The sequence below is a fragment of the Pseudomonas sp. PSPC3-2 genome, assembly GCF_049897085.1.
In the GTDB taxonomy this organism is placed as follows: Bacteria; Pseudomonadota; Gammaproteobacteria; order Pseudomonadales; family Pseudomonadaceae; genus Aquipseudomonas; species Aquipseudomonas paraveronii.
Map to the genome: position 1 here is coordinate 1 of NZ_JAFCVO010000014.1, position 56,340 is coordinate 56,340.

56 protein-coding genes (1 of these 56 only partly in view) are annotated in these 56,340 nt (G+C 61.3%); 33 read left to right on the forward strand and 23 right to left on the reverse strand.

Going from position 1 to position 56,340, the window contains the following annotated elements:
• Positions 1-367: 367 nt before the first annotated feature.
• Both ACP7CJ_RS21335 and ACP7CJ_RS21340 read right to left on the reverse strand, forming a co-directional pair.
• Complete coding sequence (locus ACP7CJ_RS21335; protein ID WP_276195694.1) at positions 368-1,588, reverse strand: CaiB/BaiF CoA transferase family protein; 1,221 nt, start codon at positions 1,586-1,588, stop codon at positions 368-370.
• Positions 1,589-1,601: 13 nt separating this feature from the next.
• Positions 1,602-2,783, reverse strand: coding sequence for an acyl-CoA dehydrogenase (locus tag ACP7CJ_RS21340; protein WP_276195693.1), 1,182 nt, complete (start codon positions 2,781-2,783; stop codon positions 1,602-1,604).
• Between the two features lie 157 nt (positions 2,784-2,940).
• Between ACP7CJ_RS21340 and ACP7CJ_RS21345 the strand changes: the two genes are divergently transcribed.
• The 20 genes from ACP7CJ_RS21345 (at position 2,941) to ACP7CJ_RS21440 (ending at position 23,496) form a co-directional block, all read left to right on the forward strand.
• On the forward strand, positions 2,941-3,840 hold the full coding sequence (locus ACP7CJ_RS21345) for a LysR family transcriptional regulator (RefSeq protein WP_276195692.1): 900 nt from the start codon (positions 2,941-2,943) through the stop codon (positions 3,838-3,840).
• A gap of 452 nt (positions 3,841-4,292) precedes the next feature.
• Positions 4,293-5,414: a Re/Si-specific NAD(P)(+) transhydrogenase subunit alpha gene (locus tag ACP7CJ_RS21350; RefSeq protein ID WP_276195691.1), complete on the forward strand. Its 1,122-nt coding sequence runs from the start codon at positions 4,293-4,295 to the stop codon at positions 5,412-5,414.
• Positions 5,415-5,429: 15 nt separating this feature from the next.
• Positions 5,430-5,750 (forward strand): NAD(P) transhydrogenase subunit alpha, encoded by a 321-nt coding sequence (locus ACP7CJ_RS21355; protein WP_003187417.1) that lies wholly within the window; start codon positions 5,430-5,432, stop codon positions 5,748-5,750.
• Positions 5,750-7,186, forward strand: a complete 1,437-nt coding sequence (locus ACP7CJ_RS21360) for an NAD(P)(+) transhydrogenase (Re/Si-specific) subunit beta (RefSeq protein ID WP_426101975.1) — start codon at positions 5,750-5,752, stop codon at positions 7,184-7,186. Before ACP7CJ_RS21355 ends, ACP7CJ_RS21360 begins: the two co-directional genes overlap by 1 nt.
• A 179-nt stretch (positions 7,187-7,365) precedes the next feature.
• Entirely contained in the window at positions 7,366-8,859 is a 1,494-nt protein-coding gene (locus tag ACP7CJ_RS21365; protein WP_276195686.1) for an acetyl-CoA hydrolase/transferase family protein, read from the forward strand.
• A gap of 319 nt (positions 8,860-9,178) precedes the next feature.
• Entirely contained in the window at positions 9,179-9,394 is a 216-nt protein-coding gene (locus ACP7CJ_RS21370) for a DUF1127 domain-containing protein (RefSeq protein WP_099236514.1), read from the forward strand.
• A 264-nt stretch (positions 9,395-9,658) separates the two neighbouring features.
• On the forward strand, positions 9,659-9,841 hold the full coding sequence (locus ACP7CJ_RS21375) for a DUF1127 domain-containing protein (RefSeq protein ID WP_426101973.1): 183 nt from the start codon (positions 9,659-9,661) through the stop codon (positions 9,839-9,841).
• 158 nt (positions 9,842-9,999) lie between these two features.
• Complete coding sequence (locus tag ACP7CJ_RS21380) at positions 10,000-10,320, forward strand: DUF2388 domain-containing protein (RefSeq protein ID WP_276195683.1); 321 nt, start codon at positions 10,000-10,002, stop codon at positions 10,318-10,320.
• A 106-nt stretch (positions 10,321-10,426) separates the two neighbouring features.
• Positions 10,427-10,735: a DUF2388 domain-containing protein gene (locus ACP7CJ_RS21385; RefSeq protein ID WP_276195682.1), complete on the forward strand. Its 309-nt coding sequence runs from the start codon at positions 10,427-10,429 to the stop codon at positions 10,733-10,735.
• Positions 10,736-10,761: 26 nt separating this feature from the next.
• Positions 10,762-11,082 (forward strand): DUF2388 domain-containing protein, encoded by a 321-nt coding sequence (locus tag ACP7CJ_RS21390; protein ID WP_247403113.1) that lies wholly within the window; start codon positions 10,762-10,764, stop codon positions 11,080-11,082.
• Entirely contained in the window at positions 11,079-13,040 is a 1,962-nt protein-coding gene (locus ACP7CJ_RS21395; RefSeq protein ID WP_426101971.1) for a DUF4105 domain-containing protein, read from the forward strand. Before ACP7CJ_RS21390 ends, ACP7CJ_RS21395 begins: the two co-directional genes overlap by 4 nt.
• A gap of 353 nt (positions 13,041-13,393) precedes the next feature.
• Positions 13,394-14,701, forward strand: a complete 1,308-nt coding sequence (locus ACP7CJ_RS21400) for a CitMHS family transporter (protein ID WP_247406788.1) — start codon at positions 13,394-13,396, stop codon at positions 14,699-14,701.
• 64 nt (positions 14,702-14,765) lie between these two features.
• Positions 14,766-15,533, forward strand: a complete 768-nt coding sequence (locus tag ACP7CJ_RS21405) for a TerC family protein (RefSeq protein ID WP_276195678.1) — start codon at positions 14,766-14,768, stop codon at positions 15,531-15,533.
• A 211-nt stretch (positions 15,534-15,744) separates the two neighbouring features.
• Positions 15,745-17,403: a Na/Pi cotransporter family protein gene (locus ACP7CJ_RS21410; protein WP_426101969.1), complete on the forward strand. Its 1,659-nt coding sequence runs from the start codon at positions 15,745-15,747 to the stop codon at positions 17,401-17,403.
• Between the two features lie 57 nt (positions 17,404-17,460).
• The gene (locus ACP7CJ_RS21415) at positions 17,461-18,846 is read left to right on the forward strand and encodes a M16 family metallopeptidase (protein ID WP_426101967.1); all 1,386 of its coding nucleotides are present in this window, start codon (positions 17,461-17,463) and stop codon (positions 18,844-18,846) included.
• 67 nt (positions 18,847-18,913) lie between these two features.
• Positions 18,914-19,945, forward strand: coding sequence for a DUF5924 family protein (locus ACP7CJ_RS21420; RefSeq protein ID WP_276195673.1), 1,032 nt, complete (start codon positions 18,914-18,916; stop codon positions 19,943-19,945).
• A gap of 54 nt (positions 19,946-19,999) precedes the next feature.
• The gene (locus tag ACP7CJ_RS21425) at positions 20,000-21,148 is read left to right on the forward strand and encodes an MlaE family lipid ABC transporter permease subunit (protein WP_426101965.1); all 1,149 of its coding nucleotides are present in this window, start codon (positions 20,000-20,002) and stop codon (positions 21,146-21,148) included.
• Positions 21,145-21,948: an ABC transporter ATP-binding protein gene (locus ACP7CJ_RS21430; protein WP_426101963.1), complete on the forward strand. Its 804-nt coding sequence runs from the start codon at positions 21,145-21,147 to the stop codon at positions 21,946-21,948. Before ACP7CJ_RS21425 ends, ACP7CJ_RS21430 begins: the two co-directional genes overlap by 4 nt.
• A gap of 1 nt (position 21,949) precedes the next feature.
• Positions 21,950-22,888: an MlaD family protein gene (locus tag ACP7CJ_RS21435; protein WP_426101961.1), complete on the forward strand. Its 939-nt coding sequence runs from the start codon at positions 21,950-21,952 to the stop codon at positions 22,886-22,888.
• Positions 22,885-23,496 (forward strand): ABC-type transport auxiliary lipoprotein family protein, encoded by a 612-nt coding sequence (locus ACP7CJ_RS21440; RefSeq protein ID WP_426101959.1) that lies wholly within the window; start codon positions 22,885-22,887, stop codon positions 23,494-23,496. Before ACP7CJ_RS21435 ends, ACP7CJ_RS21440 begins: the two co-directional genes overlap by 4 nt.
• 40 nt (positions 23,497-23,536) lie before the next feature.
• Here ACP7CJ_RS21440 and ACP7CJ_RS21445 read toward each other — a convergent pair whose 3' ends face one another.
• From ACP7CJ_RS21445 to ACP7CJ_RS21465, 5 genes are all read right to left on the reverse strand, one after another.
• Complete coding sequence (locus ACP7CJ_RS21445) at positions 23,537-24,766, reverse strand: nucleoside recognition domain-containing protein (protein WP_276195667.1); 1,230 nt, start codon at positions 24,764-24,766, stop codon at positions 23,537-23,539.
• Positions 24,767-24,861: 95 nt separating this feature from the next.
• A complete protein-coding gene (gltP, locus tag ACP7CJ_RS21450; protein WP_276195666.1) occupies positions 24,862-26,193 on the reverse strand; it encodes a glutamate/aspartate:proton symporter GltP in 1,332 nt (443 codons plus the stop codon).
• Positions 26,194-26,923: 730 nt separating this feature from the next.
• Positions 26,924-27,391: an inhibitor of vertebrate lysozyme family protein gene (locus ACP7CJ_RS21455; protein WP_276195665.1), complete on the reverse strand. Its 468-nt coding sequence runs from the start codon at positions 27,389-27,391 to the stop codon at positions 26,924-26,926.
• 2 nt (positions 27,392-27,393) lie between these two features.
• Positions 27,394-27,558 (reverse strand): DUF1328 domain-containing protein, encoded by a 165-nt coding sequence (locus tag ACP7CJ_RS21460; protein WP_003170804.1) that lies wholly within the window; start codon positions 27,556-27,558, stop codon positions 27,394-27,396.
• A gap of 78 nt (positions 27,559-27,636) precedes the next feature.
• The gene (locus ACP7CJ_RS21465) at positions 27,637-27,927 is read right to left on the reverse strand and encodes a hypothetical protein (RefSeq protein ID WP_426101957.1); all 291 of its coding nucleotides are present in this window, start codon (positions 27,925-27,927) and stop codon (positions 27,637-27,639) included.
• Between the two features lie 376 nt (positions 27,928-28,303).
• On the opposite strand from ACP7CJ_RS21465, the gene algB reads away from it, so the two are divergent.
• Together algB and ACP7CJ_RS21475 are read left to right on the forward strand one after the other, a co-directional pair.
• A complete protein-coding gene (gene algB / locus ACP7CJ_RS21470; RefSeq protein WP_276195646.1) occupies positions 28,304-29,650 on the forward strand; it encodes a sigma-54-dependent response regulator transcription factor AlgB in 1,347 nt (448 codons plus the stop codon).
• A 10-nt stretch (positions 29,651-29,660) separates the two neighbouring features.
• Complete coding sequence (locus ACP7CJ_RS21475) at positions 29,661-31,448, forward strand: ATP-binding protein (protein WP_426101955.1); 1,788 nt, start codon at positions 29,661-29,663, stop codon at positions 31,446-31,448.
• A 3-nt stretch (positions 31,449-31,451) separates the two neighbouring features.
• On the opposite strand, the gene ACP7CJ_RS21480 is transcribed toward ACP7CJ_RS21475, so the two are convergent.
• The 6 genes from ACP7CJ_RS21480 to ACP7CJ_RS21505 form a co-directional block, all read right to left on the reverse strand.
• On the reverse strand, positions 31,452-32,228 hold the full coding sequence (locus ACP7CJ_RS21480) for an N-acetylmuramoyl-L-alanine amidase (RefSeq protein ID WP_276195642.1): 777 nt from the start codon (positions 32,226-32,228) through the stop codon (positions 31,452-31,454).
• Between the two features lie 88 nt (positions 32,229-32,316).
• Positions 32,317-34,383 carry a diguanylate cyclase gene (locus ACP7CJ_RS21485; RefSeq protein WP_276195640.1) on the reverse strand — a complete coding sequence of 689 codons (2,067 nt, stop codon included), beginning with the start codon at positions 34,381-34,383 and terminating at the stop codon, positions 32,317-32,319.
• Positions 34,380-35,258, reverse strand: coding sequence for an endonuclease/exonuclease/phosphatase family protein (locus ACP7CJ_RS21490; protein WP_247399221.1), 879 nt, complete (start codon positions 35,256-35,258; stop codon positions 34,380-34,382). The genes ACP7CJ_RS21485 and ACP7CJ_RS21490 overlap by 4 nt, the downstream gene beginning before the upstream one ends.
• A 10-nt stretch (positions 35,259-35,268) precedes the next feature.
• Entirely contained in the window at positions 35,269-35,904 is a 636-nt protein-coding gene (dsbA, locus tag ACP7CJ_RS21495; RefSeq protein ID WP_276195638.1) for a thiol:disulfide interchange protein DsbA, read from the reverse strand.
• A 168-nt stretch (positions 35,905-36,072) separates the two neighbouring features.
• On the reverse strand, positions 36,073-36,678 hold the full coding sequence (locus ACP7CJ_RS21500) for a c-type cytochrome (RefSeq protein ID WP_276195636.1): 606 nt from the start codon (positions 36,676-36,678) through the stop codon (positions 36,073-36,075).
• Between the two features lie 38 nt (positions 36,679-36,716).
• Positions 36,717-37,016, reverse strand: a complete 300-nt coding sequence (locus tag ACP7CJ_RS21505) for a c-type cytochrome (protein ID WP_276195634.1) — start codon at positions 37,014-37,016, stop codon at positions 36,717-36,719.
• Positions 37,017-37,208: 192 nt separating this feature from the next.
• Here ACP7CJ_RS21505 and yihA point away from each other — a divergent pair, with 192 nt between their 5' ends.
• Positions 37,209-37,850 (forward strand): ribosome biogenesis GTP-binding protein YihA/YsxC, encoded by a 642-nt coding sequence (yihA, locus tag ACP7CJ_RS21510; RefSeq protein ID WP_048721487.1) that lies wholly within the window; start codon positions 37,209-37,211, stop codon positions 37,848-37,850.
• 269 nt (positions 37,851-38,119) lie between these two features.
• On the opposite strand, the gene polA is transcribed toward yihA, so the two are convergent.
• Complete coding sequence (gene polA, locus ACP7CJ_RS21515; protein ID WP_426101953.1) at positions 38,120-40,894, reverse strand: DNA polymerase I; 2,775 nt, start codon at positions 40,892-40,894, stop codon at positions 38,120-38,122.
• A gap of 74 nt (positions 40,895-40,968) precedes the next feature.
• On the opposite strand from polA, the gene ACP7CJ_RS21520 reads away from it, so the two are divergent.
• A complete protein-coding gene (locus ACP7CJ_RS21520; protein WP_276195630.1) occupies positions 40,969-41,259 on the forward strand; it encodes a DUF2782 domain-containing protein in 291 nt (96 codons plus the stop codon).
• 56 nt (positions 41,260-41,315) lie between these two features.
• Positions 41,316-42,269 carry a homoserine kinase gene (locus ACP7CJ_RS21525; RefSeq protein WP_426101951.1) on the forward strand — a complete coding sequence of 318 codons (954 nt, stop codon included), beginning with the start codon at positions 41,316-41,318 and terminating at the stop codon, positions 42,267-42,269.
• Between the two features lie 109 nt (positions 42,270-42,378).
• Here ACP7CJ_RS21525 and ACP7CJ_RS21530 read toward each other — a convergent pair whose 3' ends face one another.
• Complete coding sequence (locus tag ACP7CJ_RS21530; RefSeq protein WP_253400291.1) at positions 42,379-43,308, reverse strand: zinc ABC transporter substrate-binding protein; 930 nt, start codon at positions 43,306-43,308, stop codon at positions 42,379-42,381.
• A 58-nt stretch (positions 43,309-43,366) separates the two neighbouring features.
• On the opposite strand from ACP7CJ_RS21530, the gene zur reads away from it, so the two are divergent.
• Genes zur through ACP7CJ_RS21550 form a run of 4 tightly spaced genes read left to right on the forward strand, consistent with a single transcriptional unit; the run spans position 43,367 to position 46,172 of the window.
• Positions 43,367-43,849, forward strand: a complete 483-nt coding sequence (zur, locus tag ACP7CJ_RS21535) for a zinc uptake transcriptional repressor Zur (protein ID WP_247399200.1) — start codon at positions 43,367-43,369, stop codon at positions 43,847-43,849.
• On the forward strand, positions 43,849-44,634 hold the full coding sequence (gene znuC / locus ACP7CJ_RS21540; RefSeq protein WP_247399181.1) for a zinc ABC transporter ATP-binding protein ZnuC: 786 nt from the start codon (positions 43,849-43,851) through the stop codon (positions 44,632-44,634). Before zur ends, znuC begins: the two co-directional genes overlap by 1 nt.
• On the forward strand, positions 44,627-45,415 hold the full coding sequence (gene znuB, locus ACP7CJ_RS21545) for a zinc ABC transporter permease subunit ZnuB (protein WP_426101949.1): 789 nt from the start codon (positions 44,627-44,629) through the stop codon (positions 45,413-45,415). The genes znuC and znuB overlap by 8 nt, the downstream gene beginning before the upstream one ends.
• Before the next feature lie 37 nt (positions 45,416-45,452).
• On the forward strand, positions 45,453-46,172 hold the full coding sequence (locus tag ACP7CJ_RS21550; protein WP_426101947.1) for a PA5502 family lipoprotein: 720 nt from the start codon (positions 45,453-45,455) through the stop codon (positions 46,170-46,172).
• A 48-nt stretch (positions 46,173-46,220) separates the two neighbouring features.
• On the opposite strand, the gene katE is transcribed toward ACP7CJ_RS21550, so the two are convergent.
• On the reverse strand, positions 46,221-48,383 hold the full coding sequence (katE, locus tag ACP7CJ_RS21555) for a catalase HPII (protein ID WP_426101945.1): 2,163 nt from the start codon (positions 48,381-48,383) through the stop codon (positions 46,221-46,223).
• A 243-nt stretch (positions 48,384-48,626) separates the two neighbouring features.
• Between katE and ACP7CJ_RS21560 the strand changes: the two genes are divergently transcribed.
• Genes ACP7CJ_RS21560 through ACP7CJ_RS21570 form a run of 3 tightly spaced genes read left to right on the forward strand, consistent with a single transcriptional unit; the run spans position 48,627 to position 51,133 of the window.
• Entirely contained in the window at positions 48,627-49,634 is a 1,008-nt protein-coding gene (locus ACP7CJ_RS21560) for a methionine ABC transporter ATP-binding protein (RefSeq protein WP_276195625.1), read from the forward strand.
• Positions 49,634-50,308, forward strand: coding sequence for a methionine ABC transporter permease (locus ACP7CJ_RS21565; protein WP_247399170.1), 675 nt, complete (start codon positions 49,634-49,636; stop codon positions 50,306-50,308). Before ACP7CJ_RS21560 ends, ACP7CJ_RS21565 begins: the two co-directional genes overlap by 1 nt.
• A 51-nt stretch (positions 50,309-50,359) precedes the next feature.
• Positions 50,360-51,133, forward strand: a complete 774-nt coding sequence (locus ACP7CJ_RS21570; RefSeq protein ID WP_247399137.1) for a MetQ/NlpA family ABC transporter substrate-binding protein — start codon at positions 50,360-50,362, stop codon at positions 51,131-51,133.
• Positions 51,134-51,215: 82 nt separating this feature from the next.
• Here the strand turns inward: ACP7CJ_RS21570 and ACP7CJ_RS21575 are convergent, their stop codons facing one another.
• The 5 genes from ACP7CJ_RS21575 to ACP7CJ_RS21595 are packed head-to-tail and all read right to left on the reverse strand — an operon-like array spanning position 51,216 to position 55,148.
• A complete protein-coding gene (locus tag ACP7CJ_RS21575; protein ID WP_247399134.1) occupies positions 51,216-51,851 on the reverse strand; it encodes an SCO family protein in 636 nt (211 codons plus the stop codon).
• Entirely contained in the window at positions 51,848-52,747 is a 900-nt protein-coding gene (cyoE, locus tag ACP7CJ_RS21580) for a heme o synthase (RefSeq protein WP_426101943.1), read from the reverse strand. The genes ACP7CJ_RS21575 and cyoE overlap by 4 nt, the downstream gene beginning before the upstream one ends.
• The gene (locus ACP7CJ_RS21585) at positions 52,735-53,814 is read right to left on the reverse strand and encodes a COX15/CtaA family protein (RefSeq protein ID WP_276195620.1); all 1,080 of its coding nucleotides are present in this window, start codon (positions 53,812-53,814) and stop codon (positions 52,735-52,737) included. The genes cyoE and ACP7CJ_RS21585 overlap by 13 nt, the downstream gene beginning before the upstream one ends.
• Positions 53,815-53,824: 10 nt before the next feature.
• Positions 53,825-54,418 (reverse strand): hypothetical protein, encoded by a 594-nt coding sequence (locus ACP7CJ_RS21590; protein WP_276195619.1) that lies wholly within the window; start codon positions 54,416-54,418, stop codon positions 53,825-53,827.
• Positions 54,384-55,148, reverse strand: coding sequence for an SURF1 family protein (locus ACP7CJ_RS21595; RefSeq protein WP_276195618.1), 765 nt, complete (start codon positions 55,146-55,148; stop codon positions 54,384-54,386). The genes ACP7CJ_RS21590 and ACP7CJ_RS21595 overlap by 35 nt, the downstream gene beginning before the upstream one ends.
• A gap of 33 nt (positions 55,149-55,181) precedes the next feature.
• Between ACP7CJ_RS21595 and ACP7CJ_RS21600 the strand changes: the two genes are divergently transcribed.
• On the forward strand, positions 55,182-55,385 hold the full coding sequence (locus tag ACP7CJ_RS21600; protein ID WP_017849009.1) for a twin transmembrane helix small protein: 204 nt from the start codon (positions 55,182-55,184) through the stop codon (positions 55,383-55,385).
• Positions 55,386-55,391: 6 nt separating this feature from the next.
• On the opposite strand, the gene ACP7CJ_RS21605 is transcribed toward ACP7CJ_RS21600, so the two are convergent.
• Both ACP7CJ_RS21605 and ACP7CJ_RS21610 read right to left on the reverse strand, forming a co-directional pair.
• Positions 55,392-56,279, reverse strand: coding sequence for a cytochrome c oxidase subunit 3 (locus ACP7CJ_RS21605; RefSeq protein ID WP_276195616.1), 888 nt, complete (start codon positions 56,277-56,279; stop codon positions 55,392-55,394).
• 35 nt (positions 56,280-56,314) lie between these two features.
• Positions 56,315-56,340, reverse strand: partial view of a cytochrome c oxidase assembly protein gene (locus ACP7CJ_RS21610; protein ID WP_026140285.1) — the final stretch only. 526 nt of this gene lie beyond the right edge of the window; only the last 26 of its 552 coding nucleotides appear in the window; the start codon falls outside the window, past its right edge; its stop codon occupies positions 56,315-56,317.

Sequence of the window (56,340 nt, forward strand, 5' to 3'; positions counted from 1 at the left end):
CTTGCGCTTCCGATCTCTCGTTAGCGGGAGGCGAATTCTACAGCGTTACACGCTGCTGTCAACACCTCTTTTTCTCCGCTTTCGACCGAGAAGATCGAAACGTTAATAGAGCCAAACAACACTGCTCTACCAACTCCTTCCAGGCTCCGATGAACTGAAGCAGGCCGCTGTCGAATCTCGCATAACTCTTTGTTTACCAAGGAGTTTTCCGTTTCGACTGCGCCGGAAGTGGGGCGAATTATAGACGTACAGGATTTGCCGTCAACCCTTAATTTTGCTTATTTAACCATTAGTTAGAATTGGCTAAAAAATCACCAACTTTCTTCTATATAGCGCTCTTCACCGCGCTCTATATAGAAGAGAGGACTCAGATAACACCTGCCTCTTTTAAAGCAGCCACATTTGCCGGCATCAACCCCAGTACTTCCTGCAACACCCTGACCGTATGCTCACCTAATAAAGGAGGCGCACTGCGGTACTCCACGGGGGTCTTGGATAACCGGATGGGACTGGCAACCTGCGGCACCATCCCCGCCAGTGCGTGAGGCAACTCAATCGCCAGCCCGCGGGCCTTGACCTGGGCATCCGCGAACACCTGCGCCAGATCATTGATCGGCCCACACGGCACGCCGACTCGCTCCAGTTGCGACACCCATTCGGCCGTCGTCTTGAACACCGTCGCCTGGCGAATCAAGGGAATCAGTTCCGCACGATTGGCCACCCGCACCTTATTGGTCGCGAAACGCGGGTCATCCGCCCACTGCGGCTGACCCGCAACCTCCGCGAACTTACGGAACTGCCCATCATTCCCCACCGTCAGGATGAAGTCACCATCGGCCGTGGGAAAATCCTGATAGGGCACGATATTCGGATGCGCATTGCCCAGGCGCTTTGGCGGCACACCTGTCGTCAGGTAGTTCATCGCCTGGTTAGCCAAGCAAGCCACCTGCACATCCAGCAGCGCCATATCAATATGTTGCCCGCCGCCATCACGCTCGCGATGAGCCAGCGCCGCCAGGATCGCCACCGTTGAATAGAGCCCCGTGAGGATGTCAGTCAGCGCCACCCCCACCTTCACCGGCCCCGCCCCCTCATCACCCTCAGGCCGCCCCGTCAGGCTCATGAGTCCGCCCAACCCCTGGATCATGAAGTCGTAGCCTGCACGAGTCGCATAAGGCCCCGTCTGGCCAAACCCGGTGATAGAGCAATAGATCAACGCCGGGTTGGCCTCCTTGAGCGACGCATAGTCCAACCCATACGCCGCCAGGCCGCCCACCTTGAAATTCTCGATGAGGATGTCGGACTTCGCCGCCAGGTCACGCACCAGCTTCTGCCCCTCCGGCTGCGTGAAGTCGATGGTCACCGACTCTTTATTGCGGTTGGCGGACAGGTAATACGCCGCCTCACTGGTGTTCTCGCCATACGCGTCCTTGAGGAAGGGGGGCCCCCAGGCACGCGTGTCGTCACCATTACCCGGCCGCTCGACCTTGATCACTTCAGCCCCAAGATCCGCGAGAATCTGCCCGGCCCAGGGGCCCGCCAGTACTCGCGACAAATCCAGTACCCGCAGATGCGAAAGCGCGCCCATGCCCGTGCTCCTATTAATAGAACGCCTGAAGACCGGTTTGCGCACGCCCCAGAATCAAGGCGTGTACATCGTGGGTACCTTCATAGGTGTTCACCACCTCCAGGTTTACCAGGTGACGCGCCACCCCGAACTCATCGGAGATGCCGTTGCCGCCCAGCATATCCCGCGCCATGCGTGCGATATCTAGCGACTTGCCGCAGGAATTGCGCTTCATGATCGAAGTAATTTCCACCGCCGCAGTGCCTTCATCCTTCATCCGCCCCAGGCGCAAGCAACCTTGCAAGGCCAGGGTGATCTCGGTCTGCATGTCCGCGAGCTTCTTCTGGATAAGCTGGGTCGCTGCCAATGGCCGACCGAACTGATGACGATCAAGGGTGTACTGGCGAGCGGTGTGCCAGCAGAACTCGGCAGCCCCCAGCGCACCCCAGGAGATCCCGTAGCGAGCGGAGTTAAGGCAGGTGAAGGGGCCTTTCAAGCCACGCACATCCGGGAAGATGTTCTCGTCGGGCACGAACACATTGTCCATGACGATCTCGCCGGTAATGGAAGCCCGCAGGCCGACCTTGCCGTGAATCGCCGGAGCGCTCAGGCCCTTCCAGCCTTTCTCCAGGACAAAACCGCGGATATCACCGGCATCGTCCTTGCCCCACACCACGAATACATCGGCAATCGGGCTGTTGGTGATCCACATCTTGGCGCCGGTCAGGCTGTAGCCGCCATCTACCTTGCGCGCCCGGGTAATCATCGCGCCAGGGTCGGACCCGTGGTCAGGCTCGGTCAGACCGAAGCAACCGATCCACTCACCCGACGCCAGTTTCGGCAGGTATTTCTGTTTTTGCGCTTCGGTGCCGAACTCATTGATCGGCACCATGACCAGTGAAGACTGCACACTCATCATCGAGCGATAACCGGAGTCGACTCGCTCGACCTCACGTGCAATCAACCCGTAGCAGACATAATTCAGGCCACTGCCGCCGTACTGCTCGGGAATCATCGCGCCCAACAGGCCGGTCTCACCCATCTCGCGAAAGATCTCAGGGTCGGTCTTTTCATGGCGGAAGGCTTCGAGCACCCTTGGCGCCAACTTGTCCTGGGCGAATTGCTCAGCACTGTCGCGCACCATGCGCTCTTCTTCGGTGAGCTGTTGATCCAGCAGCAGTGGATCGATCCAGTTGAAGCTTGCCTTGCCAGCCATGAATAAGTCCTCGCAAAGAAAATCAGAAGTCGTGGATGCAGACTAGGCCCGGCAAGTGCAGAGGGCAAACGAGGTTTTTGCATAGGCTTGTGCTAATTTCTCACTCCGTAATAGCCGAGAAGGGCGCAAATGCGCCTTATAAGTGAGGACAAGGTACATGCGCAGAAAAATCCCCAGCACCACCGCCCTTGTCAGCTTTGAAGCTGCGGCCCGCCACGAGAGCTTTACCAAGGCTGCGCAGGAGCTTTCCATCACTCAGGGCGCCATTTGCAGGCAGATCGCCAGCCTTGAGGAGTTTTTAAGTGTCGAGCTGTTTCGCCGCTCGCGGCGCGGGGTCAAGCTGACAGAAGCGGGCCTGTCGTATAGCCGTCGCGTCGCCACGCAATTGGACGCGGTGGAGCGCGACACCTTGTCGGTCATGGGGCAGCAGGGCGCGAACGTCATCGAGTTGGCGGTGGTGCCGACCTTTGGCACCCAATGGCTTATCCCTCGCCTCAAGGACTTTCAGCGCCAGCACCCGGAAGTCACGGTCAACCTCACCAACCGCACGCGCCCCTTCCTGTTTGCCGACACTGAATTCGACGCCGCGATCTATTTCGGCGATGCCGACTGGTCCGGTACCGAGTCCCACCGGCTGATGGGAGAAAACCCCGTCCCCGTGTGCAGCCCTCGCTTACTCGGCAGCCGCACACATTTCAGCCCACAGGAAATCGCGGAACTGCCATTGCTGCAGCAGACCACGCGGCCCTATGCCTGGCGCCAGTGGTTCAACGCGCAACAGTTGAACATCCCCCGCGACATGACGGGTCCCCGTTACGAGCTATTCTCGATGTTGTCCCAGGCGGCCATGCATGACATGGGCATTGCGCTGATTCCACCGTTCCTCATCCAGCGCGAACTGACCGAGCACCAACTGGTAATCGCAAGCCCCGAAGCGCTGAGCAACTCGAAGGCGTATTACTTGATGATTCCTGACAGAAAAGTCGAATCCGCATCCCTGCACGCCTTCAGGGACTGGCTGATCGACCAGTCGAAGCGCTACAGCCCAGGAATATAAGGACCAAACGCCACTTATGGACTATGTAGTCAGATAACATCAAATACTACAGATATCCGTAAATGTCGCATTTAAGAAAACTGTACTTGTACGACGAAAATATGGCTCAAAGCCATAACCCTCATAGCTTGTAGCGACTATTACCGGCCAATGCCCGACTATTCACAACGGCGATTGCGAAACCGAGAAAAGTCCAAATAGTCATGTTAAGTATCTGTATTTAAATGGGTTATTTAAAAGCGTTGCGGCAATCAGTCACAGGGTGACTTGTAGTTAATTTTTCGTCACCCGTCATAATCCCTTGAAGGCCGTAAAGTTCGCCTGCAAAATGCCGCGCCCCGCTGTCATTTAAGCGGGATCGTGCTGATCGGCCGCCCCAGATGTGCCACTCACGGTGCGCTGGCCTTTTTACAATAAGATCAAAAGCAAAAAGATCATGCAGGAGATTTGACGTGCACATTGGTGTTCCTCTCGAAACCCAGACCGGTGAAACGCGGGTGGCTGCCACCCCGGAAACCATCAAGAAGCTGATCGGCCAGGGCCATAAGGTCACTGTACAAAGCGGGGCGGGTATTAAAGCCAGCATCGTCGACAGTGCCTATGAAACGGCAGGTGCAACCATAGGCAGCGCCAGCGATGCATTCGGCACCGAGCTGATCCTAAAAGTGGTGGCCCCCAGCGACAGCGAACTGACGCTGATCAAAAGCGGCACCGTGTTGGTGGGCATGCTCAATCCGTTCAGCAACGAAACCATCGCCAAGCTGGCCGAGCAGGGCATCACTGCCTTCGCGCTGGAAGCCGCGCCGCGTACTTCGCGGGCCCAGAGCCTCGACGTGCTGTCGTCCCAAGCCAACATCGCCGGTTACAAGGCCGTGTTGCTGGCCGCCCATCACTACCCACGCTTCATGCCAATGCTGATGACTGCCGCCGGTACGGTGAAAGCCGCGCGCGTGCTGATCCTCGGCGCTGGCGTCGCGGGCCTGCAGGCCATCGCCACGGCGAAACGCCTGGGCGCAGTGATCGAAGCGTCTGACGTGCGCCCGGCCGTGAAGGAGCAGATTGAATCCCTCGGCGCCAAGTTCGTCGACGTGCCCTACGAAACCGACGAAGAGCGTGAATGCGCCGTCGGCGTCGGTGGTTACGCACGCCCGATGCCGACCAGTTGGATGCAACGCCAGGCCCTGGCCGTCCACGAACGCGCCAAGCAGGCCGACATCGTCATCACCACCGCCCTGATCCCGGGCCGCAAGGCCCCGACCCTGCTCAGCGCCGATACGGTTGCACAAATGAAGCCGGGCTCGGTGGTGATCGACCTCGCCGCCGCTCAAGGTGGCAACTGCCCGCTGACTGTCGCCGATCAGGTGGTAGTGGAAAACGGGGTGATCATTTGCGGCCCGACCAACCTGGCAGGTGCCGTCGCCGCTGACGCGTCGGCCCTGTATGCGCGCAACCTGCTGGACTTCCTGAAGCTGGTCTTCAACAAGGAAGGGCAGTTTGAAATCAACCTCGAAGACGACATCGTCGCCGCGTGCCTGATGTGCCGCGACGGCCAAGTCATCCGCAAAAACGCCTAAGCAGGGATTCAGACGATGGAAGAGCTTATCTCCCCCGGTATCTACAACCTGATCATCTTTGTGCTGGCGATTTATGTCGGTTACCACGTGGTCTGGAACGTTACCCCCGCACTGCACACGCCACTGATGGCCGTGACCAACGCGATCTCGGCAATCGTGATCGTCGGCGCGATGCTGGCCGCCGCACTGACCGTTACACCGCTGGGCAAGACCATGGGCACCCTGGCCGTGGCCCTGGCAGCGGTCAACGTGTTCGGCGGCTTCCTGGTGACTCGCAGGATGCTTGAGATGTTCAAGAAGAAAGCCCCGAAAGTAAAAGAAGAGGCGCCGAAGTAATGAGCATGAATCTCGTCACGACGCTCTACCTGATTGCGTCGATCTGTTTCATCCAGGCCCTCAAAGGCCTGTCGCACCCAACCACTTCGCGACGCGGCAACCTGTTCGGCATGCTCGGCATGGCGCTGGCGGTACTGACCACCGTGGGCCTCATCTATAAGCTGGGCGCTGAGCTTGCCACCGCCGGCATTGGCTACGTGATCGTTGGCCTGCTGATCGGCGGCACCGCCGGTTCGATCATGGCCAAGCGCGTGGAAATGACCAAGATGCCGGAACTGGTCGCCTTCATGCATAGCATGATCGGCCTGGCAGCGGTGTTTATCGCCATTGCCGCCGTGGTCGAGCCGCAATCTTTGGGCATCGTCAAAAACTTGGGCGACTCGATCCCCGCCGGTAATCGCCTGGAGCTGTTCCTTGGCGCCGCTATCGGTGCTATCACCTTCTCCGGTTCGGTGATCGCCTTCGGCAAGCTGTCGGGCAAGTACAAGTTCCGTCTGTTCCAAGGCGCACCGGTACAGTTCGCCGGCCAGCACAAACTGAACCTGGTGCTCGGCCTGACCACGCTGGGGCTTGGCCTGACCTTCATGTTCACCGGCAACCTCAGCGCCTTCGCGCTGATGCTGGCCCTGGCGTTCGTGCTGGGCGTGTTGATCATCATCCCGATCGGCGGCGCCGATATGCCGGTGGTGGTCTCGATGCTCAACAGCTACTCCGGCTGGGCAGCGGCAGGGATCGGCTTCTCGCTGAACAACTCGATGCTGATCATCGCCGGCTCGCTGGTGGGCTCAAGCGGCGCGATTCTGTCGTACATCATGTGCAAGGCGATGAACCGCTCGTTCTTTAATGTGCTGCTCGGCGGTTTCGGCAATGCGCCGGATACCGCTGCTGCGGCCGGCTCAAAAGAAGCGCGCCCGGTGAAGTCCGGCTCGGCCGACGACGCCACGTTCCTGCTGACCAACGCCGATACCGTGATCATCGTGCCGGGCTATGGCCTAGCAGTGGCACGCGCACAGCACGCACTCAAGGAGTTGACCGAAAAGCTGACCCACCGCGGCGTGACCGTAAAGTACGCGATCCACCCGGTGGCCGGCCGTATGCCCGGACACATGAACGTGCTGCTGGCCGAGGCCGAAGTGCCTTACGACCAGGTGTTCGAGATGGAAGACATCAACTCCGAATTCGGCCAGGCTGACGTAGTACTGGTGCTCGGCGCGAACGACGTGGTCAACCCGGCCGCCAAGAACGACCCGCACTCGCCGATTGCCGGCATGCCGATCCTCGAAGCGTTCAAGGCCAAGACCATCATCGTCAACAAGCGCTCGATGGCCAGCGGCTATGCCGGCCTGGACAACGAGTTGTTCTACCTGGACAAAACCATGATGGTCTTCGGCGACGCCAAGAAGGTTATCGAAGACATGGTCAAGGCTGTCGAATAACACTGCGCCAGCGCAACACCCGAAACCCTGGCCTCCAGTAGGCTAGGGTTTTTTATTGCAGCATGAAAACCGACCAAAGGCCTTAAATCGCTGCCCGGCATTCGACCATGGTAGCGGGCCGAAATTTTTTGAAATCACTAAACTGCATACCTTGCCTCCGTATCCCGAGATAACAATCCATGTACCGTGATCGTATCCGCTTGCCTTCGCTGTTGAACAAGGTCATGAGCGCGGCTGATGCCGCCGCACTGATTGAGGACGGCATGACCGTCGGCATGAGCGGCTTCACCCGTGCCGGTGAAGCCAAGGCCGTACCTCAAGCCCTGGCCGAGCGCGCCAAGACGTCGCCGCTGAAAATCACCCTGATGACCGGCGCCAGCCTGGGCAACGACCTCGACAAGCAACTGACCGAAGCCGGCGTGCTGTCGCGACGCATGCCGTTCCAGGTCGACAGCACCCTGCGCAAGGCGATCAACGCCGGCGAAGTGATGTTCATCGACCAGCATTTGTCGGAAACCGTCGAGCAACTGCGCAACAACCAGCTCAAGCTGCCTGACATTGCCGTGATCGAAGCCGTCGCGATCACCGAACAAGGCCATATCGTGCCGACCACTTCCGTGGGCAACTCGGCCAGTTTCGCGATTTTCGCCAAGCAAGTGATCGTCGAGATCAACATGGCGCACAACCCGAACCTGGAAGGTCTGCACGACATCTACATCCCGACCTATCGGCCGACGCGCACGCCGATCCCGCTGGTAAAAGTCGACGACCGCATTGGCAGCACCGCGATCCCGATTCCGCCGGAGAAGATCGTCGCCATCGTGATCACCAACAAGTCCGACTCACCTTCAACAGTGACGCCGCCGGACGCCGAAACCCAAGGCATCGCCAGCCACCTGATCAACTTCCTCAAGCAGGAAGTGGACGCCGGCCGCATGACCAATAAGCTCGGCCCGCTGCAGGCCGGGATCGGCAACATCGCCAACGCCGTGATGTGTGGCTTGATCGATTCGCCGTTCGAAGACCTGACCATGTATTCGGAAGTGCTGCAGGACTCGACGTTCGACCTGATTGACGCCGGCAAGCTGACCTTCGCCTCCGGCAGTTCGATCACCTTGTCGGAGCGTCGCAACAGCGACGTGTTCGGCAACCTGGAGCACTACAAGGACAAGCTGGTGCTGCGCCCGCAGGAAATCTCCAACCACCCGGAAGTGGTTCGCCGCCTGGGCATCATCGCGATCAACACCGCGCTGGAGTTCGACATCTACGGCAACGTCAACTCCACGCACGTGTGCGGGACACGGATGATGAACGGGATTGGCGGCTCGGGCGACTTCGCTCGTAACGCGCACCTGGCGATCTTCGTAACCAAATCGATTGCCAAGGCCGGGGCGATTTCCAGCGTAGTGCCAATGGTCAGCCACGTCGACCACACCGAGCATGACGTCGACATCCTGGTGACCGAAGTGGGCCTCGCCGACCTGCGCGGCCTGGCGCCACGGGAGCGCGCACGGGTGATCATCGACAACTGTGTGCACCCAGCCTACCGCGACGCGCTGAACAAGTACTTCAACGACGCTTGTGCGATTGGTGGCCACACCCCACACATCCTGCGCGAAGCACTGAGCTGGCACATTAACCTGGAAGAAACCGGGCACATGCTCAAGGATTGATCGATACACAGCCGAGCTGATGCACACACAGTTTCATCAGCTCGGTTGCACCACCCCCCTCTCCTTGGAAAAACTGTACTGCTGTACTGGTCTTTTCCTACTGAAATATCCCACACACTCCTTCCAAAATGCCGTTTTTGCACTGATTAAGTGCAGACAGGTACAGTTGCCCCATTTCCGTACAGTACAGCAGCTATAAACAGTTAACTGCCCCCTCACAATACAGGTGAACTGTATCTAGAGAGTCTTGCGCGGGAGGAGGATCATTGGCATCAGTTAAACCACTACCTAATCCCGCCACAAGCGGAAGGATGTCATCATGGAACGTACACTCAGTTCCGATCTGTTCTTCGAAGAGAAAGCTGTAAACACCCAGGCTTCCATGCCTCTGCGCGTTATCGCCAACCTGATGTTGTGGCAGCGCCGCATCTCCAGCCGCCATCAACTGGCTCGTCTGGATTCGCGTCTGCTGGCTGACGCCGGTATCAGCGAAGCACAACGCTACGAAGAGCTGAGCAAGCCGTTCTGGCGCTAATAGGCGCTCGCTGGCCCTGACCTACCGGGTCCACAGCCAGCAACCTGATTCGTTAAGCAAAGCCCGCCCCGGGTAACCGGAGGCGGGCTTTGTTGTTTCTGGGTTTGGGTGTTTGTGCCCCCCGGAACAGATAGCTTGCAGATCAACCAGTACAGTTTAATAAATAAAACAATTAAGCAGTACAATTAAGCGCCAGTGTATCTGTATCGGTCGAAACGATCCGCTCAACATGGTCTTCCAAAAACACCATGAAAGGCGCTCCTCATGAACCCACCAACCCCGCGCACCTCGTTGTTACGTCGCACTGCCGCTACGCTCGCCAGATGGCTGCAACAGGCTCACGAGCGCCACCAACTGGCCCAACTCGACCCGCGAGAGCTGTCCGACGCGGGTATCAGCCCCGGCGAACGCCTGGTCGAGCTGTCCAAGCCATTCTGGCGTGACTAGACAGTCAAGGCGCTTTTCGAATGGACAGGCCGCAGCTTAATATCCGCTCACCACGTGGCGAACCGTGTAGAACGGGCGTCTGATGCCAATGGCATCCACATCCGCTTCACAGTGGCCGCTCCGCGCGACCTTATTTGTTCATCTACAGGAGTCACCCCATGTCCCGTCTTCGCCTGCTGAGCGCCGCCACCCTGCTGGCCCTCGCCGCCAACGCCCACGCGTCCAGCTTCATCGTCACCACCGACTCCATCGTCGGCGCGCTGAAAGCCACCTCCGATGCGAGCTCCGATGCCACGTCCTCCCTGCGTGACAACAAGGTCGTGCGTGCCGCTCGTGACGACGCCGCCAGCTTCGTCGCCAGCGCCGGTGCCATTCGCGGCGTCAAACTGGAAAGCGCCCTCGCGCAGATCCGCCAGCAAGCGCCACAACTGAACGTCGCGACAGACGCACAACTGGCCCAAGCCATTCTAGCCATCTGATAACAGGGCGGGACAAGGGAGCGCCAGCGGCTCCCGGATGCCTCGGCGCTGGCTCTCGCCCGGGCATTGCGCTAGCCTTGGCGCTCGCTTTCAGTTGTCGAGTCCCATGGCTTTTTCATACCGCCGGTTAATCGTTCCTGTGATGTTTTCCGCCTGCTGGTCACCATTGGCTTCGGCCTTTGATCTGTCCACCCAGAGCACCGTCGTGAGCGCGTATGCCACCAGCAAAGTGACCTCCGCGCCGTTCGACAGAAAGTGGGTACTGGCCGCCCAGGATGATGCCGCCGCATTCATTGCCACTGACGGCCGATGGCGGGGGGCTCGACTGGAATCAGCACTCGATCGTCTGCGCCGCAGCCAACCAAAACTTAACGCCAGTGACCTTGAACTGGCGCAAGCAATTCTCGTCCAATAACCATCTTTGTATTTCGGAGTCATTCCATGCGTAGCCCGCTGATCGCCGCCGCTCTCGGCCTGCTGTTGTTGACCGATGTCGCCCATGCGCAAACCTTGAAGGCCACCAGTAACATCATCGTGCGCGCCTCCGGGCGCACCATTGATTTCACCTCGGACACCACCACCTCGATCCGCGACTCCAAGATCGTGCGCGAAGCCCACGATGACGCCGCCAGCTTCGTCGCCACCAACGGCGAGATCCGTGGCGCGCAACTCGAAGCCGCCTTCGACACCCTGCGCACCCGCGTGCCGGAAGCCCGTGATGCCAGCGACCAGACCCTCGCCGAAGCCATTCTCGCGCTGTGAGGCGTCTCAACGCCTGGCTCCTGGCCGGGGCTCTGCTGCTGTGTGCCGGCGCAGCTCAGGCCAGCCTGCAACTGCGGCTCATAACCGAAGGGTTGAGCCCAGCCGAACAGCAGGCCAGCCAGGCGTTGCTCGATGAAGCGTTGCGCTCACTGCCGCCGCGCTTTATCGAGCAGTTGGACCGGCGCATCGATGTCGGCTGGACCGACAAGATGCCCGCAAACGCTTACGGCCAGGCCTCCCTGGTGTCCGAACTGGACCTGAACCGCAACCTGCTCACCAGCCTGACCGACGGCAGCGCCGCCACCCGCAAGACCAACCGCCCCCACGGCACCGTGCGCCGGGAAATGCTCGCCACCGTGCTGCATGAACTGACCCACATCTATGACCGTGCGCGCCTGTGGCCCAGCGACGAGCGCACGCTGATCCGGCGTTGCAGTCGCCAGAACAGCATCACCGGCCTGATCGGCCTGCCCGATCAATGCCGTGGCCAGAACGACCGCCGCTTCACCTTCAGCGACGACCCACGCCTGCTGGACCTCGCCGGCTGGCCGCAATACGTCGGCCGCCGCGGTGAACGCGAGCAGCACAACCGCCAGATCGCGCGCAGCCCGGACCTCTACGAAACCAGCAGCCCGCTTGAGTTCGTCGCGGTCAACATGGAGTATTTCCTCCTCGACCCGAGCTACGCCTGCCGCCGCCCCGCGCTGTTCCGCTATTACAAGGAACACTTTGGCTGGGCGCCGCCCGAGCAAGACACCTGCGCCAAGACCTACGCCTTTCTCAACGCCGGCAACGATTTCGCCAAGACGCCCCTGGGCCATGTCGACCCGGAACGGGTCTACGAAATCGATTACCTGCTCGCCGAAGCCAACCAGAACCTGGTCAGCCGCTGGGGCCACAGCATGTTGCGCCTGGTGATCTGCGCGCCCGGTCGCCCTCGCGGCCCGGACTGTCGGCTCGATCTGGACCAGCATCTGGTGTTGTCCTACCGCGCCTTTGTCGGTGACGTACAGCTGTCGAGCTGGGATGGCCTGGTGGGCAAGTACCCGTCACGGCTGTTCGTGCTGCCGCTGGCCCAGGTCATCGACGAGTACACCAAGACCGAGTTGCGCGGCCTCGCCTCGGTGCCGCTGAAGCTGACGCGTCGGGAGATCGAGGACACCGTCGAGCACGCGGCTGAAATGCACTGGAGCTACGACGGCAACTACTTCTTCCTGTCTAACAACTGCGCGGTCGAAGGCCTGAAACTGTTGCGCAGCGGCAGCGCCAACCCGCAACTGACCGGCCTGGACAACATCACGCCCAACGGGCTGCTGGAGGTCCTGCAGGCGCGCGGCCTGGCCGACACCAGCGTATTGAACGACAAGCGCGAGGCGCTGCGCCTGGGCTATCACTTCGACTCGTTCCGCGAGCGCTATCAAGCGATGTTCGACGTGCTGCGCAAGCACCTGCCGATCAAGCAGACCCAGGTCGAAGACTGGCTGTCCCTGAGTGCGCAAGAGCGCCGCCAATGGTTCGACAAGGCCGACCTGCGCACCAGCGCCGCGCTCCTGCTGCTGGAACAGGCGAGCTTTCGCAAACAATTGATGCTGGCCCAGGACGAAGTCAAACAGCGCTACCTCGGCGCCCGCGAGCTGAAAAACGGCGGCATGGAGAAAGCCAACGCCACCTTGCAACAAATTCTCGCCAACAGCGGCTTCCTCAGCCGCCCGGCGGAACTGCTCGGCAGCAGCGGCTACGGCCTGCCGCAACCCTCGGAATCAAAGCGCCTTGAATCGGAAAGCGCCGAGCGCCAAAAACAGCTGCAATCCCTGACCGGCGAGCTGGACAAAGAGGTGAGGGCGCTGCTGGACCCGTCACGCTCAGCCGAAATCGCCGCCTGCGAGGCCAACCTCAAGCAGGTCGGCGAACATCTACGCGCACTGCACAAAGCCGCCGGCGGCCTCGAATTGCCCTGAATGTGGGAGGAGGCTGGCTCCCGATCGCGGTGCATCAGCCAATACAACCGTGGCTGACACTGCGCCATCGGGAGCCAGCCCCCTCCCACATTTTGATCTGCGCAGGCCTGGAGACCGTGTGTCATTTCCATATCACCAGTTTGATCAACGAAAGCTGGCTGAAAGCTAACGCGTCTAGGATCGCCCCCACTGCCGGCAACAGACCGGCTATTAACAACAACAATGGTGATTCCCGATGTCCGCCCGTACCCGCCTGTTCGCCCACACTCCGCCCGTAAGCCTAGTGCCTCTCGTTCTGCGCTGACCCCACCCGGTTCGCCATTCCCTAGCCGCGCTACGCCTGGAGTATTCCTATGCTGACTTTCCTTGGCTTTGCCATGGTCATCACGTTCATGTTCCTGATCATGACCAAGCGCCTGTCCGCGCTGATCGCCCTGATCATCGTGCCGATCCTGTTCGCGCTGTTCGGCGGTTTTGCGCCGAAGATCGGCCCGATGATGCTCGAAGGCATCACCAAGCTCGCGCCGACCGGCGTGATGCTGATGTTCGCCATCCTCTACTTTGCCCTGATGATCGACTCCGGCCTGTTCGACCCGGCCGTGCGCAAGATCCTCAAGATGGTCAAGGGCGACCCGCTGAAAGTCTCGGTCGGCACCGCCGTGCTGGCCCTGGTGGTGTCCCTCGACGGTGACGGCGCCACCACCTACATGATCTGCGTGGCCGCCATGCTGCCGCTGTACCAGCGCATCGGCATGAGCCCGCGGATCATGGCCGGCCTGATCATCCTCGCCGGTGGCGTGATGAACATGACGCCCTGGGGTGGCCCGACCGCCCGCGCCGCCAGTGCGCTGCACGTGGACCCGTCAGACATCTTCGTACCGATGATCCCGGCCATGGCCGCCGGCGTGGTCGCGATCTTGGTGATCGCCTATATGTACGGCAAGCGCGAACGTGCGCGCCTGGGTGAACTGCACCTGCAGGGCGACGAGATCGACCACAGCGAAATCAGCGTGTCGCAATACCCGGACGCCCGCCGTCCGAAGCTGATCTGGTTCAACGGCGTACTGACCCTGGCCCTGATGTGTACGTTGATCGCCGGCCTGTTGCCGCTGCCGGTGCTGTTCATGGTGGCGTTCAGTATCGCGATGATCGTCAATTACCCGTGCCTGCAACAGCAGAAAGACCGCGTCGCCGCCCATGCCGGCAGCGTACTGGCCGTGGTGGGGCTGATCTTCGCCGCCGGGATTTTCACCGGCATCCTGTCGGGTACCGGCATGGTCGACGCGATGTCCAAGAGCCTGCTGGCGGTCATTCCCGACGCCCTGGGCCCTTACCTCGCGGTGATTACCGCGCTGGTGAGCATGCCGTTTACCTTCTTCATGTCCAATGATGCGTTCTACTATGGCGTACTGCCGGTACTGGCCGAAGCCGCCAGCCACTACGGCATCACCGCCGTGGAAATGGCCCGTGCCTCCATCGTCGGCCAACCCGTACACCTGCTCAGCCCGCTGGTGCCGTCGACTTACCTGCTGGTGGCCCTGGCCGGTATCGAATTCGGCGATCACCAGCGCTTCACCCTGAAGTGGGCAGTGCTGGTGTGCCTGTGCATAATGTTCGCCGCGTTGCTGATGGGGATTTTTCCGCTGTTCAGCACTCTATAATCCTACCGACTCACCGCGCGGCGCTGCAGCTGGCGCGGTTTAACACTTGCTTAAAGGAATACACATGGAATGGCTGACCAATCCGGAAATCTGGATTGCCTTCTTCACCCTGACGGCCCTTGAGATCGTCCTGGGCATCGATAACATCATCATGATTTCGATCCTGGTCAGCCGCATGCCCAAGCATATGCAGGCGCGCACCCGGTTCTTCGGCCTGGCCCTGGCCATGGTCACGCGTATCCTGTTGCTGCTGTCCATCGCTTGGGTGATGCGCCTGACCGACGATCTGTTCGTGGTCTTCGGCCAGGGCATTTCCGGGCGCGACCTGATCCTGTTCTTCGGTGGCCTGTTCCTGCTGTGGAAAAGCTCCCAGGAGATGTTCCACGCCCTGGAAGGTGAAGACGAAACCCACGAAGAGCCCAAAGGCACCGGCGGCAAGTTCATCTACACCATCATCCAGATCGCGATCATCGACATCGTGTTCTCCCTGGACTCGGTCATCACCGCCGTCGGCATGGTGTCTCACGTACCGGTGATGATCGCCGCGATCGTGGTCGCGGTGCTGGTGATGATGCTGGCAGCAGGCACCATCAGCGACTTCATCGACAAGCACCCGTCGCTGAAGATGCTGGCGCTGTCGTTCCTGGTGGTGGTGGGTACCGTGCTGATCGCCGAATCCTTCGACGTGCATGTACCTAAAGGCTACGTCTACTTCGCCATGGCGTTCTCGCTGGCGGTGGAAGTGGTGAACATCAAGATGCGCACCGCCATCGCGAAAAAGAAGAAACAGCAGGACCCTGTGAAACTGCGCAAGGACATTCCGGGTCAATAACCTTGATCCGCTGCTGAAATGGGGCGTTCGCGCCCCATTTTTTCATCTGCAAAAAATTGATCTCATGACAGTTTTGTTTCAATCCCAACTTTAGCTATGCGATGCTGGCGCAGAGCCCATTCGCCAACTACAGCTTAAGTACAAGACGTAGAACGGCACGCGGCAATTCTCATTGGCTCCTGTTGGAGCCCACCCACACGGGAGGCCGAGCATGCTGACCTTGCTCAATCTGCTTTCCGCCGTGACCCTGCTGATCTGGGGCACGCATATCGTCCGTACCGGTATCCTGCGGGTCTACGGTTCCAACCTGCGCCACGTCATCGGGCAAAACATGTCCAAGCGCTGGCTGGCATTTGTCGCCGGTATCCTGGTGACGGCCATGGTGCAGAGCAGCAACGCCACCGCCATGCTGGTCACGTCGTTTGTCGGCCAGGGCCTGATGGGGCTGATGCCCGCCCTGGCGACCATGCTCGGCGCCGATGTCGGTACGGCGCTGATGGCGCGGGTGCTCACCCTTGACCTGTCCTGGCTGTCGCCGCTGCTGATCTTTCTCGGGGTGATCTTCTTCCTGTCGCGCAAACAGACGCGGGCCGGGCAGTTGGGCCGGGTCGGGATCGGCCTCGGGCTGATCATCCTCGCGCTGCAATTGATCGTCGAAGCCGCCGGGCCGATCACCCACGCGCAGGGCGTGAAGGTGCTGTTTGCCTCGCTGACCGGCGACATCCTGCTCGATGCCCTGATCGGCGCGTTGTTCGCGATGATTTCCTACTCCAGCCTCGCCGCCGTACTGCTGACCGCCACCCTGGCCGGCGCCGGCGTGATCGGTTTGCACGTGGCCATCGGCCTGGTGATCGGCGCCAACATCGGCAGCGGCGTGCTGGCGTTCCTCAGCACCAACATGCAGAACGCCGCCGGACGCCAGGTAGCCCTGGGCAGCCTGTTGTACAAATTGATCGGCCTGTTGTTGATCATCCCGGTGCTGGACCCGCTCGTGTTGTGGATGGACAGCCTGGATTACAGCGCCCAAGGCATGGTCATTAGCTTCCACCTGCTCTACAACGTCAGTCGTTGCCTGATCCTGCTACCGAGCATCGGCCCGATGGCCCGGGTCTGCGCGTGGTTGCTGCCCGAACGGGAAGAGGCCAACGGCAAGGCCACGCCGCGCCACCTGGACCTCGCCGCCCTGGCCACGCCAAGCCTGGCGCTGGCCAACGCAGTGCGGGAAACCCTGCGCCTGGGCGACCTGATCGACAACATGCTCACCGCGATGCTCGAAGTGCTGCGCGGCAAACAAACCGCCATCACCCAGGAAATGCGCAGCCTCAGCGACGACGTCGAGGCACTCTACAGCGCGATCAAACTCTACCTGGCGCAAATGCCTCGCGAAGACCTAAGCGAACAGGACAACCGCCGCTGGGCCGAGATCATCGAGCTGTCGATCAACCTGAAACTGGCTGGCGACCTGATCGAACGCATGCTGCGCAAAGTCCAGCAGCAGAAAACCTCCCAGCGGCGCCAGTTCTCCGAAGTGGGCCTGGAAGAACTCACCGGCCTGCACAGCCAACTGATCGCCAACCTGCGCCTGGGCCTGTCGGTGTTCCTCAGTGCTGACCCGGAAAGCGCGCGCCAATTGCTGCGCGAGAAACGCCGCTTCCGCGCCCAGGAGCGCCGCCTGGCACACGCCCACGTCAGCCGTCTGCAACGCAAGATCGTGCAGAGCCTGGAGACCAGCTCCCTGCATTTGGAACTGATTGCCGACATGAAACGCTTGAACTCGTTGTTCTGCAGCAGTGCTTATGCAGTGTTGGAAACGTCCGACATCGGCGCGCTCTCCGCCGAAGATATTGCCGACATCACACATTCGCCCTGAACGTAAGACGGCCAGTGAAGTCAGTTAACACTGACCTCACTCGCCAGGAAGCCAGTTATGCGTCGCCTGTTATTCGCCTGCCTGCTCATGGGCTCAGTACACGCCTTTGCCTTTGACCGCCTGCAAGTCGAGGGCTACACCTTGCCCAACGGTCTGCAATTACTGCTCAAGCCGGGCACCGAACGCGGGCATGTGGCCATTCGCCTGGTAGTCGGCGTGGGCCTGGATGACTTCCGTTGCGCAGACAAGGAACTGCCGCACCTGCTCGAACACTTGTTGTTCAGCGGTATCGACGGCGGCGGTGAAGGCGACCTCGAAGAACGCATGCAAGCCCTGGGCGGCGAGTGGAACGCCTACACCAGCAATGCCGACACCACCTTCGTGATCGAGGCGCCCGCGCAAAACCAGCGCAAGGTCTTGGACCTGCTACGGGCGATCCTCACCCGCACTGAACTGACCGACGCCCATATCAACGCGGCCAAGCAGGTGGTCGAGCGCGAGGACGGCGGCCATTACTCACACCTGCAGCGCCTGTTGGACCGCCAGGACCTGGGCCACACCGCCAGCAACCAATTGGCGGTCGAACTGGGCCTCAAGTGCGCCGAACGCGCCCAGGTCAACCAGTTGACCCGCGACCAACTGGAGCAACTGCGCAAAAACTGGTACGCCCCTAACAACATGACGCTGATCATCGTCGGCGACCTCGACAAGCTGCTGCCGGCCTACCTGGAACGCACTTATGGCCAACTCGTTCCGGTCGAGCCGACCGAGCATCTGGCCCTACCGGAAATCCAGCACGCCGCTGCCAGCCGTCGCGACCTGATCCATGGCTGGGTCGGCAACGGCGCCAAACTGCACTGGCTGTTCCCCGAGCCGGTGCTCGACGACCAGCATGACGAAACCTACGACCTGCTCAAGGACTACCTCGACTGGGCGCTGTATCGCCAACTGCGCCTCAAGCACGGTTTGTCCTACGGCCCGTGGAGCGAACGCGAAGTGCTCGGCGGCGTCGGTTTCCTCAGCCTGAATGCCGACCTCGAACGGGAAACCCTCCCCGAAGCCGAACAGGTGTTGCAGGACCTCAAGGCCCAACTGCTCAAGGACGGCCTCGACCCGGCGGCATTCGCCCGCCTGCAACAGGCCGCCATCGCGCGCCAGGCCTGGGCCGTGCAGGGCAACAGCGCGCTGGCCGACTATTACTGGAGCGCCTCGGGCGACTACGACAACGGTCACTTCAGCGACCCGGTCAAACGCATCAAGGCCGTGAGCCTGGCGCAGACCAACCAGGCCATGCGCGAGCTATTCAAGCAGCCGGGCTACTGGCGCATCGAAAAACCGCTGCTGAGCTACGACATGCTGAACTGGATAGGTGCCGGTGTGCTCGGGCTGATCGCGATTGTATTGATCGGCGTGCGCAGTTATCGCAAACGGATCGCGCAATGAGGCACCGTACCCAGGGCTAAGACGTTATTCTATCGGGGATTTTTCCTACAAAGACTGTGACTGCCGAATGCCGAACCTGAACCACTACATCCAGCGCATCCTCGAACTGATGAAACGCTACCCAGGGGTGATCGCACTCGGCGGCTTCATCTCGGGGGTGAGCAGCTTCATCCTGGTGGACCGCCAGCAGGGCATGGCCAGTTGGATCGCGGTCATCATGCTGGTGAGCTGGTTGTGGCTGATGCTGGAAAACAGCTTTACCCAGCTGTTCACCAAAGTCTTCAAGCGCGAAATCCCCGAACCGCTGCTGCGTTACGCCACCCAGATGATCCACCAGGAAAGTCTGTTTTTTGTGCTGCCGTTCTTTTTCATCACCACCGCCTGGAACAGCGGCCAATCGATCTTCACCGGGCTGCTCGGCGCGGCGGCGCTGGTGTCGATCACCGACCCGCTCTATTACAAGTGGCTGGCGCCCAAACGCTCGCTGTTCCTCGCCTTACACACCTTCACCCTGTTCGCCGCGCTGCTCACCGCGCTGCCGATCATCCTGCACCTGACCACCGCCGAGAGCTACAAACTGGCCCTCGGCGTGGCCATGGCCTTGTCGATCCCGAGCCTGGCCGTGAGCTTGCCGCTGCGCAGTCTCAAAGGCTGGGCGATGCTGCTCGGGGTCACGGCCGCCATTGGCTGCGCAGGATGGTTCCTACGCAGTTGGGTGCCACCGGCCACCTTGTGGATGACTGAAGTGGCGATCAGCACCCAGTTGCAAGACCGCACGCCGGGCGACGATCTCAAAGAAGTCAGCGCCGCCCAACTGCGCAGCGCCGGGCTCTATGCCTATACCGCCATCAATGCCCCGCGCGGGCTGGATGAGCGGATCTACCACGTGTGGAAATTCAACGGCAAGGAGGTCGACCGCATCGCCCTGGATATTCATGGCGGGCGCAAGGAAGGCTACCGCGCCTGGACCCACAAACAGAACTTCCCGGCCGACGCGGTGGGGCGCTGGCAAGTCCAGGTGCTGACCGAAGACGGGCAGGTGATCGGCGTGCTGCGCTTCAAGGTGACTGACACAGCGCAAACGGACAACCCAAAGTAGGCTGTATCGTGCTATTACGTAGGCATTGTGGATAGCCAGACAAGCTCGGAGCTTATGACCACTCGTACCTCGGCCGGCACAGCCCACCTCGATACGTCCACCGCCCCCCCGTTGCTCAGGATTACGGGGGACTGGACGCTTGCCCACTACACAAACCTGAAAAAACTGTCGGACAAGCTCGACGGCCGATACGACGCCGGCGCCCGCGTCGACCTCAATGGCCTCGGCGCCCTCGACACAGCTGGCGCCTCACTGCTGGTCGAGCTGCTGGGCCCAGACCGTATCGAGCAATCCGCCGAGCAAACCGACTGCAGCCTGTCCGCCGCCGACCGCGCACTGCTCAAGACCGTCTACCGCTCCCTGAATGATTTCTGCGTACCGGAAAAAGCCCCGGAAGAAGCCACCGGCATCCAGGTGCTGGCGCGCATCGGCGCCGCGGTGGATGCGGTGTGGCTGGACAGCAAGCAACTGCTGGGCTTTATCGGCCTGATCCTTGAAACCTTCGCCCGCAGCATTTTCCGGCCCAAGCGCTGGCGCGTGACGCCGATGGTTGCGCATATCGAACAGACCGGCCTCGACGCCGCGCCCATCGTCGCCTTGCTGACGTTTCTGGTGGGCGCCGTGGTGGCGTTCCTCGGCGCCACGGTGCTCAAGAGCTTTGGCGCGACGATTTTCACCGTGGACCTGGTGGCGTTCTCCTTCCTACGGGAATTCGGCGTCTTGCTGACCGCGATCCTGATCGCCGGCCGCACCGCCAGTGCCTTTACCGCGCAAATCGGCTCGATGAAGGCCAACGAAGAAATCGACGCCATCCGCACCCTGGGGCTGGACCCGATGGAGCTGCTGGTATTGCCCCGCGTGCTGGCCCTGCTGGTGTCGCTGCCGATGCTGACGTTCCTGGCGATGCTCTCGGGGATTGTCGGCGGCGGGGTGGTGTGTGCGCTGACCCTGGATATTTCGCCGGCGATGTTCCTCTCGCTGCTGCAGTCGGACATTGGTGTGAAGCATTTCCTGGTGGGCATGGTGAAAGCGCCGTTCTTCGCCTTCCTGATCGCCGCCATTGGTTGCCTGGAAGGCTTCAAGGTCAGCGGCAGCGCCGAGTCGGTCGGCGCCCATACCACCTCCAGCGTGGTGCAATCGATCTTTGTGGTGATCGTGCTCGATGCGGTCGCCGCGTTGTTCTTCATGGAGATGGGCTGGTGAGGCGCCTACCCCGAGCCCCCAGCGAAGCGGTGATCGAAGTCCGTGGGCTGTGCAATCGCTTTGGCAGCCAGCGCGTGCACGAAAACCTCAACCTGGATCTGTACAAGGGCGAAATCCTCGCCGTGGTCGGCGGCTCCGGCAGCGGTAAGTCGGTGCTGTTGCGCAGCATCGTCGGCCTGCGCCGGCCCAGCGCAGGCGAGGTGCGGGTATTCGGCAAGAACCTGTCGAGCCTGTCGGAGCATGAGCGCTCACTGGTGGAGCGGCGCTTTGGCGTGCTGTTCCAGAAGGGCGCGCTGTTTTCTTCGCTGACCGTGATTGAGAACGTCGCGCTGCCGCTGATAGAGCACGCCGGCCTGAGCCGCGCCGACGCCGAGCACCTGGCCGCAGTCAAATTGGCGTTGGCCGGGTTGCCGCTGTCGGCGGCCGACAAATACCCGGCGTCGCTGTCCGGCGGCATGATCAAGCGCGCGGCCCTGGCCCGAGCCCTGGCGCTGGACCCGGACATTCTGTTCCTCGACGAACCCACCGCCGGGCTCGACCCGATCGGCGCCGCGCAATTCGACCAACTGATCCTGACCCTGCGCGATGCGCTGGGCCTGAGCGTGTTCCTGGTCACCCACGACCTGGACACGCTGTACACCATCACCGACCGCGTCGCGGTGCTGGCACAGAAGAAAGTGCTGGTGGCCGATGCCATCGATGTCGTCTCGGAAACCGACGACGCCTGGATTCACGAATATTTCCACGGCCCCCGGGGCCGCGCGGCATTGGATGCCGCTCAACCGCTCAACGAGGTATGACATGGAAACCCGAGCCCATCATGTGATGATCGGTCTGTTCAGCGTGATTGTGGTGGTCGGCGCGATGCTGTTTGGCTTGTGGCTGGCCAAGTCCAGCGTCGACGCCGCGTTCCAGGATTACGAAGTGATTTTCAACGAGGCGGTCAGCGGCCTGTCCCAGGGCAGCTCGGTGCAGTACAGCGGGATCAAGGTGGGCGATGTCATCAGCCTGCGCCTGGACCCCAAAGACCCGCGCCGCGTGCTCGCACGCATCCGCCTTTCCGGGGAGACGCCGATCAAGGAAGACACCCAGGCCAAGCTGGCCCTGACCGGCATCACCGGCACCTCGATCATCCAGCTCAGCGGCGGCACACCGCAAAGCCCGACACTCAAGGGCAAGGACGGCGACCTGCCGGAGATCATCGCCTCGCCATCCCCTATCGCGCGGTTGCTGAACAACAGCAACGACCTGATGACCAGCATCAACCTGCTGCTGCACAACGCCAACGACATGTTCTCTGCGCAGAATGTCGAGCGCATCAGCAACACCCTGGACCATCTGGAACGAACCACCGGCGCGATTGCCGACCAGCGCGGCGATATCAAAGTGGTGATGCAGCAACTGATGCAGGTCAGCAAGCAGGCCGGTGCCGCCCTCGAGCAGACCACCGCGCTGATGCGCAATGCCAACGGCCTGCTCAACGATCAAGGCAGGCAGGTCTTCGGCAGCGCTGAGCAGGCGATGAAATCCCTTGAGCAAAGCACCGCGACCATCAACACCTTGCTGACCGATAACAAGAACGCGGTGAACAGCGGCATGCAGGGCCTCAACGAACTGGCGCCGGCCGTGCGCGAACTGCGCGAAACCCTAGGTTCGCTGCGCGCCATCTCCCGCCGCCTGGAAGCCAACCCCAGCGGTTACCTGCTGGGCAGCGACAAGAACAAGGAGTTCACGCCATGAAGCGTGCTTACCAACTGATCGCCCCCGTGGCCCTGGCGCTGATCGGCGCGTGCTCGATCCTGCCCACGGCCGATCCATCGGACGTCTACCGCCTGGCCTCGGCCCCGGTGGCCGCCCAAGCGGCGCCGGTAGCCTGGTCGCTGCGCGTGACCAAGCCGCAGACCAGCGAGTTCCTCGACAGCCCGCGCATTGCCGTGGTGCCCCAGGGCGATCTGATCAGCAGCTACGCCCACTCACGCTGGAGCGACCCGGCGCCGGTCCTGCTGCGCAACCGCTTCATGGACGGCTTCCAGCGCGATGGCCGGGTCACGCTGTTGAGCAGCGACGAGACCAACCTGCAGGCCGACTACGAGCTGGGCGGGCAATTGCAGGCGTTCCAGAGCGAATACCGCAGCAGCGCGGTGGAAGTGGTGATTCGCCTGGATGCGCGGCTGGTGCGTGGGAGTGATCAGCGGATCATTGCCAGCCGACGGTTTGAAGTGCGCCAGCCGGTCAGCGACAGCAAAGTGCCGGCGGTGGTGGCCGGGTTTGGGCTGGCGGGGGATCAGTTGAACAAGCAGGTGGTGGATTGGGTGGTGGCGCAGGGCAACACTGCGCCGAAACGCTGAGGGCCTCATCGGGAGCTTGCTCCCGATAGCCATCCAAGCCTTAACCAAAGAACCAGTAGCACACCGCAATCGCCGCCACCACACCGGCAAACTCCGCCAGCAACGCACAGCCCACCGCATGCCGCGCCCGCTGAATACCCACCGAGCCGAAATACACCGCCAACACATAGAAGGTGGTCTCGGTACTGCCCTGAACCGTCGCCGCCACCAACGCCGGGAAGCTGTCGACGCCCTGGGTCTGCATGGTCTCGATCAACATCGCCCGCGCGGCACTGCCGGAGAACGGCTTGACCATCGCAGTCGGCAGCGCGTCGACGAAGCGCGTGTCCATGCCGGTCCAGGCGACCACATGACGAATGCCTTCCAGGCCAAAGTCCAGCGCACCGGATGCACGCAACACGCCCACCGCGCAGAGCATCGCCACCAGATACGGCAGCAGGTTCTTGGCGACGTCGAAGCCCTCTTTGGCCCCTTCGACAAACGCCTCGTAGACCTTCACCTTGCGCAACGCGCCGACCAGCAGGAACAGCATGATCAGGCCAAACAGCGTCAGGTTGCCAAGGATCGACGACAACCCGGCCAGCGCCGTGGCGGACAAGGTCGCCAGCAACGCCATGAAGCCGCCCAGCAGCAGTGCGCCTGGGATCAAATAGGCCAGCACCACCGGGTCCCACAGCCGCAAGCGCTGCATCACTGCCACCGAGAGCAAGCCCACCAGGGTCGATGCGCTGGTGGCCAGTAGGATCGGCAAAAACACCAGCGTCGGGTCGGCTGCGCCTTGCTGGGCGCGGTACATGAAGATGGTCACCGGCAACAGCGTCAGCGAGGATGCGTTGAGCACTAGGAACAGAATCTGCGCGTTACTCGCGGTATTGGGGATCGGGTTGAGCTCCTGCAACGCTTTCATGGCTTTCAGGCCGATGGGTGTCGCGGCGTTGTCCAGGCCCAGGCCGTTGGCGGCGAAGTTGAGGGTGATCAAACCGATGGCCGGGTGGCCAGCCGGCACTTCCGGCATCAGCCGGCGAAACAGCGGGCCGAGGGCCCTGGCCAGCCAGTCGACGATCCCGGCTTTTTCGGCGATGCGCAAAAAGCCCAGCCATAACGTCAGCGTGCCGAACAACAGCACCATGACCTCCACCGACAATTTGGCCATGGCGAAAATGCTTTCCACCATCGCCGCAAAAATCCCGGCGTTACCGCCGACCAGCCATTGCGCCAGTGCTGACACCATTGCTACGACAAAGAAGCCAAGCCACAGGCCATTGAGCATCAGTTGAATCCCCCGAAAGATGGGGCGAATGATAGCGGGGCTGACAGAAACGACAAACCCCGGATTTACCGGGGTTTGTGCGCATCAGGCAGACCTCAGCCGCGGCTGGCCTCACCCGCCGGCAACACTTGCTTGGTGCGCCAGTGCGGCAGGGAGTTCCAGTAGCGCTCGCCCTTGGCATCGTCGTACATGCCTTCCCAACGGGAGATGACCAGTACCGCCAAGGCGTTGCCGATCACGTTGAGGGCGGTACGCGCCATGTCCATGATGCGGTCGACGCCGGCAATGAACGCCAGGCCTTCCAATGGAATGCCCACGCTGCCCAGGGTAGCCAGCAACACCACGAAGGACACGCCCGGCACACCCGCGATGCCTTTGGAGGTGACCATCAGGGTCAGCACCAGCATCAGTTGCTGGCCGACCGACAGGTCGATGCCATACAACTGCGCGATAAAGATCGCCGCGATGCTCTGGTACAGGGTCGAACCATCGAGGTTGAACGAATAACCGGTCGGCACCACGAAGCTGCAGATGGCCTTCGGCGCGCCGTAGGCTTCCATCTTCTCGATCACCCGCGGCAGCACGGTTTCGGAACTGGCGGTGGAGTAGGCCAGCACCAGCTCATCCTTGAAGATGCGCATCAGCTTGATCACCGAGAAGCCAAACAGGCGTGCGATCAGGCCCAGGATCACAAAGGCGAAGAACAGAATGGCGACGTAAACCAGAATCACCAGCTTGGCCAGTGGCAGCAAAGAGGCGAAGCCGAAGTTGGCGACGGTCACCGCGATCAGCGCGAACACACCGATAGGCGCGTACTTCATGATCATGTGGGTGACTTTGAACATGCTCTCGGACACGCCCTGGAACATCGTCACCAACGGCTCGCGCAGCTCAGGCTTGAGGCTCGACAGGCCCAGGCCGAACAGCACGGAGAAGAAGATGATCGGCAGCATCTCGCCACGCGCGACGGCGGCAAAGATGTTCGATGGGATCAGGTTGAGGATGGTCTGAACGAACGCATGCTCATGCTGCACCTCCGCCGCTGTCGCCTGGTACTTGGAGATATCCACGGTACCCAGGGTACTCATGTCGATGCCCGTGCCAGGGTGGAACAGGTTGGCCAGCAACAGGCCGACCACGATGGCGATGGTGGTGACGACCTCGAAGTAAAGGATGGTTTTGACGCCAATTCGACCGAGCTTTTTCGCATCGCCGACACCGGCAATGCCGACGATCAGCGAGGAAATCACAATCGGGATCACGATCATCTTGATCAGGCGGATAAAGATATCGCCCGCCGGCTGCAGCACATTGCTGATCCACCAGGCCTTTTCAGCACTGAAATGGTTGAGCACGGCGCCGATTGCGATCCCCAGCACCAAACCGATGAGGATCTGCCAGGCGAGGCTTAGCTTTGCCTTCTTCATGTCATTACCCTTACTTCAAGTGAACTTAAGGCAAATGCGCCAGCTGCAACGCTCGGAAGCGAAAAAGTGTGTGCATCTGCCTCCATAGAAAGTCACCGCCGCATGGCCGAAATGGCTTACTGGCAGGCGAAAAAAGGCGCAACTATTCCCATGCAAGGGGGCGACGTCTAATGCCGTAAACGCCTACCCTATGCCGAATCGGCATGGCTTTTTTTCATAATAACTGACCGGACGGTCAGTTCAAATGCGACATTTTGCCCGGCGAATATGCCGTGAACCGGTCAAATCAGGGTCGCTTAGAGATGCAGGACACGCTGAAGGCATTCGCAAAAATGCCTGTGTATTCAGGGGTCTGTTGTCTGAAATGTCCTATAGCGTGAACGAAATTTTCTCGATAGATGGTCGCCACGACATACCCAGTAATGGTTAGTCGCGGGCAAAAAGCAGATTCTCGGCTAAGAGCAGTATGAGAGGCGGGGGATGAACCTCATAAGCCCGCCGCAAGTCCAGCAAGCTCGAGAGCGTGTGAACTTGCGTCGCAGCTTTTCACCTGACCCGGCCCTTGCGCAGGCACTCCCTGTACCCGTAGGTCACGCCGATCTCGACGGATCAGAGCAACCCGGCCCCCTGGCCATGCATCGCCCTTGGCGAGCGATGCAAACAGAAAGAAGCGCAAGGGCTTCTTTCTATGGACGCCGGCCCCGCAGACGACAGATGCGTCAGACGGAACCTAGTACCAATTCGGATCTTTCTTCAGTTGCTCCATCAGCAGCTTTTGCATGCCTGCATCCGGCTTACCGATAAACCGGTAATCGGCGTGACGCGTTGGAGACTTGTCCGCCGGCAGGCCGGCCGGGACTTCCACCAACATGGCGTAGGCATCTTCCTTGTCGTAACTGAAGGCGACGATCAGGCGCTTGTTCAGGCAGGTGTCTGCGGTTTCGCAGAGGGGCCCGACCAAGTACTTGTCGCCATCTTCTTCAACGGCATTCATTTGCTCGGCCGTGCCGGACAGGTTCATGACCCATTCCGGCAGGCGCTCTTCTTTCTTCACCACGCCTTGCCACGTTTCACGGTACTGCGAGTCCGCGCTGAGCAATTCGTTGGCCCGGGTCTGGCCGTCGTTAGCGGCCATCGCCAAACCGCTGCCGCCCAGAAGCAGGACGGCAGCCATGGCCTTGAGAGACAAAGTGGTCATATTCAGCCTCGGCCGCGACGACCAAAGAAGAACGAAGCAATGAACATCACCAGGAAGACCACAAACAGAATCTTGGCGATACCCGTGGCAGTGCCCGCGATCCCACCGAAGCCCAGGACTGCAGCCACAATGGCGATGATCAGAAATGTGATTGCCCAACTCAACATGGTGATTCTCCTTACGCTTTTTTAGGGGTGACAGCGGTACTGCCGTGCAATCGCTCAACTCAAGCGACCTTTTGTTGCCTAGAACACCCAACGTTCCTGGGATGGCAGTTCACCCAGGGAAGACGCCTGGTCAACCATCCGCAGTTGGGGAGCCGTTACATCGGCAGAGACGCTGCCAACGGAACGGCTATCAATGGAGCGAAAATGGGTCTGGGTCATTGCCGGACGTTCGAAATGCGGGGTCTGCTGCTGCCAATGCTGCAACTGCTGGCCGCCAATCAACGTGACCATCAGGGCCAGGCTGGCGAACAGGCCTTGTTGCAAGCGCACTGGCGATACACACAGTTGAGCGAGGCTTTGGCGAGTCATGCTGCTTTCTCCCGCATTTTGATTATTCGTTAGGAGAGCTATTGCAGAGGGCGTGCCAGCTTTTTTACAAAATAAAACTCAACAAAATCAATCAGTTAAATATATTTGATCAACACGAAGCCCAGCATCCTGCACGATGGCCACCTGGACGCCGTGCGAAATGCACGATCACCAGTGGTCGGATGGGTGGATAGAAAGCCAATAGCGCACTGCCGAAGTGGCAAGAAGGCATGAAAACGCCAGCAGGCGCGGGCTTTGTAGGGACACACGTAGATAGCTGCACGACGTTGCGTTTTATCAATCAGAATGAACCATGCAACTTGCCCGATTATTCCGGGACTAAACACCATCATTCATATTCAGGAGCGCGGGACAAATGGAATCAGCCAAGGAACTTCAAGGCCGCATTCTTTTAGTGGACGACGAATCCGCGATCCTTCGTACCTTCCGTTATTGCCTGGAAGATGAGGGCTACACCGTAGCCACCGCGAACAGCGCCGCTCAGGCCGATGCCCTGATGCAACGCCAAGTGTTCGACCTGTGCTTCCTGGACCTGCGCCTGGGCGAGGACAACGGCCTGGATGTGTTGGCGCAGATGCGCATCCAGGCGCCGTGGATGCGCGTGGTGATTGTGACCGCGCATTCCGCCGTGGACACTGCGGTGGATGCGATCCAGGCCGGCGCGGCTGATTATCTGGTCAAACCGTGCAGCCCCGACCAACTGCGCCTGGCCACCGCCAAACAATTGGAAGTGCGCCAGCTCTCCGCGCGCCTGGAGGCGCTGGAAGGCGAAGTACGCCAACCCAAAGACGGCCTCGACTCCCACAGCCCGGCGATGATGGTGGTGCTGGAAACTGCACGCCAAGTGGCCGGGACTGACGCCAACATCCTCATCCTCGGCGAATCCGGCACCGGTAAAGGCGAGTTGGCCCGGGCCATTCACGGCTGGAGCAAGCGCGCGAAGAAATCCTGCGTCACCATCAACTGCCCGTCGCTGACGGCGGAGTTGATGGAAAGCGAACTGTTCGGCCATAGCCGCGGTGCCTTTACCGGCGCCAGCGAGAGCACCTTGGGCCGGGTTAACCAGGCGGACGGCGGCACGCTGTTTCTCGACGAGATCGGCGACTTTCCCCTCACCCTGCAGCCCAAGTTGCTGCGCTTTATCCAGGACAAGGAATACGAGCGCGTGGGCGACCCGGTTACCCGGCGCGCCGATGTACGCATCCTTGCGGCCACCAACCTGAACCTCGAAGACATGGTGCGCGACGGCCGCTTTCGCGAAGACTTGCTGTACCGCCTCAACGTGATCACCTTGCACCTGCCGCCGCTGCGCGAACGCAGCGAAGACATCCTGGCCCTGGCCGACCGCTTCCTCGCCCGCTTCGTCAAGGAATACGCCCGACCGGCGCGGGGCTTCAGCGATGAAGCGCGCGAAGCGCTGCTCAACTACCGCTGGCCGGGCAATATCCGCGAGCTGCGCAACGTGGTGGAACGCGCGAGCATTATCTGCCCGCAGGAAAAGGTCGAAATCAGCCACCTCGGAATGGCCGAACAGCCGACCCACAATGCACCCCGTATCGGTGCGGCGTTGAGCCTGGACGAACTGGAGAAAGCGCATATCGGCGCCGTACTGGCCACCAGCGACACCTTGGATCAGGCTGCCCGCACCCTGGGCATCGACGCGTCGACCCTGTACCGCAAACGCAAACAGTACAACCTGTGAGCTGTACCTTATGAAGTTAGCGATGAAACTGCGCACTCGGTTATTCCTGAGTATCTCCGCGCTGATCACCGTCGCCCTGCTGGGGTTGATCCTGGGGCTGGTCAGCGTGATGCAGATGGCCAAGACCCAGGAGTCATCGATTCGCAGTAACTTCATCACCCTCGACCTGGGACTCAAGCTGCGCCAGAGCCTGGGCGACCAGTTGATGATGATGCTCGAACAACGCCCCAATCCGGAGGCACTGCAAGCGGCGGAACAGCATTACTTCGAGCTGCTCGACCAAGGCATTGCCCACGAACAGCGAGACGGGCATAGCAGCGGTTTCAGTCAGGCCCGGCTCGACTACCAGCGCTTGCTGGCGGCTTTTGACGAATCTCAACAAGCGTCCCCACCGCCCGGCGGCAAAGAGAAAATCACCGAAACATTCAATGTTCTGCGCAACGGCCTGATCGCCGAGCACAAGCAGGCCCTGGAAAACATCAGCGCCAGCGAGCATAAATCCCGCGAGCGCGCCTTGTTGATCGCGGGGCTGCTGGGGCTGGTAGGCCTCGCGGTGCTGATCATCGGTTTTATTACCGCCCATGGCATCGCCCGACGGTTTGGCGGGCCGATCGAAGCGCTGGCCAAGGCCGCCGACAAGATCGGGCAAGGTGATTTCGAAGTGACCCTGCCCATTTCTTCAGCGGCGGAAATGAACCAACTGACCCGACGCTTCGGCATCATGGCCGAAGCGTTGCGCCAGCATCAGGCAACCAATATCGATGAGCTGCTGGCGGGCCAGCAGCGCCTGCAAGCGGTGCTCGACAGTATCGACGACGGCCTGCTGATGATTGACCGTCAAGGCCGCCTGGAGCACCTCAACCCCGTCGCACAGCGCCAGTTGGGCTGGGACGAGGAACGTCTCGGCCAGGGCCTGGGTGATGCGCTGGGTCGCCCGGAAATGGACGATCAACTGCAACTGGTGCTGCGCGGCGGCAACCTGGAACGGGCGCCGGACGACCTGGAGGTGGAAGTCGAGGGTGAGCTGCGCCTGTTGACCTACAGCCTGACGCCGGTAAGCCACACCCAGGGGCATATCCTCGGCGCAGTGATGGTGCTACATGACGTCACCGAGCAGCGCGCCTTTGAGCGGGTACGCAGCGAGTTCGTGTTGCGCGCCTCCCACGAATTGCGCACGCCGGTGACCGGCATGCACATGGCCTTCGGCTTGTTCCGCGAACGCGCGAAGTTTCCTGCGGAGTCCCGTGAAGCGGACCTGCTGGATACGGTCAATGAAGAGATGCAGCGCCTGATGCAGTTGATCAACGACCTGCTCAACTTTTCGCGCTACCAGAACGGCATGCAAAAACTCACCCTGGGCCCGTGCGATGTCACCGACCTACTGGAGCATGCGCGTGCGCGCTTCGCCGAGCCGGCGAATGCGCAACACATCGAGCTGCTGGTAGAGCCCCAGCCCGACCTGCCCCGACTGTATGCCGACCAGGCGCAACTGGAACGCGTGCTCGACAACCTGTTGGGCAACGCCCTGCGCCACACCGCCGAAGGCGGGCAGATCCGCCTGCAGGCACGGCGTCATGGCGAGCGGGTGATTATCAGCGTCGAGGACAACGGCGAAGGTATCGCCTATGGCCAGCAGGGGCGCATCTTCGAACCCTTCGTGCAGGTGGGCCGCAAGAAAGGCGGCGCCGGCCTGGGGCTTGCGCTGTGCAAGGAGATCGTGCAACTGCATGGCGGCCGCATGGGCGTGTATTCACGGCCGGGGCAGGGCACGCAGTTCTATATGGCGTTACCGCTGTAGCGATTAACGCCGGTCGAGGGCGCGCAGGATCGCGGCACTCTCGGCATCCGGTGAGCCATCGAACAGCGCAGGGCGGAAGTGCATCTGGAACGCCGCGATCACATGGCGCGTGGCGACGTCCAGTTCACCGGTCTGCGGCGTCTGGTAGCCCAGGTGCGCCAACGCTTCCTGGAACCAGGTGATGCTCGGCAGATCCGTGGCGTACTGCGCCTGGTAGCGCGCCACAGCCTGCGCGTCGGGCCAGACGCCCAAGCCCTTCTCGGCCAGGCGCTTCCACGGAAACAACGGCCCCGGGTCCTGCTTGCGCAGCGGCGCGATGTCGCTGTGACCAATGATGTTTTTGGGGTCAATGCCATTGCGCGTGCTGATGTCCTTGAGCAACACCTCCAGCGATTGCACCTGAGCTTCGGAGTACGGGTACCACACACGGCCCGTCGGCGTGTCGCGAAACCCTGGGTTGACGATCTCGATCCCGATGGAGCTGGAGTTCAGCCAGGTACGCCCCATCCACTCGCTTTCCCCCGCATGCCAAGCGCGTTGGCTTTCATCCACCAGCTTGTAGATGGTGCCCGAAGCGTCGTCGCCGATCAGGTAATGGCTGCTGACCTGACCATGGGTCAGCAGCGCCAGGGAGCGTTCAAGGTTGGCCGAGGTGTAATGGACCACCACGAACTGCACGCGGTTGTCGTGGTTGGCCGAGGGGTGGCTGGTATCCAGGCGCGGGCCGCTTGCGCAGCCGGTGAGCAGGAGGAACACAAAAGCGAAGTACACGGATTTCATGGCGGATCACGTTACGCAGAAGACGATAATGCAACAGTGTAACGTACCGTTTGTAGCCCAAACGTCAAATTACAAAATGGAACATCTTTTAGGCCGCCTGCACCCGGTTACGTCCCGCCGCCTTGGCCCGGTACAACGCCTCGTCGGCGCGCTTGAGCGCCAAGTCACTGCGCTCGCCGGGCTGGAACTGTGCCACGCCCATCGACACCGTGATCGTCACCGGCTCGCCCTTGAAGTGGAACGGGCAGACTTCAATCGCCGTTCGCAACGCTTCGCCAGCGGCCAGGGCATTCGCCAGGGAGGAGTCGGGCATCAGCAACACAAACTCTTCACCGCCGAATCGCGCAATGAAGTCGCCAGGACGCAGGCGCTTGCGCAGCACGTTGGCGATGATTTTCAGCACTTTGTCGCCGGCCAGATGCCCGTAGCCGTCGTTGATACGCTTGAAGTGATCCAGGTCCAGCATTGCCAGCGACAGGCTATTGCCGCGCTGATGCCAGAGGTTGACCTCATGGTCCAGGCGCTCGCTCCAGGCCGCACGGTTGGGCAAGTCGGTGAGCGGATCGATCAGGGCTTTCTGGCGCTGCACTTCCAGGTGATCGCGATAACCCTGGGCCTCCTGTTCCATATTGGCGACGCGCTCCGCGAGCCCTTTCAAACGCTCCGCCACTTCCTGCTCGCGCTGATCACGTTGCTGCTGGTGCTGGTCCATGGTGCCAAGCAGGCCTTCAAGGTGGCTTTCCAAGACCTGCTTGAGGCTGTCCAGGTCGGCGGCGTCCTGCACACTGCTTTGCAGGCCGTCGACCTGTTCACGGATTTGCGTGTCCAGCTCCCGGGCGGCCGAGCGACTGTCGGCATACCCTTCGCTGGCCGTCTGCAGATGGCCCTGGAACGCTTCGAGGCGTTCGTTGAGCTGTTTTAGGTAAGCCTCGAACTCATGTTGGCCGCTGTCGGTGATCGCCAGCATCAGCGTGGCCAGATCGTCGAGGATCGGCAGCAGTTCGTACCAGTTCAAACCATGGGCCAGGCGTTCGCGCATGGCTTCGGCCTGGGGCCGGTGTCGCTCGGGCAGCGACAGGTCTTCCAGCAGGCCAAGTAAGGTGTCTTCAATGTGTTTGGCCACGGAGCTGTAGGACGGCTCCGGCGAATCGGGCAGGGCGTAGACCGGGTCCGCTTGCAACTCGTCCGGGTCCGGTACTTCCTGCACGGGCGGCAGTGACAGGCTGCCGATGACAGTTTGCGGCGGCGCATCGACCTCGACCGGGGGTGTTTCGATAAACGCAGCGAGTGCGCTTTCAGAGGCAGGCTCTTGCGCCTCGACCGGAGGCGCCTCGGGCTCCGCCACTTCGACCGGCCGGGCGATCGGCGCAGTTCGTGACACGGCTTCGACGGCAACGGAGGGGGTCACGATCTCGACCGCCTTGGCCGGCGCTACGGGTTCCGGCTGGGGCGAGGCCGAGCCTTGCGGCAACGGCGCGAACGCCCGCAGGGCCTGGGCTAATTCGTCAGGCTGCGCCGGCGTCTCGGCGACGGGCTCGGGCGCCGGCCTGGAGGCGGGGGGCGGCGGTAAAGATGGCGGAGCAGGCGGCGGCGCGGCCTCGCCGGGCGGCGCTTCATTCGCGACATCCTTGGCGCCAAACAGGCGTTGCAGCAGGCCGGGGCCGGGGCGCGGGGTTTCGCCGTCCGGCTCCAGGTTATTCAATGCCTGCCCTTGCAGGCTGCTCAGCTCACTGAGCAACAGTGGGATCTCGCGCGCCTGGCCTACGCGGCTATCCAACTGCTTGGCGAAGGTTTTCAACGGGCGGGCCACCTCGCGGGGCAGCGGCAGTTTCTGCAACTGCGCAACCAGGGCCGCGAGCGCGGTACTCATCTGGTCAATCCGGGTTTCGCGACGCTGCTCCGAATCCAGTACGGCTTTTTCCAGGCGCGGCAGCAACGCAGCGAGGGCGGCATCCATGTCGTCGGTGCGCACTGCGTCGCGCATTTCCTTCATGCATTGATCGACCGCGCGGTCGGTGCCTTCAGCGGCCAACGTACTGCGCACCAACCCTCGGCGCAGCAGGTCGAGGCGGGCAGCCCAGCGGCGTTCGAGCGTGTCTTGTTGTTCGATGCTTTTAAGGTATTTCTCTTTCCAGCGCTGGGCTTCGTCGCTCATGCAAGGGGTCCGCGAGGGCCGGGGCTCAACGCGGGCAATGCATCAGCCGTGAGCGAACCCGGCAGACGAATCTCCACCGCGACCGGCAGGTGATCGGAGATGGGCTGCGCCAACACCTGCACGCTTTCAAGCGTGAGGGTCGGGCTAAGCAGGATATGGTCAAGACAGCGTTGCGGGCGCCAGCTGGGGAACGTGGCTTCGACTTGCGGCGCCAGTAAGCCAAGGTCACGCAACGGGGAATTCTGCAGCAGGTCGGTGGCATGGGTGTTCATGTCACCCATCAGCACCTGGTGCTTGTAACCGCCAATCAACTCACGCACGTAGGCCAACTGCAGGTTGCGGGTACGCCCCCCGAGTGCCAGATGCATCATCACCACCACCAGGGCTTCCGGGCCTTCGCCGAAACGCACGAGGATCGCGCCACGGCCCTTGGGGCCCGGCAATGGGTGATCTTCGATAGCCGATGGCTTCAGGCGGCTGAGCACGCCATTGCTGTGCTGCGCCAGACGCCCGAGGTTGCGATTGAGTTGCTGATACCAATAGGGAAACGCGCCCAACTGGGCCAGGTGTTCCACCTGGTTGATGTAGCCCGAGCGAATGCTGCCGCCGTCAGCTTCCTGCAAGGCGACCAGGTCGAAGTCGCCCAACAGGTCGCCGATCTTCTGCAGGTTGCCGGCCCGCCCGTTGTGGGGCAACAAGTGCTGCCAGCCACGGGTGAGGTAGTGCCGGTACTTCTCGGTACTGATGCCCACCTGGATATTGAAGCTGAGCAGGCGCAGGCGGCTGTCCGCCGGCAGTCCTGTGGATTCCAGGTGAGCTTCGTTGACCTGTGGGTCATGCAGGCCGACAACGCGTTCGGTACCCCAGCGGCGCATGGCAGGCCCCTTACTTGGCGGCGCGTTCTTTGGCGATCAACTGGTCGGCCACATTGAGGGTCGCTTCAGGACCGCCGGTGGTCCCCAGGTCGAAACGGTACTTGCCGTTGACGATCAGGGTCGGTACGCCTTGCACGCCATACTTCTGCGCCAGTTCCTTGGCCTGTTTGATCTGGCCCTGGATAGCGAAGGAATTGAAGGTAGCCAGGAACTTGTCCTTGTCGACACCCTGGGTAGCGACGAAGTCAGCCATTTCCTCAGGCTTGGTCAGGCGCTTGCCTTGTTTCTGGATAGCCTCGAAGACCGCGTTGTGGACCTTGTGCTCGACACCCATGGCTTCCAGAGTCAGGAACAGTTGGCCGTGGGCATCCCAAGGGCCGCCGAACATGGCAGGGATGCGTTTGAAGTTCACGTCCTTGGGCAGTTTTTCAGCCCATGGGTTGATGGTTGGCTCAAAGGCGTAGCAATGCGGGCAGCCGTACCAGAACAGCTCCACCACTTCGATCTTGCCCGGCACCGACACCGGCACTGGGTTGGCCAATTCCACGTAGGTTTTACCGGCTTCAAGCGGCACGTCGGCAGCTTGTGCGGTCATGCCGAAGAGGCTGACAGTGACGAGAGCGGCGCTGAGGATCAGATTACGCATGCTTTACTCCTGAACAAATAGGGTCGCCTCACGCGACCTTTGTTGTGACAGGTCTACGCGGGCATGAGTTCGTTAGTGTAACGGCACCGGCCACAAAAAAGGGCGGCCTGGGCCACCCTTTTTATGCTTGCATCAACGGATTAATCGAGTGTTAACGTAGCCCTTCGATCAGTGCAGACCCTGAACGTATTGGGAAACCGCTTCGATGTCCTTGTTGCTTAGCTTGGCGGCAATGCTTTGCATGATTTTGGTATCGCCGTCGTTGGTGCGATTGCCTTCACGGAAGTCCGTCAGTTGCTTGGTGACGTACTGCGCATGCTGGCCACCTAAGTGCGGGAAGCCCGCAGCGGCGATGCCCGCGCCGTTAGGCGAGTGGCAACCGATGCAGGAAGGCATGCCTTTTTCCAGGTTGCCGCCGCGGAACAACTCTTCACCACGGGCCACTTGCTTCGGATCGGCAGCTCCCACGCTGCCTTTCTGGCTGGAGAAATAAGCGGCGATATCCGCCAGGTCCTGGTCACTGAGGTTGGTCAGCAAGCCGGTCATTTCCAGGACCGTGCGCTTACCGTCCTTGATGTCGTGCATCTGCTTGGTCAGGTAGCGCTCACCCTGGCCGGCCAGTTTAGGGAAGTTCGGTGCCGGGCTATTACCATCCGGTCCATGGCAAGCACCACACACGGCGGCTTTCGCCTGACCCGCAGTAGCGTCGCCTGCAGCATGGGCAACACCGGTGATGCCCAAGGTCAACAGCAGACTCACGATCAGTTTGTTCATCAGCTAATCCAACTACGGCTAAGGGTTTAAAGAGTTATCTAACCGGGCTTACTCACCATCCACTCAATGATGGCCTGGTAATCCTCGGTACTGCAGTCCATGCACAAACCACGCGGCGGCATTGCCTTGAAACCCTGAGTCACGTGTTGCACCAGCGTGTCCATGCCCTGCGCCAGTCTGGGCGCCCAGGCTGCCTGGTCACCCCGCTTCGGGGCGTTCGGCAGTTGGCCAGCATGGCAAGCCACGCAAACTCGGTTGTACACCGCTTCCGGTTCCTGTGTAGCCTGAGCGCCGTAAAGCGGCATCAGGACACCGATAGCAAGCAACCATCTGGTCATACATCGACCTTTTCAGGGTTTGGGAGCGTTTTGCGTTCTAATGCGCAATAAAGGTCTATCGCTCCCGTGAACTTCACCCTTCGCTGGGACAAAGCACACACAAAATCTGCGGCATTATATACTGGCGCTACTGAAACGGAAACGACACCGCTTGCCGCACCCTTTTTCGGCACCGCCCACATCGGAAATCTCATGCAACTCAAGAACCCCATCCTCGGCCTGTGCCAACAGTCCACCTTCATGCTCAGCGCCGCCAAAGTGGACCAATGCCCCGATGACGAGGGCTTTGAAGTCGCCTTTGCCGGCCGTTCCAACGCGGGTAAATCCAGCGCGCTGAACACCTTGACCCACGCCAGCCTGGCGCGCACCTCGAAAACCCCGGGCCGCACACAGCTACTCAACTTCTTCAAGCTAGACGATGATCGGCGTCTGGTCGACCTTCCAGGCTACGGTTATGCAAAAGTACCTATCCCGCTGAAGCTGCACTGGCAGCGTCACCTCGAGGCTTACCTGGGTGGCCGGGAGAGTTTGAAGGGGTTGATCCTGATGATGGACATCCGTCATCCAATGACCGACTTCGACCTGCTGATGCTCGACTGGGCGGTCGCCAGCGGCATGCCGATGCATATCCTGCTGACCAAAGCCGACAAACTGACCTATGGCGCCGCCAAGAACACGCTGCTGAAGGTGCAGGCGGAAATCCGTAAAGGTTGGGGTGACACCATCACCATCCAGCTGTTCTCGGCGCCAAAGCGCCTGGGCCTGGAAGACGCCTACACCGTGCTGGCCGGCTGGATGGAATTGGCCGACAAGGGCGCGGAAATCGCCGAGTAACTTTTGCGCAGGCAAAAAAAACCCCGGACTTCGTAGGGGAGGGGAAGTTCGGGGTTCAAGTTCCGGACCGCTAGGGCGGGGTCCAGATATCTGCCAACACTTAACACAACATAGGAGCATTGAAGGGCTTCACCACCCATTCAGTAAATCTGAGTGGCATTTCATGGGTTAAGTTCCGGCAGGTACAAAAAACTATTTGTAATAACCGACGGCGCTTTCGGCTCTAAAGCGTTCTGCCACCACGCTCGGGGGGTGGCAGAACCACGCCATCAGTGCGCTTCGTCCCAGTTATCACCCACGCCCACTTCCACCAGCAACGGCACGTCCAGCGTCGCCGCGTGGCTCATGTGCTGGCGAATCTCGTCACGCACTTGCTCGACCAGATCCTCGCGAACCTCCAGCACCAGTTCATCGTGTACCTGCAGGATGACTTTGGCGTCCAGGCCCGACGCGGTCAGCCAATTATCCACCGCGACCATGGCTTTCTTGATGATATCCGCCGCCGTGCCTTGCATCGGCGCGTTGATCGCCGTGCGCTCGGCACCTTTGCGCAGGGCCGGGTTCTTCGCGTTGATGTCCGGCAGGTACAGGCGCCGACCGAAGATCGTCTCGACATAACCCTGCTCGGCCGCCTGGGCGCGGGTGCGCTCCATATAGGCCAGCACGCCCGGATAACGGGCGAAGTAGCGGTCGATATAGGCCTGGGACTGTTTACGATCGACACCGATCTGCTTGGCCAGGCCAAACGCGCTCATGCCGTAGATCAGGCCGAAGTTGATCGCCTTGGCGCTGCGACGCTGGTCGGTAGTGACCGCGCCCAGTTCCACGCCAAATACCTCGGCGGCGGTGGCCTTGTGTACGTCCAGGTCATTGCGGAAGGCGTGCAGCAAGCCTTCGTCCTTGGCCAGGTGCGCCATGATGCGCAGTTCGATCTGCGAGTAGTCCGCCGCCAGTAGCTTGTAGCCTTTAGGCGCGACGAACGCCTGACGAATCCGCCGGCCTTCAGCGGTGCGGATCGGAATGTTCTGCAAGTTCGGATCACTCGACGACAAACGCCCCGTGGCCGCCACCGCCTGGTGATACGACGTATGGATGCGCCCGGTGCGCGGGTTGATCTGCTCAGGCAAGCGGTCGGTGTAGGTGCTTTTCAGCTTGCTCATGGAGCGGTACTGCATCAGCACCTTGGGCAGCGGGAAATCCTGCTCGGCCAGTTCGGCGAGCACCGCTTCGGCGGTCGACGCCTGGCCCTTGGCGGTCTTGCTCAGGATCGGGTGGCCGAGTTTTTCGTACAGGATCGCGCCCAATTGCTTGGGCGAGCCGAGGTTGAATTCCTCACCGGCGATGGCAAATGCCTCACGCTCCAGTTCGACCATCTTCTCGCCCAACTCGACGCTCTGCACACCGAGCAACTTGGCATCCACCAGTGCGCCCTGGCGCTCGATACGCGCCAGCACCGGCACCAGTGGCATCTCGATATCTGTCAGCACGCTGACCAGGCTGGGGATCGCCGTGAGTTTTTCGAACAAGGTCTGGTGCAGACGCAGGGTGACGTCGGCATCTTCAGCCGCGTAAGGCCCGGCCTGTTCGAGGGAGATCTGGTCAAAGGTCAGCTGTTTAGCGCCTTTACCGGCAATATCCTGAAAGCTCACGGTGGTGTGACCCAGGTATTTCTGGGCCAGGCTGTCCATGTCATGCCGCGTGGCCGTGGAGTCGAGGACGTAGGATTCGAGCATGGTGTCGTAGGCGATGCCCTGCACCGTGATGCCACAACTCTGATCACCACCGATGGCGCAGTTGGCCAGGATATTCATGTCGAACTTGGCGTGCTGGCCGACCTTGAGCTTGCTCGGGTCTTCGAGGATCGGCTTGAGCGCGCGCAGGACCGTGTCGCGGTCCAATTGCTCCGGCACCCCCATGTAGGAATGGGTCAGCGGGATGTAGGCCGCTTCATAGGGCTGAACCGCGAACGACAAGCCAACCAATTGCGCCTGCTGCGCATCGATGCCGGTGGTCTCGGTGTCGAAGGCGAACAGCTTGGCGTCGCCGAGCTTCTTCATCCACACATCGAAACGCGCCTGTTCGAGGATGGTTTCGTACTTGAGCTCAGTATTCACGACCGGCGCATTCTCGATGACCGGAGCAGCCACCTCCAGCCCGGCGCGCTTGGCGTCGCGCTGCACTTCGTCAAACCAGCTTTTGAACTCCAGGAGGGTATACAGCTCCAGGAGTTTTTCACGATCCGGCTCGATCAGGTGCAGATCGTCCAAGCCAACATCGAGCGGTACGTCGATCTTGATCGTCGCCAACTGATAGGAGAGAAACGCCATCTCCTTATGCTCTTCCAGCTTGGCCGGCAGCGTCTTGGCCCCACGGATAGGCAGGGTCGGCACAATATCCAACTGCTCATAAAGCTCTTTCAGGCCGCCATTGACGCCCACCAGCAAGCCGGAAGCGGTCTTCGGACCAATGCCCGGAACGCCTGGGATGTTGTCGGACGAATCGCCCATCAACGCCAGATAGTCGATGATCTGCTCCGGAGCGACGCCAAATTTCTCCTTTACGCCCTCCACGTCCATGGCGCTACCGGTCATGGTGTTGACCAAGGTAATGTGCCCGTCGACCAACTGTGCCATGTCCTTGTCACCGGTAGAGATCACCACCGGGCGGTCAGCCGCTGCGCTGCTGCGAGCCAGGGTGCCGATCACGTCATCGGCCTCGACGCCTTCGACGCACAACAGCGGGAAGCCCAGCGCGATCACGCTCTGGTGCAGGGGCTCGATCTGCAGGCGCATGTCGTCGGGCATGCTTGGGCGGTTGGCCTTGTATTCGGCGTACATGTCGTCGCGAAAGGTCCCACCCTTGGCGTCGAACACTACCGCGAACGGGCTCTCCGGGTACTGCTTGCGCAGGCTCTTGAGCATGTTCAATACGCCCTTGACCGCACCGGTCGGCAGGCCTTTTGAGGTGGTCAGCGGCGGCAGCGCGTGGAAGGCGCGGTACAGATAAGAAGAACCGTCCACCAGGACGAGGGGGGCTTGGCTCATGAGCAGGATCAACCTTTTCGGCGGGTCAGGCGCTAGAATAGCCGGACCACAGACAACAAAGGGACAAGGTTATCATGCGCACATTCAATCGCCTGCTGTTGACCGGCTTGTTTGCACTCGCTCCGATGGCTGCCATGGCGGCAGACAGTGCGCCTTCGGGCGATCCGGAAGTTACCATTCGCACGGAAGGCGACAGGACCATTCAGGAATACCGCCAAAACGGTTTCCTGTACGCAATCAAGATAACGAAGAAAGGCTTCCCACCGTATTTCCTGGTGCGCGCGGACGGAACCGATGCAAACTTCATCCGCTCTGACCAGCCGGATATGCTGATCCCGTCATGGAAGATCTTCGAATGGAAATGATTTCTTAACTTTAATTGGCGCCACACACCGCGGCGCCCGTACTGGCAGTTTTAACCATGTCTGTGTTCACCCCCCTGGCTCGGCCCGAGCTGGAAACCTTTCTTGCCCCTTACGGGCTCGGCCGCCTGCTTGACTTCCAGGGGATTGCTGCGGGTAGCGAAAACACCAATTTCTTCATCAGCCTGGAACAGGGCGAGTTCGTCCTGACCCTGGTTGAACGCGGCCCGGTGCAGGAAATGCCGTTCTTCATCGAACTGCTCGACGTGCTCCACGACGCCGATTTGCCGGTGCCTTACGCCCTGCGCACCACCGACGGCGTGGCCCTGCGCGAATTGGCCGGCAAACCGGCGCTGCTGCAACCGCGCCTGGCCGGCAAGCACATCAAGGACGCCAACGCCCAGCACTGCGCCCAGGTCGGCGACCTGCTTGGCCACCTGCACCTGGCAACACAGGGTGACAAGGTGCTGGAGCGCAAGACCGATCGCGGGCTGGACTGGATGCTCAGCGAAGGCGCGCAGCTGATTTCGCACCTGGACGCAGCGCCGCAACGCCTGCTGCAGGACGCGCTGGATGAGATCGAGGCCCACAAGGCACAGATCCTCGCCCTGCCGCGCGCGAATATTCACGCCGACCTGTTTCGCGACAACGCGATGTTCGAAGGCACGCACCTGTCGGGCTTGATCGACTTCTACAACGCCTGCTCGGGCCCGATGCTGTACGACGTAGCGATCGCCCTGAATGACTGGTGCTCGGATGCCGACGGCGTGCTCGACGGCCAGCGCGCCCGAGCGCTGCTCGGCGCTTACGCCGGGTTGCGGCCGTTTACCGCGAAGGAAGCCGAGTTGTGGCCGACGATGTTGCGCGTGGCGTGCGTGCGGTTCTGGTTGTCACGCCTGATCGCGGCGGAGTCGTTTGCCGGGCAGGATGTGTTGATTCATGACCCGGCGGAGTTTGAGCATCGGCTGGCGCAGCGCCAGCAGGTCGCGATCCAGTTGCCGTTCGCGCTCTAAAATGTGCGAGGGAGCTTGCTCCCGATTACGGCGTACCCGTCGCCACATGCCGTGACTGACACCCCACATCGGCAGCAAGCCCCCTCGCACAGACGTTATGCCTGGTCTTTCAGAGCGACTCCAGGCACCCCGCCAAGTCATTGCCCAGCTTGTCCAGCACCTGCTCGTAACCCTGGGCGGTCGCCGGGGTGTAGCCACCCAGCGCATCCAGCTCCGCCAATTTCACCGGCAAACCGGCGACCAGCGTTTCTGCCAGGCGCGGACGCAGCGGCGGTTCACTGAACACACACGTCTTGCCGACTTCCTGCAAGCGCGTGCGCATCGCCGCCACATGCTGGGCGCCTGGCTGCACTTCGGCGGCCACGCTGAACACACCGGCGTGCTTGAGGCCGTAGGCGTCTTCGAAGTAATCAAAGGCTTCGTGGAACACAAAGTAGGGTTTGTCCTGGATGCCGGCCATCCGCGCTTTCAGGCGTGCGTCCAATGCATCCAGTCGGCCCAGGAACGCCTTCACGTTGTGCTGGTAACGCTCGGCATTGGCCGGGTCTGCGGCGCTGAGGTCAGCGCCCATGCGAGTGGCAATCACCCGAGCGTTGAGCGTCGACAACCACAAATGCGCATCCAGACTGCCCGGGCGATGATCGTGGTCATGTTCGTCGGCATCGTCGGCATGGGAATGGCTATCTTCGGCGAAACGGCGGAGTTTCATGCCCGGAAGATCCTGCACGGCCACCGTCGGCAGGCTGCGCCCCTTGAGGACGCGCGGCAGGAAGCCTTCCATGTCCGGTCCGATCCAATACAACAGATCCACCGACTGCACACGCCGCACGTCGGATGGGCGCAACGCATAGTTATGCGGCGACGCACCCGGCGGCAACAACACCTCGGGAACCGCCACCCCGTCCTGCACAGCGGCGGCAATCAACTGCAGCGGCTTGATGCTGGTCAGCACCTTGACCTGCGCCTGAGCGGCACCCGCGATGAACAAACTGGCGACAAATACGACAAAAACGGGAAAAAGTCGGGACACGATGACCACTCAATGGCGTAGGAACGGGTAACATAATAACGTCTCTATCAAATATCTGTCGCCGCTCATGCCTATAACACCGCTCGCCAGCCGTCCCCACGACCACTCTCACTGCGTGCATACCGCGCTGTCGGAGGCCGACACCCTGTGCGCACGGCAGGGTCTGCGCCTGACCGCCCTGCGCCGGCGCGTGCTGGAACTGGTCTGGCAGAGCCACAAACCGCTGGGCGCCTACGACATCCTCGGCGTGCTCAGCGAACAGGACGGTCGCCGCGCCGCGCCGCCCACCGTGTACCGCGCGCTGGATTTCCTGTTGGACAACGGCCTGGTCCACCGCATCGCTTCGCTCAATGCCTTCGTCGGCTGCAACCACCCGGAACACGCGCACCAGGGTCAGTTCCTGATCTGCCGCACGTGCCACGCCGCCATCGAGCTTGAGCAAAAAAGCATCAGCGACGCCATCATCCAGAGCGCCGCCGACGTCGGCTTCAAGGTTGAAGGGCAAACCGTCGAAGTCGTCGGGCTCTGCGCCGGTTGCCAGGGGGCTTGATGAGCAACGCGTTAATCCGCCTGGAACAGGTCGGGGTCACGTTCGCCGGGCAAAACGTGCTGGATAACATCCAGTTGAGCGTCGAACCGGGGCAGATCGTCACCCTGATCGGCCCCAATGGCGCTGGCAAGACCACCCTGGTGCGCGCCGTGCTCGGCTTGCTCAAGCCCGACACCGGCAGTGTGTGGCGCAAGCCCAAACTGCGTGTCGGCTATATGCCGCAAAAACTCTTCGTGGACCCGACGCTGCCCTTGTCTGTGCTGCGCTTCCTGCGCCTGGTGCCGGGCGTGGACCGCACCCGCGCGCAAGCCGCACTCAAGGAAGTCGGTGCCGAACAGGTCATCGACAGCCCGGTGCAAAGCATCTCCGGCGGTGAAATGCAGCGTGTATTACTGGCCCGCGCCCTGTTACGCGAACCGGAATTGCTGGTGCTCGACGAACCGGTGCAGGGTGTCGACGTCGCCGGCCAGGCCGAGCTGTACAGCTTGATCACCCGCCTGCGTGACCGCCTGGGCTGCGGTGTGCTGATGGTCTCCCACGACCTGCACCTGGTGATGAGCACCACCGATCAGGTGGTGTGCCTCAACCGCCACGTGTGCTGCTCTGGCCACCCGGAGCAAGTCAGCGGCGACCCGGCGTTCGTCGAGCTGTTCGGCAAGAACGCGCAGAGCCTGGCGATTTATCACCACCATCACGACCACGCCCATGACCTGCATGGCGCCGTGGTCGACGATCCCGCTACGCCCCACACTCACGTTCATGGAGATAGCTGCAAGCATGGCTGATTTTCTGCTCTACGCCCTGCTGGCAGGCTTGGCTCTGGCGCTGGTGGCGGGCCCGCTGGGCTCGTTCGTGGTCTGGCGGCGCATGGCCTATTTCGGCGACACCTTGTCCCACGCCGCACTGCTGGGCGTGGCCATGGGCTTCCTGCTGGATGTGAGCCCGGCCATCGCCGTGACGGTCGGCTGCCTGCTGCTGGCGGTGCTGCTGGTGACCCTGCAACAGCGCCAACCGCTGGCCTCCGACACGCTGCTGGGTATCCTGGCGCCCAGCACCCTGTCCCTGGGCCTGGTGGTGCTGAGCTTCATGCACGAAGTGCGCATCGACCTGATGGCCTACCTGTTCGGTGACCTGCTGGCGATCAGCCCCACTGACCTTGCGTGGATTCTCGGCGGCAGCGTCGCCGTGCTGGTGCTGCTAGTGACGCTGTGGCGCCCGCTGCTGGCAATCACCGTGCATGAAGAACTGGCCACGGTGGAAGGCTTGCCCGTGCCCGCCCTGCGCATGACCCTGATGTTGTTGATCGCCGTGGTGATCGCTGTCGCGATGAAGATTGTCGGCGTATTGTTGATCACGTCACTGCTGATCATTCCCGCAGCCGCCGCCCAGCGCCACGCCCGTTCGCCGGAGCAGATGGCGATCGGCGCCAGCGTGCTGGGGATGCTGGCCGTGTGTGGGGGCCTGGCGCTGTCCTGGTTCAAGGACACTCCGGCAGGGCCGTCGATTGTGGTCACGGCCGCCGCCCTCTTTCTGCTGAGTTTTGTCCTGCCCCGTCGAGGGGTGTAGACTTGCTCGCTTTTTGCGCAAATAGAGAGTCGCAGGAATGAAGCCGTTCACCTCCCGTTATCTGCTCCTTGCCGCATTTTCCCTGCTGCTGGGCGCCTGTCAAAGTACACCGCCCGCCGCCCCCGAGGCCCCGGACGCACGCGCTGTCGCCATCGCGCAACTGGAGCAAAACCTGGCCAGCAGCGAGCTGGCCACCGCCGAAGACCAACTGGCCGCGCTACAGGCCCAGTCGCCCAACGATCCGGCGCTGGTGGCTTATCAGCGCCAATTGGCCGAGGCCTATCTGCAACGCAGTCAGGTCGTGTTGCAAAAAGGTGATGTCAACGCCGCCGCCACCGCCCTCAGCCGGGCCCGTGCATTGATGCCCAAGGCCCCGGCGCTGACCGGTGGCGTCAACAGCGCCATCACCCATGCGCGCAAAGCCGAGCTGGACAAAGCCGAAGCCGCCCTCAAGGCCGCCGAAGCCCAGCCCGTCGCCAAGGTCATCGACCCGGCCGCACAGAGCACCACGGTGGCGCTGAACCTCACTGACATCGAAGAACTGCGCCATCAACTGGATGCCATCGCCACCGACGTGGTGAATTACCAGTGCGATGTGAGCATCCAGGCACCGCGCACCCAGGATTACCCATGGCTGGCGACCTTGCTGAGCAAACGGGTGAAGCGCATTGATGCGGGGTACGACCTGAAGATTCACCGGCAGATTCTGAAGAATATTCCGGCGCAGGTTGTGCTGATTCCGCGCAAGGCGGAATAAAGCCATCGGGGCTTGCCCCCGATGGCGGTCTAACCAACAGCAGATGACTTAAGCCGGAATCGCCTTGGCCTTCGGCTCACGCTCCCAGACCCGATGCCGGGCAATCGCTTCAAAGAACACCTTGAACGCCTTGGCATCCGATCCCACGACCAACCCCGCATCCGCTTCGAGCTTCAGCAGATCCAGCAATGGCTTCGCGTCACTGGCTACGGCAATCGCCTTCAAGTGCTTGTAGGCCTCCAGCAGGTAGTGCAACGCCACGCCATCCCCACTCAATGCCGTGATCGACGCCTTACCGCCAGGTACGAACACCGCATCGAACGCAATCGACGGCAAGCCCTCCATCGAGGCATCCACCGGCAGACTCTTACCCTCGAGCGTGGTGACCGGCGCCGAGGTCGGCCCCAGCAACTTGGCATGTGCGCCCTCGGCCTCCAGCGCCTTCTTCAACGCGGCAATCGCCACGCCATCCACACCGTTCGCCGCCAGAATCGCCACTTTGCGCGTTTTGATATCGCCGGACAGTAAATTCGCCTGGCTCAGCGCGGGAGAGCGCTCCGGTTGGGTTTTGCGCTCCGGTACCGTGCCTTTGGTCGGCACGGGCAGCCCGAGGTTTTGCGCCACGCGCTTGGCCAACTCCAGGTCAATGTTGGCGAGGATCTCGTTGACCTGACGCGCACGAATAAACTCACGCTCCACCTTGCCCAGTTCAAAACTGTAGGCCGCGATGATGTGTTCTTGCTCGTGCAGGCTCATGCTGCGGAAAAACAGGCGTGCCTGGGAAAAGTGATCGCCGAACGACTCACTGCGCTGGCGAATCTTGTGGGCGTCGACGCGCTCCGGATAGGACTCAAACCCGCCATCCTGCGCCGCTGGCGGGGTTTCCTTCGGCCAGCCGCCATCAATCGAGTTCGGCTCGTAAGACGCGCGCCCTTTATCGAGGGTGCTGCGGTGCATGGCATCGCGCTGGTTGTTATGCAGCGGTGTCACTGGCTGGTTGATCGGCAACTGATGAAAGTTCGGGCCACCCAGCCGGCTGATCTGCGTGTCGGTGTAGGAAAACAAACGGCCTTGCAGCAACGGGTCATTGGAGAAGTCGATCCCAGGCACGATATGCCCCGGGCAGAACGCGACCTGCTCGACTTCAGCGAAGAAGTTATCCGGGTTACGGTTCAGCACCATCTTGCCCAATGGGGTAATCGGCACCAACTCCTCGGGAATCAGCTTGGTGGGGTCGAGGATATCGAAGTCGAACGCGTGTTCCTTCGCTTCAGGAATCACCTGCACACCCAATTCCCATTCGGGGTAATCGCCGCCTTCAATCGACTCCCACAGATCGCGACGGTGATAGTCGGCATCTTTACCTGCGAGCTTTTGCGCTTCGTCCCACACCAGCGAGCAGGTGCCGACCGTAGGGCGCCAGTGAAATTTGACGAAGTTGGACTGCCCCTCGGCATTCACCAGGCGAAAGGTATGCACGCCGAAGCCCTGCATGCTGCGCAGGCTTTTCGGAATGGCCCGGTCAGACATGGCCCAAATCACCATGTGCGCCGATTCCGGCTGCAGCGAAACAAAATCCCAGAACGTATCGTGGGCCGAGCCGCCGGTAGGCGTTTCGTTGTGCGGCTCAGGTTTTACCGCATGCACGAAGTCGGGAAACTTGATCGCGTCCTGAATGAAAAATACCGGCATGTTGTTGCCCACCAGGTCGAAGTTGCCTTCATCGGTGAAGAACTTAACCGCAAAACCGCGCACGTCACGCACTGTATCGCCCGAACCACGCGGGCCCTGCACGGTGGAAAAACGCACGAACACCGGAGTTTTATGCCCTGGGTTGCGCAGGAAACCGGCCTTGGTCAGCGCCGAATGGTTCTCATAGGTCTGGAAATAGCCGTGGGCGCCGGTACCACGCGCATGCACGATGCGCTCCGGGATACGTTCATGGTCAAAGTGCGTGATTTTTTCACGCATGATGAAGTCTTCCAGCAGCGAGGGGCCACGGGCACCGACTTTCAAGGTGTTCTGGTTGTCGGAAATCTTCACGCCTTGGTTGGTACGCAGGGCCTGGCCGGTCGCGTCGGAACGGAACGCTTCCAGGGCCTGCAGCTTGGCGTTGGTGTTGCCACGGTCCAGGGTATCGGTGCCCGCAAGTTCACTCTTCGGCGGGGTGGCTGGCTTCTTGGTACTCATCAGACAAAACTCCTTATTCAAAGTGGCCAGAGCGGTCCCCGGCTCGTTTGAGCAAACCCCAGGCACGGCACCTGGGAAATCGAGTTGCTTAAGTAGTGACTGACACGAATTTGCACCGTTCCTTTTTTATGACCTTTGATCGCGTTATTGCCAAATCGCTGGTTGAAAGCGAAATAAATGCTAAGAAACGCTATACGGACAGGCTAAAATGCGCGCCCGGCTAACCGCTGATCCCTTTTCCATGCGCCCCACAAGGTTCGCTACGTGATCGAGTTTCATAACGTCCATAAAACCTACCGCGTCGCCGGTAAGGAAATCCCCGCGCTGCACCCCACCAGCCTGCGCGTCGAGAACGGCCAGGTGTTTGGTCTGATTGGCCACTCCGGCGCGGGAAAAAGTACCCTGCTGCGCCTGATCAATCGTCTCGAGCAACCCAGCGGCGGCCAGATCCACGTCGATGGTGAAGAAGTCACTGCCCTGGATGCCAACGGCCTGCGTCGTTTCCGCCAGCAGGTCGGGATGATTTTCCAGCACTTCAACCTGCTGGCCTCCAAGACCGTCGCCGACAACGTGGCGCTGCCACTGACCCTGGCCGGCGAATTGTCGCGCAAGGCCATCGACCAGCGCGTCGCCGAACTGCTGGCGCGCGTCGGTCTGTCGGACCACGCCAAGAAGTACCCGGCGCAACTGTCCGGCGGCCAGAAGCAGCGCGTCGGCATTGCCCGCGCCCTGGCGACCAAACCGAAAATCCTGCTGTGCGACGAAGCCACCAGCGCCCTCGACCCGCAGACCACCGCCTCGGTGCTGCAACTGCTGGCCGAGATCAACCGCGAGTTGAAACTCACCATCGTGCTGATCACCCACGAAATGGACGTGATCCGCCGCGTATGCGACCAGGTGGCGGTGATGGACGCCGGTGTGATCGTCGAGCAAGGCTCGGTGGCCGATGTGTTCCTGCACCCCAAGCACCCGACCACCAAGCGCTTTGTCCAGGAAGCCGATCAGGTCGACGAAAGCGAGCAGCGCGATGACTTCGCCCACGTACCGGGCCGCATCGTGCGCCTGACGTTCCAGGGCGAAGCGACCTACGCGCCGTTACTGGGCACCGTCGCCCGTGAAACGGGGGTGGACTACAGCATCCTCGCCGGGCGTATCGACCGCATCAAAGACACCCCCTACGGGCAACTGACCCTCGCCGTCACCGGCGGCGACATGGAAGCAGCCTTTGCCCGCTTCACCGCCGCCGACGTCCACATGGAGGTGCTGCGCTAATGGAAGTGCTGTTGAGTTTCTTCGCCAATATCGACTGGTCAGAAATCTGGCTCGCCACCGGCGATACCATGACCATGCTGTTCGGTTCGCTATTCTTCACCGTGCTGCTCGGCTTGCCCTTGGGCGTGCTGCTGTTTCTGTGCAGCCCGCGCCAGTTGTTCGAGCAAAAAGGCCTGTACGCGTTGCTGTCGCTGATTGTGAACATCCTGCGCTCGCTGCCGTTCATCATCCTGTTGATCGTGATGATCCCGTTCACCGTGCTGATCACCGGCACCTCGCTGGGGGTGGCCGGTGCGATTCCGCCGCTGGTCGTGGGGGCTACGCCGTTTTTTGCGCGCCTGGTGGAAACCGCGCTGCGTGAAGTAGACCGCGGCATCATCGAAGCCACCCAGTCCATGGGCGCCAGCACGCGCCAGATCATCACCCATGCGTTGTTGCCTGAGGCCCGTCCCGGCATTTTCGCGGCGATTACGGTGACGGCTATTACACTCGTGTCCTACACGGCCATGGCCGGTGTCGTCGGTGCCGGTGGCCTGGGTGACCTGGCGATCCGTTTCGGCTACCAGCGCTTCCAGACCGATGTGATGGTGGTCACCGTGGTGATGCTGTTGATCCTGGTGCAAATTCTGCAAACCGTCGGCGACAAGCTGGTGGTGCATTTTTCTCGAAAATAACGGCTATTGCCGGCCACACGCCGATAGATACCCGAACAAGGAGCTTGTTGAATGAAAAAACTACTGGTTGCTTTCGCCGCCGTTGCCGCGTTTTCCGCCCACGCCGCCGAGACCCTTACCGTCGCCGCGTCGCCGGTACCCCACGCGGAAATTCTGGAGTTCGTTAAACCTGTGCTCGCCAAAGAAGGCGTGGACTTGCAGGTCAAAGTCTTCACCGACTACGTACAGCCCAACGTACAAGTGGCTGAAAAGCGCCTGGACGCCAACTTCTTCCAGCACCAGCCGTACCTGGATGAGTTCAACAAAGCCAAGGGCACGCACCTGGTGAGCGTCGGCGCGGTCCACCTGGAACCCCTGGGCGCTTACTCCAGCAAGTACAAGACCCTGGCCGACCTGCCTGAAGGCGCCAACGTCGTGATCCCGAACGACGCCACCAACGGCGGCCGTGCGCTGTTGCTGCTGGCCAAGCACGACCTGATCACCCTGAAGGACCCGACCAACATCCTGTCGACCATCAAGGACATCACCGCCAACCCGAAAAAACTCAAGTTCCGCGAACTGGAAGCCGCCACCTTGCCGCGCGTGCTGACTCAGGTCGACCTGGCGCTGATCAACACCAACTACGCGCTGGAAGCCAAGCTGGACCCGTCCAAGGACGCCCTGGTCATCGAAGGCAGCGACTCGCCTTACGTGAACATCCTGGTGACCCGCGAAGACAACAAAGATTCGGACGCCGTGAAGAAGCTGGTTGCAGCCCTGCACACGCCTGAAGTGAAGAAGTTCATCGAAGAGAAGTACAAAGGCGCGATCAAGCCGGCGTTCTGATCCGACTCGATCTCCAACACACCGCAGATCAAACAATGTAGGAGGGGGATTGCCCCCTCCCATCTGTGTTTTGTGTTGCCTGTTACTTACGCTGCAACAGCCCCGGCAACTGCACCACCAGCTTCTGGTTGTTCAACGGCGCACGAATGAAACCACGCTGCGTACCGTCCGGGCCAATCAGCGCAAGGTTGCCACTGTGGTCGACCGTGTAGTTCGGTTTGGTCGTGTCCGCCGGAATGAACGGGATGCTTACCGCGTTCGACACCTTCTGCACATCGTCCACATTCGCACCGGTCAGGCCTTGGAATTGCGGGTCGAAATAGCCCAGGTACTGCTTGAGCTGAGTCGGCGTGTCGCGGTTCGGGTCGACGCTGACCAGGATCACCTGCAACTTATCCATAGCCTCTTTGGGCAACTCGCTCTTGATCTGACGCAGTTGGGCGAGGGTGGTGGGGCAGATGTCCGGGCAAAAGGTGTAGCCGAAGAACAGCAGGCTCCACTTGCCTTTCAACTCATTGACCAGCACTGGCTGGCCGTCCTGGTTGGTCATGGTCACCGGCGGCAATTGGCGGCTTTGCGGCAGCAGGATGATGCCGGCATCGATCAAGGCGGTCGGGTCGCCCTGGCCCTTGCCCGAGAGCACTTTATTGACGGTCAGGCCCATGATCAACGCGACAATGGCCACCAGAATGAAGACAGTTTTTTGAGTTCGAGTCATAGGTTCAACAGTAAGTAGTGGTCTACGAGCAGGGCGATAAACAGCAGGAACAAGTACCAGATAGAGTACTTGAAGGTGTTGATCGCCGCGTGCGGCTGAGCGCCACGGTACAGCACCCAGGCCCATTGCAGAAAGCGCCCGCCCAGCAGCAGCGCACATCCAAGGTAGAGCGGGCCGCTCATATGGATGACGTAGGGCATCAGGCTCACCGCCAGCAGGGCGCAGGTGTAGAGCAGGATATGCACCTTGGTGTAGTGCTCGCCATGGGTGACCGGCAGCATCGGAATATCGGCCTTGGCGTATTCCTCCTTGCGGTGAATGGCCAGGGCCCAGAAGTGCGGCGGGGTCCAGGCGAAGATGATCAGCACCAGCAACAGCGGCTCGGCGCTGACATGCCCGGTAACCGCAACCCACCCCAACAGCGGCGGTGCCGCGCCGGCCAGGCCGCCGATGACGATGTTCTGCGGCGTCGCACGCTTGAGAAAGCCGGTGTAAATCACCGCGTAGCCGAGCAACGAGGCCAGCGTCAGCCAGGCCGCCAGTGGGTTAGTGAACGCCAGCAGCAGCGCCAACCCTGCAACAGCCAGAAACAATGCAAAGGCCAGCGCAGCCACGGGCGACACACGCCCTTGCGCGATCGGCCGCTTTTGCGTGCGCGCCATCAGCGTATCGATGCGCCGATCCACGACGTGGTTGACCACCGCCGCGCCACCGGCACACAGGGCAATCCCCAGGTTGCCGAAAATCAGCACCGCCCACGGCACCCCGGCGCGAGTGGCGAGGAACATGCCCACCAGCGAGGTGATGAGCATCAGCACCACCACTTTCGGCTTGGTCAGCTCCAGGTAATCACGCCAGATCGCCTGGCCGTGACGCGCGCCGATCAAGGTCGCCATGGCATCTCTCCTTTAAGGGTGATGAGGCCCGATACGTGTTTGCGCGGGCTGAAGCGCCAGCCGAACGGCAACTGGCGGCGCACCCGAACCAGGCTGGTGCGGGCGTGGTAATTGACCAGTACCAGGGTCAGCAACAAGGCTGCACCACCGGCGTTGTGACCGACCGCAACCGGCAATGGCAGATGGAAATACACGTTGCTCAAGCCCAGGCAGATTTGTGCCGCCAGGGCGATCAGCAGCAAGCCTGCGAGCCGGGTCATGCCCACGGCGCGCAGTTGCCAGGCCAGGCCCAGTAACACCAGGGTGACCAGCAGCGCGCCGACGCGGTGGGTCAGGTGGATGGCCGTGCGTGCATCGCTGTCGAGCTGGCCACCGAGGTAATTGGGGCCGATGTGCTGGGTCAGGTGAAAGCCATTGGCAAAGTCCGCCGCCGGCCACCACTGGCCATGACAGGTGGGCAAATCGATACAGGCCACCGCCGCGTAGTTGGAGCTCACCCAGCCGCCCAGCGCAATCTGCCCGATCACCAGCACCAACCCCGCCGTCGCCCAATATTGCAGGCGCTTGGGCACGATCAACGCAGGCAACACGCCGGACAGACGCAACGTCAGCAGAAACAACAGGCTCAAGGTCGCAAAGCCGCCCAACAGATGCCCCGTCACCACTTGCGGCCAGAGCTTGAGCGTCACCGTCCACATGCCGAACGCCGCCTGGGCGAACACCACCGCCAACAGGAACAGCGGCAACTTCACCGGCTGGCCGGGGTCGCGCCGATGCCGCCAGGAGCGCGCCGCCAACAGCACGATCAGCAGGCCCAGGGTGCCGGCAAAGTAACGATGGACCATCTCGCTCCAACCCTTGCCGGCCTCCACCGGCGTGTCCGGAAAATGCAGCTCGGCATGGGCCAGTTGGGCTTCGCTTTGCGGCACGCTGATAAAGCCGTAGCACCCCGGCCAATCCGGACAACCAAGGCCGGCGTGGGTCAGGCGCGTGTAGGCGCCGAGCAACACGACGATCAGCGCCAGCAAGGTGGCAAACAGCGCGAGGCGAAATCCAGGTTTGGCCATGACAATGCCCTTATCCGATGTTCGACAGTTTCAGCAGTTGGCGCAGGTCGTTGAGCAAGTCCTTGCCCTTGACCGTCGTGTCGTAGCGCAGCACCAGGTTGCCGTGGGGATCGACGATCCACAGTTGCGCCTCGCCCGGTGCGGCGGCAGCTTTGCCGAAGGTCGTCAGGTCCAGCGGGTAGCGTTGCAATTGCGGGTATTCGGCCTTGAGCTTGGCGTCGTAATCGGCGCCGATCGGCAGCGCGCTGGCCAGGGCGTGACTGGCGCGAGAGGCATCACGCCCGAGGCCGATCTGCAGTTGCCGCGCCAGGTACACCAGTTGCCGGCACTCGGCGGCGCAGGCGCTGGGCGCAGTGACCAGCAACTGCCAGCGCTGTTCGTCGGCCTGCACGCCGATGTCGGCGCGGGTCTGGCCGTTGCCGATCAGTTCACCGTGGTAGCTGCGACTGTCCGGCACCCAGAACTGCAGCTTGTACATAAAGGTGGCGAGCGCCATCGGGCCGATCACCATCAGCAGGATCAGGATCAGTTGCCAGCGGCCCTTGCGCCGGTCGGGCGTCGCTGGCGCATCAGACATGTTGAGTGGATTCATGGCCGCTCCCATGGTGCTTCTCCTTTGCGTTGTGCCATCCGAGGTAGAGGTAAAGGCTCAGCAGCGCCAGCGCCATGGCGAACCATTGCACCGCATAGGCCAGGTGTTTTTCCGGGCCCATGGCGACGATGGGCCAGGTGGTTTCATACGTACCGGGGCCGGCTTCGGCGCGCAGCTCGTAGACAAAACCGCTGCGGCCCAACTCGGCCCACAACGCGGCGGGATGCAGCGCGGTGAGCAGGCGCGGCCATTGTGCGGTCGCAGGGTCAGCATGCAGCTGGAAGGTTTCGCCGGGCGCGACGTACACCCAGGCGTCAAGATTCACCGGCTGCTCCGGCGTGCTGAAGACCGGCGGCGCACGCCGATCCGGCCAGGGCAACCAGCCGCGATTGAGCAACAGCCACAGGCCGCTGGCCTGGTCGTGGAACGGTTGCAGCAGCTCGACGCCGGCCTTGCCATTACGCATGCGGTTGTCGAGCAACACACTGTGCTCACCGTCGAATTGGCCGCGCAGATGCACGCGACGGAAGGCCGGATCAGCCATGCCGCCGAGTTGCGCACTGCCTACCGGCTCAGCGGCGCGGCGCTCGGCATAGCTGTCCACCATCAACTGTTTTTCATGGCCGCGTGACAGTTGCCAGAAGCCCAGGCCCACCATCAGTGGCAGCAACACGAGCACCACCAACGTCGGCGCTATACCGGGGCGAAAGCGCTGGATAGCACTGGCTATACTGAATTTCATCGCCCCTCCCTCTGTAAGCCCTGGAGCCAGACCATGCTCAAAGCCGCCATTGCCCTGATGCTGATCGCGACCGTCGCAAGCCTGTTCAGCGGCTTGTTCTTTTTGGTCAAGGACGAGGGCCACTCCAACCGCCTCGTCACGGCCTTGACCGTGCGTGTCGTACTGGCCGTGATCACCGTGGCGTTGATCGCCTGGGGCTTTTTCAGCGGCCAGTTGGTGTCGCATGCGCCTTGGTAACGCGCCTCACAGCACATAAACGAAGAAAAACAGCCCGATCCAAACCACATCTACAAAGTGCCAATACCAACTGGCGGCTTCGAAGCCGAACTGATGCTCGGCATTGAAGTGCCCGCGCAGGATGCGCATCAGCATCACGAACAGAATGATGGTGCCGATGGTCACGTGGGCACCGTGAAAACCCGTGAGCATGAAGAAAGTCGCGCCGTACACGCCGGAGCCCAGGGTCAGGCCCAGCTCTTTGTAGGCGTGGATGTATTCCTCGGCCTGGAACCCGAGAAAGCACAGGCCCAGCAGCACCGTGAGCGCCAGCCAGATTTTCAGCGCGCCACGATGGCCTTTGCGCAGGGCATGGTGGGCGATGGTGATGGTCACGCTGGAACTCACCAGCAGGATGGTGTTGACCAGCGGCAGGCCCCACGGGCTGATAGTGCCTTCCGGCGCGGGAAACAGCTTGGGGTCAGGGTTGTTGAGCAGCGGCCAGGCAAACTCGAAATTCGGCCACAGCATATGCGCGACGCCTTTGGAGCCTTCGCCCGCCAACCACGGTGCCGACATATGCCGTACATAAAACAGCGCGCCGAAGAACGCGATAAAGAACATCACTTCGGAAAAGATGAACCACGTCATGCCCCAGCGAAACGAGCGGTCCATCTGCGCGCTGTACAACCCTGCGCGGCTTTCCTTGATCACCGCGCCGAACCAGCCGAACAGCATGTAGGCCAGCAGCAAGCCGCCGACGAAAAAGATCCACGGCCCGTGGGACTCCGGGCGGGCGGCCTTCAGGTCGTTGAACCACACGGCCAGGCCATACACGGTGACCAGCAGGCCAACCGTCGCAATTATCGGCCATTTGCTTTGCGCTGGTACGTAGTACGTATCATGAGTCGACATGTATTCGCTCTCCTGATTGAGCGGGCAAACAGTAGCTAGCCGCCGCTATGGACAGCCACGG

Bases quoted from the DNA above. Each gene is read 5' to 3' on its own strand.
- ACP7CJ_RS21335 (WP_276195694.1), bottom strand. From the start codon at position 1,588: ATGGGCGCGCTTTCGCATCTGCGGGTACTGGATTTGTCGCGAGTACTG.
- ACP7CJ_RS21340 (WP_276195693.1), bottom strand. From the start codon at position 2,783: ATGGCTGGCAAGGCAAGCTTCAACTGGATCGATCCACTGCTGCTGGAT.
- ACP7CJ_RS21345 (WP_276195692.1), top strand. From the start codon at position 2,941: ATGCGCAGAAAAATCCCCAGCACCACCGCCCTTGTCAGCTTTGAAGCT.
- ACP7CJ_RS21355 (WP_003187417.1), top strand. From the start codon at position 5,430: ATGGAAGAGCTTATCTCCCCCGGTATCTACAACCTGATCATCTTTGTG.
- ACP7CJ_RS21360 (WP_426101975.1), top strand. From the start codon at position 5,750: ATGAGCATGAATCTCGTCACGACGCTCTACCTGATTGCGTCGATCTGT.
- ACP7CJ_RS21365 (WP_276195686.1), top strand. From the start codon at position 7,366: ATGTACCGTGATCGTATCCGCTTGCCTTCGCTGTTGAACAAGGTCATG.
- ACP7CJ_RS21370 (WP_099236514.1), top strand. From the start codon at position 9,179: ATGGAACGTACACTCAGTTCCGATCTGTTCTTCGAAGAGAAAGCTGTA.
- ACP7CJ_RS21375 (WP_426101973.1), top strand. From the start codon at position 9,659: ATGAACCCACCAACCCCGCGCACCTCGTTGTTACGTCGCACTGCCGCT.
- ACP7CJ_RS21380 (WP_276195683.1), top strand. From the start codon at position 10,000: ATGTCCCGTCTTCGCCTGCTGAGCGCCGCCACCCTGCTGGCCCTCGCC.
- ACP7CJ_RS21385 (WP_276195682.1), top strand. From the start codon at position 10,427: ATGGCTTTTTCATACCGCCGGTTAATCGTTCCTGTGATGTTTTCCGCC.
- ACP7CJ_RS21390 (WP_247403113.1), top strand. From the start codon at position 10,762: ATGCGTAGCCCGCTGATCGCCGCCGCTCTCGGCCTGCTGTTGTTGACC.
- ACP7CJ_RS21400 (WP_247406788.1), top strand. From the start codon at position 13,394: ATGCTGACTTTCCTTGGCTTTGCCATGGTCATCACGTTCATGTTCCTG.
- ACP7CJ_RS21405 (WP_276195678.1), top strand. From the start codon at position 14,766: ATGGAATGGCTGACCAATCCGGAAATCTGGATTGCCTTCTTCACCCTG.
- ACP7CJ_RS21410 (WP_426101969.1), top strand. From the start codon at position 15,745: ATGCTGACCTTGCTCAATCTGCTTTCCGCCGTGACCCTGCTGATCTGG.
- ACP7CJ_RS21415 (WP_426101967.1), top strand. From the start codon at position 17,461: ATGCGTCGCCTGTTATTCGCCTGCCTGCTCATGGGCTCAGTACACGCC.
- ACP7CJ_RS21420 (WP_276195673.1), top strand. From the start codon at position 18,914: ATGCCGAACCTGAACCACTACATCCAGCGCATCCTCGAACTGATGAAA.
- ACP7CJ_RS21425 (WP_426101965.1), top strand. From the start codon at position 20,000: ATGACCACTCGTACCTCGGCCGGCACAGCCCACCTCGATACGTCCACC.
- ACP7CJ_RS21435 (WP_426101961.1), top strand. From the start codon at position 21,950: ATGGAAACCCGAGCCCATCATGTGATGATCGGTCTGTTCAGCGTGATT.
- ACP7CJ_RS21440 (WP_426101959.1), top strand. From the start codon at position 22,885: ATGAAGCGTGCTTACCAACTGATCGCCCCCGTGGCCCTGGCGCTGATC.
- ACP7CJ_RS21445 (WP_276195667.1), bottom strand. From the start codon at position 24,766: ATGCTCAATGGCCTGTGGCTTGGCTTCTTTGTCGTAGCAATGGTGTCA.
- gltP (WP_276195666.1), bottom strand. From the start codon at position 26,193: ATGAAGAAGGCAAAGCTAAGCCTCGCCTGGCAGATCCTCATCGGTTTG.
- ACP7CJ_RS21455 (WP_276195665.1), bottom strand. From the start codon at position 27,391: ATGACCACTTTGTCTCTCAAGGCCATGGCTGCCGTCCTGCTTCTGGGC.
- ACP7CJ_RS21460 (WP_003170804.1), bottom strand. From the start codon at position 27,558: ATGTTGAGTTGGGCAATCACATTTCTGATCATCGCCATTGTGGCTGCA.
- ACP7CJ_RS21465 (WP_426101957.1), bottom strand. From the start codon at position 27,927: ATGACTCGCCAAAGCCTCGCTCAACTGTGTGTATCGCCAGTGCGCTTG.
- algB (WP_276195646.1), top strand. From the start codon at position 28,304: ATGGAATCAGCCAAGGAACTTCAAGGCCGCATTCTTTTAGTGGACGAC.
- ACP7CJ_RS21475 (WP_426101955.1), top strand. From the start codon at position 29,661: ATGAAGTTAGCGATGAAACTGCGCACTCGGTTATTCCTGAGTATCTCC.
- ACP7CJ_RS21480 (WP_276195642.1), bottom strand. From the start codon at position 32,228: ATGAAATCCGTGTACTTCGCTTTTGTGTTCCTCCTGCTCACCGGCTGC.
- ACP7CJ_RS21485 (WP_276195640.1), bottom strand. From the start codon at position 34,383: ATGAGCGACGAAGCCCAGCGCTGGAAAGAGAAATACCTTAAAAGCATC.
- ACP7CJ_RS21490 (WP_247399221.1), bottom strand. From the start codon at position 35,258: ATGCGCCGCTGGGGTACCGAACGCGTTGTCGGCCTGCATGACCCACAG.
- dsbA (WP_276195638.1), bottom strand. From the start codon at position 35,904: ATGCGTAATCTGATCCTCAGCGCCGCTCTCGTCACTGTCAGCCTCTTC.
- ACP7CJ_RS21500 (WP_276195636.1), bottom strand. From the start codon at position 36,678: ATGAACAAACTGATCGTGAGTCTGCTGTTGACCTTGGGCATCACCGGT.
- ACP7CJ_RS21505 (WP_276195634.1), bottom strand. From the start codon at position 37,016: ATGACCAGATGGTTGCTTGCTATCGGTGTCCTGATGCCGCTTTACGGC.
- yihA (WP_048721487.1), top strand. From the start codon at position 37,209: ATGCAACTCAAGAACCCCATCCTCGGCCTGTGCCAACAGTCCACCTTC.
- polA (WP_426101953.1), bottom strand. From the start codon at position 40,894: ATGAGCCAAGCCCCCCTCGTCCTGGTGGACGGTTCTTCTTATCTGTAC.
- ACP7CJ_RS21520 (WP_276195630.1), top strand. From the start codon at position 40,969: ATGCGCACATTCAATCGCCTGCTGTTGACCGGCTTGTTTGCACTCGCT.
- ACP7CJ_RS21525 (WP_426101951.1), top strand. From the start codon at position 41,316: ATGTCTGTGTTCACCCCCCTGGCTCGGCCCGAGCTGGAAACCTTTCTT.
- zur (WP_247399200.1), top strand. From the start codon at position 43,367: ATGCCTATAACACCGCTCGCCAGCCGTCCCCACGACCACTCTCACTGC.
- znuC (WP_247399181.1), top strand. From the start codon at position 43,849: ATGAGCAACGCGTTAATCCGCCTGGAACAGGTCGGGGTCACGTTCGCC.
- znuB (WP_426101949.1), top strand. From the start codon at position 44,627: ATGGCTGATTTTCTGCTCTACGCCCTGCTGGCAGGCTTGGCTCTGGCG.
- ACP7CJ_RS21550 (WP_426101947.1), top strand. From the start codon at position 45,453: ATGAAGCCGTTCACCTCCCGTTATCTGCTCCTTGCCGCATTTTCCCTG.
- ACP7CJ_RS21565 (WP_247399170.1), top strand. From the start codon at position 49,634: ATGGAAGTGCTGTTGAGTTTCTTCGCCAATATCGACTGGTCAGAAATC.
- ACP7CJ_RS21570 (WP_247399137.1), top strand. From the start codon at position 50,360: ATGAAAAAACTACTGGTTGCTTTCGCCGCCGTTGCCGCGTTTTCCGCC.
- ACP7CJ_RS21575 (WP_247399134.1), bottom strand. From the start codon at position 51,851: ATGACTCGAACTCAAAAAACTGTCTTCATTCTGGTGGCCATTGTCGCG.
- cyoE (WP_426101943.1), bottom strand. From the start codon at position 52,747: ATGGCGACCTTGATCGGCGCGCGTCACGGCCAGGCGATCTGGCGTGAT.
- ACP7CJ_RS21585 (WP_276195620.1), bottom strand. From the start codon at position 53,814: ATGGCCAAACCTGGATTTCGCCTCGCGCTGTTTGCCACCTTGCTGGCG.
- ACP7CJ_RS21590 (WP_276195619.1), bottom strand. From the start codon at position 54,418: ATGGGAGCGGCCATGAATCCACTCAACATGTCTGATGCGCCAGCGACG.
- ACP7CJ_RS21595 (WP_276195618.1), bottom strand. From the start codon at position 55,148: ATGAAATTCAGTATAGCCAGTGCTATCCAGCGCTTTCGCCCCGGTATA.
- ACP7CJ_RS21600 (WP_017849009.1), top strand. From the start codon at position 55,182: ATGCTCAAAGCCGCCATTGCCCTGATGCTGATCGCGACCGTCGCAAGC.
- ACP7CJ_RS21605 (WP_276195616.1), bottom strand. From the start codon at position 56,279: ATGTCGACTCATGATACGTACTACGTACCAGCGCAAAGCAAATGGCCG.